This is a genomic window from Nostoc sp. DedVER02, assembly GCF_034530675.2.
GTDB lineage: Bacteria > Cyanobacteriota > Cyanobacteriia > Cyanobacteriales > Nostocaceae > Nostoc.
Map to the genome: position 1 here is coordinate 142167 of NZ_JAVRCP020000004.1, position 57671 is coordinate 199837.

Consider the following 57671-nt stretch of genomic DNA (forward strand, 5'->3'; position numbering starts at 1 on the left):
GGATTAACGCCGAATATACTACTTGATGTTTTTTGAATTAAAAATTATCGGAACTACCCTGACTTTAAAAATTGTCAGGATCAATATTTAATTCTCGCAGTTTTGCTGCTAGTTGATCGGCACGTTGCACCTGTTGTTGAGCAAATTCTTCAGGTGTGGGAATTAGCTCTCCTTCAGGGGTAAAGTAACGCAATTTATTTTCATGAACGCCCAAGTATAAACTTAGCTGCTGACTCCACAACCAACCTTGAGAGTTAGATTCTATGGGTTGATAAGTACCCCCAACTAAGATAAACCCAGCAAATTCTAAATTATTTGGGTCAAACCAGAAATATTCGGGAGTGCGAAAAATATCTTGAAAAATTTGTTTTTTTAGACCCTTGTCAATGGCTGCTGTGGACTCAGACAGAAGCTCTACAATGATATTGGGATATTTGCCGTCTTCTTGCCATACTACCCAACTTTTACGGACTTTACGTTCGCATCCCCGGACGACAAAAAAATCTGGCCCCCGAAAGTCTTCTGATTTACGCTGGTGGGGACTGTAATAAATGGTCAGATTACCCGCAGCATAAAAATCATTGCGATTTTTCCACCACAATTCCAAAGATTGTAGTAGCAAAATTATTTGGCGTAGATGTAATTCACTTTCCAAGGGCGGTTCGTCACTATATAAGTCTCCTGGAGGAAATATTACATCTTTTGGGAGTTCAAAATCTTGGGCGGCGGACATGAGGGCAAGTTTTGGGGTGACATTAATTTTAGGGTAGCAGTTACGGATGGTGTTGGTTGAGATGTTTGGCAACAGAATATTAGGTTTGTTTTTCCAACCGTGCGTTGGCGCAGCCCGCCGGAGGCATCGCTTCTAGTCACGGTTGTTACTTAAAGTTTTAACATTTATCGTTGCTTCCCATACATCGAAGTGGACATTTTTGTAACTAGCAATTTCAGTTATCTATATCTGTCTTATGTAATGACTCCTATTTATACCCTAAGTAGGGTTATGCATCTTTATTTGTTCGTTAACTTATATGAAGCTACTGAAAGCAAATTTTCTTAGTAAATAACTGAGGAAATCAAAATAACCTTAACTTTGTTGGAGTTTTTTATGACTTACACAATTGATGAAAATACTGAAAAAATAAAACCAGCTTTAGAAACTTTTAAACGCTTTGATGTAGATACTCAGTTAGCCTTACTTTGGTTTGGTTACTTGGATCTTAAAGATCAGCTAAAGCCTGCACCTCCTCCAAGGATCGAAGTTCCTGCTCAAGCAGTGTTTGACCAATTTCTAGACTTGTCTCATGAAGAGCAACTGCAAGCACAACGTGACATTATTAATGGTGCAGCTAACAATATCAGCCAATCCTATAATGCTCTAACTGCCAATGCCAGATTAGACGTTTGGTTTATGCTTGCACAAGGAATGGAAAATGGAACCATCATTCCAGTACCGTCCGACTATCAACTACCTGGTGAAACAGACGAGTTTATCGCATTAATCAAAAATCTAGACTTTGAGCAACGGATTAATTTCATGTTGACTGTGGTGCAAGAAATGGGTTAGTTGAGTATAAAAACTCTCAATATTCTAGAATTGGGGATAACAAAAAGTAGCAAATTAAGCTAGGCTTTGCTCTACTTTAATAGGCATTAACTTAAAACTACCGCAGAGATGCTCATATCTGCGGTAGTCTTGATGGAAATGTTAAAGCTGAAAAATGAGAGTTGATTCAGATTTTTTTCAACTGCGCGAGCTTTTAAACCTGGTATAGTATAGATGCGATCGCTAATTACCCTTAAAACTTCATTCCAACTCACACGACGAAAGCCTTTATAAGTATAACTTCAGCCGTAGTTACAACAACTTAAGTTTTACTTATCAAACTAGGAACTTTATTAACTACAGCTTCTTCTGTTGTAAAAACAATTTAAGTGTTATTTATAACACTTTCATTACTCATAACTCCTGTTTAATCAGTAGTAACAACAGCTTAAGCGTTACTTATTAAAGTAAAAACGTTATTAACTACAGCTTCTTCTGTAGTTAACATAGAAAGAGTTGTAGTTACTATAGCTTTAATTTTTTGAGTTACAGTGGTTTTAGACCTTGTGACAACTTATGAGCCGAATTATAGCGTATTTCAGATAAATAAAGCAACAGGTAGGGGCACAAACAACATGTTGTTTGTGCCCTTACGATTATTCTGTGCCTCAGCAAGTGGCAATCTGCTGTATATGATGCTCAGTTAGTAGTAGGAATTTTAGTCCTCGAATCTACGACTAAAATCCTGACTGTAATCCTTCATTCGAGCTTCTGAAAATTTATGACTTAACAGGTACTGGGAATGTTTCTAGTACCGCCAACTCCAAGATACTGAAGATTAATTTGATCACATCTGGGTGTCGTATAATTGAGTTGTGACTGAAATCAATCCCTAATTTAACTAATTTATCTTCAGGATCAGCACTTGGTTCAGTCTTAACGAATGGATATGCAGTTATTGTTTGGTTTGGTACAGCTGGGTTTGCCTCCCATCTCTTAAAGAATGCCAAGCTGCCATAAGGGACTACTCCATCTCCTGAATTAGTTATTCCATCATCTGATATCAGCTGTTTTGTTTTATCCGCTTTTTCCATTCTTACTCCGTTTACTACAATGAAGTCTCCATCGTCCACAGGTAATAATTTTTCTGTCTCGTTACCCAAGTAATTTGCTACTTTCAGTTCTCCATTCTCTTGATAGTAGTATGCTCCTACTGGTGTGTTAAAACCTGTTGAATAAATAACATCTACGTTCTTGACAGGTGGGCTTTTTACCGCTTTACTTCCGAATTCTCCTTTACTGAAATTATGATCGTTTTGATAATGATTGGTTATATATTTCAGGGTCGTATTTACGGCTCCTCCAAGTTTTAACGTATCTTCGATTGTTATTGATGTGTAGTTGTTGGGATCTACTGATTGTCCTGGATTAACACCTTCTTTTCTAATAAACCCAAATTGTCCTTGTGTGTTGAAATATGTGTAGTTCGCCTCTGTTATCGGTAATAGCCAAGGAATACTAGAAAAAGATTGTAAGGCTTTTTTAATGCCTGATAATTTTGCTCCTCCTAAAGCAAATCCATCATCTGTTGACACCAGACGAATTGCTAGTGGCGCGCCTAGCCACGGTGCGCTAACTGCTATGTATCGTTCTATATGTTTATCTATCCACGCTTGTCCTAGCAATGCATTATCTTTTTTGATCCACTCTAAAAAATATTGCGTCACCCTATTTCCTAGACTCTGGGCTATTATTACCACACGAGTATTACCGTTACCTGTGTATAATGTCTCTATGCCACTCTTGAGATTAGAGAAATATTTGTATCGTTGTTCCAAACCTTTTGGAGATGTTCGCCAATCATAAGGAGCAGCTAGCAAATTTTTGGGTGCTGAGTACTCTTTAGTGTCTAACAACGCATTTACTAATTCCAAAAAATAGTTGACTTTTTTGATATCTGGCTTTGATGCCGCTACTAATTCTACGTTATTGCGATTAACAAATAAATTGCTAATTCCATCTAATCCATCTAGCGGTCGATTAAATTCATTTAATATGCTGTTTTCTTCTACTTCTGGAGTTATGCCGTCATCATCCTTCAATTTCAGATGCCTTTTCCAATTCGTTACACGAGGATGCTCGGTAGATTCATCTGACTCGATATCAGATGCTGATACATTCAATCCGACTATATTTGATGGCAGAGATTGCACATCTGTTTCTTCATTTACTTCCAAATCTACTTCATCCTCTTCATCATCCGCCGGTGGTGCCATATCTAGACCGAGCCAAAGTTTACCGCTTGTCACCCCTTTTGGTGTCGCCACACCTTTTACTAATGTTTTTAGCCTCGATCCTGCTAATCCTGGAATTAATACTATGGGATAAGTGACCATTTGTTTTTTCCTTTCTTGCTTAAATTTCTATGGATTGGACTTGACAACCAAATATGTTTCTTTTTGCCTTTAGACAGGAATACTATTTGATATATAAGGCTTTGAATTTTCTTCTTGACCCACTATGCCGATTGATATCATGTCCGATTGAAAACTTTTTATTAGAACTGACGCATAGATACAAAGATGTATAAATGTGCAGTTATTTTAATAACTAGTAGTTACCGAACTTGATCTGACAAGAGTCACATTAAACTTCACTATCTATTAAATAGCTATCAAGCTAACTGCAATTTAGAGTTTGGTCGTTAACTTGATATAACCATGATTTCATTTAACTTGCAAGCAGATAAATATGAGAAAAAATTACTTAAGCTTTAAAAAAACAAATAATACTAGCTGGAATACTAAGTCGTAAATTTTACTCTTTAGCTATGTAATTATTCTTGATTTATTTTCCTGATCTGCACAGATTCTTCTAGCGTATATATTTTACATAAATAGCATTGAAAGTAGTTACTCTATATTGTTGCTATTTCTGTTTATAAATAAATTTAAGCAATATTTTATACTAATATATAAGAGAAGAGAAAAAAGTTAAATAATTACATTAAGAGACAGTTAAGACCGTTAAGAAAGTTAAGAAAATTAAAATAGTTAAAAAAATTAATAAAAGAACAGATTAATTGTTTCTTTTTTTACTTTCAACAGATTATATTTTATAAATCTTTAAAGCAGTAGTTGAAATAAAAATCCCTGCCACAGACAGTTGACAGGGATAGCAGTTTTGAGATATGGCTTGTCTCTTAGCTAACAAAATCTTTGTGGGCAGCAACAAGCATTTGAGCTTGTCTTAAAACGTTTCCAAATAAATAAAAAGGAATCTGCCAAGCTGCAACAGTAACTTCTTTGACTATATCCTGTACACTAATTGCGATTAATTCATGCTCTGGCGGCTCTCCTTCAACTGCGCCAGACCAAGTAAAAGCTAATAAAAAATCATCCTCTCCAGGTAAGGATGCAATCAAGCATTCTTCTGGTGTTGGTTGGCAAATAATCCCATATTCATTTGCAAGTTCTACTAGTTTTTGAAAGTTGTTTACGTTCGTCATTGGTCTGTTGGATGTAATTGAATCTCAGTTTGACAAGAAATTATATTTTGTATACCCAAAAGTAAAATTATTTACTCTGTACCCTGAATTACAAATTATTAAGTATTTATTGGAGTTGGATCTGACTTAAGTCCAAAATCTTACCGCGATCGCCTGGTTAGATCGGCAACAATTGTTACTGTTTGAAAAAAAGCTGAATTATCTACTTTTTCGGTTGAACTTATTTACATACATTCATCTCACCCAGTCTGACGGAGTGCATTGAAAATTGCGATCGCTTTTGGGGGAACGGCTGTAAACCGAAGCAGAAAATGATGCTCGTCAACATTAGACTGTTGCATTACCTTGGCATAGATATGTTCTTCTTCTGTAGCCAGTTCTGTTTCAATCAATAGCTTGAGTTTGAGATTGCTCAATAGTTCTAAAGAATCTAACGATCGCATCTGCGCCCCTTTTTCCGATAGGCTAACCAATGCTCCCAGAAATACTGCTCCAGCTGAATGTTTTCCCTGCAAAATGGTGTATTTTACAGGTACTTCTTGATGGAGAGTCACCATTTTATCATCATCTTCAGGCAAGAATAAATTATATTTACCGCCAATACCACGAATTTCACAAATTGTCACAGGATGCTTCATTCCCTTGGGTTCTATTTGTAGTTGTCCAGCAATTTGAAGGTCAATATTGGCATCTTTACAAGTATTTTCGGAAATTAAAATTTGTCCTCCCACGGTGTAAGATTCAATTCGGGCAGCTAAATTAACATGACTGCCAACAACTGTATATTGAGCGCGTTTTTGAGAACCAACATTTCCCGCCACAACCTCGCCTGTATTCATCCCAATTCCCATTTCGAGAATCGGGAAATTCATTTGCTGATTTTGTTCGTTTACTTGTTCCATTGCCAATTGCATGGCAATAGCACAGGCAATCGCTCTTTGAGAATCATCTTTGCGACTAATTGGCGCACCAAATACCACAAAAATTCCATCACCCATAAACTCATTAATCGTGCCTTTATACTGGTTAATCACATTAGTCATTATTCCCAAATAAAGATTCAAAATCTTAACTACTTCTTCCGGTGGCAATTGTTCAGAAAAAGCCGAAAATCCTCTTAAATCAGATACGAGAACTGTAACTTTTCTGCGTTCTCCTCCCAGCTTTAACCCAGAAGGAGTTTCTAGAATATTGGCAACTATTTCATCAGTTAGATAGCGACCGAGAGTTTTTCGCATTTCGGTAGCACTTTGGGCAATATACTGAGTAAGTGCGATCGCAGAACCAGCAAATGCCAGTAATGAAGGAACAACAGGAATCCACCAACCAGCCAAAAATGCCAGAAAACTACCACCAATTAAACCGCCACCTGCGATAAAAACACTAACAGCCATGAGATTCTGGTTGCTATTATGGCGTTGCAGCCAACACAAACTAGCGCCAATAATTGACCAAATCAAAATTGATAGCCATTCTAGTGGCTCAGGTAAACACTTGATCAACGGGCGACCTTCTATAGCCGAACTTAAAATTTGACTAATCAAATTAGCATGAATTGTTACACCCGCCATCCGTTCCGGGTCAGTCAATACATTGCTGCTGTAAGGCGTATAAAATAAATCCTTTAAACTCTCAGCAGTAGCACCAATTAATACCACCTTGTCTCGCATTAAATCGGGTGAGATAGAGTTATCTTGCAATTGGGTGAGAGAGACTTTAGTAAACTGTTGTATCCGTCCTCGATAGTTCAAAAGTACTTGGTAACTGCCCGCATCTGCTCGGATATAACCCCCATCATTAGCCTCAAAAATCGGGAAAATACCACGATTTAACTGCAAATAATTCGAGTTAATTGCTGCTGGCTTGGCGGTAATGCCTTCGGGTTTCAAATACAACAATGCCAGTTTTAACCCAAAGCTTTCAAGGATATCGCCATCATTTAAATTTACATATAATAGCGATCGCCGAATTTTGCCATCCCCATCTATGGGTAAATCATTTGACCCAATTTGATGAAGTTTTTTAAGTTCTGGAGACGAATCAACCGCCGAACTATCAACAGTATCAGAGACTTTTTGGACTCCAATCAAATTGGGAGTAGAATTAAACACCTTAAGTAAGTCTTGATGACCGGGATTGACAGGTAAATCACGATAAATATCTAAACCAATCGCTCTGGGTTGTTGCTTTTTGATTTTCTCTAATACACTGGCAAGTTTTCCATCAGACATAGGCCACTGACCTTGTTTGCGGACATCTGCCTCATTAATTTCAACAATGACAATGCGGGTATCAGGCGGTTCTTGCGGACGGAGAAGAAAAAATTGATCTAGTGCTGCCAATTCCAGCAATTGCAGTAATCCAGTCAAGCGGATTGCAATTACCAAGGCTGTAATATTGGGAACAGCAAGTAAAACACCTCGCCATTGCCAAATCTGCGGTTTCAGCTTTGCCCACATAAGATTTAGTGCTGAGTTAGGTGTGGAGACGCGATGAATCGCGTCTGTACAAGAGGTGAGTATTGGACTCCCTCGGCTCAATGCCCTGCTTTAGTAGATGTGCAACAATCGATTAATGGTTCTGATGCGATCGCACTTAAGCCAACTGATTTCAAAAATTGTCTCCAATCTAGCCTCGCTTTAAAATTATTTGGCTCAGTTCGGCGTAGCTGTACCAAACTAGTCAGCGCTTCATGCCAAATCCCTGCTTCGGCATAGATAGTGGGCAACTTGTACAAATTTGCCTTTGCTAAAGCTTGCGACAACGATGAGTCTGGTTGAGTGCGTTCCACCCAACCATCTACAGTCGGATTTCCACTGGAGTCTTGAGTATTACAAACAATTGTTAGATACCAGTGATAAGTTTTACCTACAGTAAGTCCGGGGGAACTCTCAGGAAGTTTGAAGCTAATAATTCCGGGTTTATCGGAAAGTGTAAAAGATGTTTCATAAAATACACTCTGGTCTTCAGCTAGCAGCGCAAACTTAGCTGTTTTAACTTGAGATGGAGGTACATACCAGAAAAATGTTGGACGTTGAGCAAATGTCAGCCCTAATTTATCTTGAGGTATTAAGGGAGTTATTAGTTTTTTCCCTATTAGGCAAGAGCCGCCGCGAGTAGAGCCACCAGCACTTGCAGGAGGTTTTCCTCGCTGCGGGGGCTTAAATGCTTGACTAATTTGCCAAGTTTTATTGGGATGGTATGACTGAGCCTGTACCTGTGTTGTTAAAGCAGAAAGCAACCCCAAAGGTAAAGAAAGGGCTAGAAAATATAGGAATGGTTTAATCCGTTTCATATTAATAATGCCTAAGTTCTAGATTATTCAAGGGAATAAATCAAGTATTCCCAAAAGTAAGAGCAAATTTTTCATTCAACTATGAAGTATTGGGGATTGGGGATTGGTTAATGCTCTTGTGATGAAATCTAAAATCTAAAATTTAATTGCTTGACAATATGGCAATATATAAAGTTGTAGCTAACCGCCTACTTGGAGGTTTAACGTGGATACCATTGCAATTCCTGCTCTAAATCGGCCAGTGGATGCCACGGTAGAAATTCCCGGTTCTAAAAGTCTTACTAATCGGGCATTGCTTGTTGCGGCTTTGGCGCAAGGTGACTCCATTTTAGAAAATGCCTTATTTAGTGAAGACAGCGAATATTTTGTCAAATGCGTAGAGCAATTAGGCATTCCCATTACTTTGAATCCTCATCAGGCACAGATTCAAGTTGCGGGAAGAGGAGGTGATATTCCAGCTAAACAGGCAGATTTATTTGTGGGTTTGGCAGGTACAGCAGCACGGTTTATTTCGGCGTTAGTGGCACTAGGTAACGGTGAATATCGTCTAGATGGCGTTCCCCGAATGCGAGAACGACCGATGGGTGATATGTTGACGGTGCTGCAAACGGGAGGAGCAACCGTTAACTTTGAAGGAAACTCAGGGTTTATGCCCTACACCGTCTATAGCAAAGGATTTGCTGGCGGAAATTTTAGTTTGAAAGCAAACCAAACAAGTCAGCAACTTTCGGCACTGCTGATGATTGCGCCTTATGCTCAACAAGATACGAATATTGAAGTTGAGGGAACCTTAGTTTCTCAATCTTACGTTAAGATGACCTGCCGTTTAATGGCAGATTTTGGCGTAGAGGTGAATCAAATTGGCGATAATCAATTTCAAATTAAAGCAGGTCAACGTTACCAAGGTAGACATTATACTGTAGAACCCGATGCCTCAAATGCTTCTTACTTCTTTGCCGCCGCCGCTGTCACCGGTGGACGGGTGCGCGTCAAACATTTGACCAAACAATCATGTCAGGGTGATATTCTCTGGCTAGATGTTTTAGAACAGATGGGTTGCCAAATTAAGGCTTCGGATGATTACACCGAAGTGACGGGGCCGAAGCAATTGCAAGGCATCGATATTGATATGAATGATATATCGGATTTAGTACAAACATTAGGTGCGATCGCACCCTTTGCTAGTTCACCGATTACTATTCGTAATGTGGAACATATTCGATATAAGGAAACCGACCGAATTCGAGCAGTAGTAACAGAGTTACGTCGGTTAGGGATTCAGGTTGAAGAATTTCCCGATAGACTAAAAATTGAGCCTGGCCCCATTACCCCGGCGGAGATTCAAACCTATCACGATCATCGCATGGCAATGGCTTTTGCTGTTACTGGTTTAAAGGTTCCAGGAATTGTAATTAAAGATCCTGGCTGTACAGCGAAAACTTTTCCAGATTACTTTACTCGATTCTTCAAAATGTTAGAAGAATAAGAGATTGAGCAAATATACCAGGCGATTAGAAATCACGGCTACACAAACGAAGTCCGCCTGCGCGGACTCTAAGAATTTGAAACCCACGAAAGTGGGTTTTGTTTGTATAGCCGCGTTCGCCTTTGGCGTGCCAGAGGCATTATTAATTTCATGTTATTTTACCTCTAATTAAAGTCTGCTTAAACTCACGATTTTAATATAAGGTGCATCCAATTATTTGGAGGCTTATTTCTCTTTATTAAAAAGAGGAAAATCATTGATTTATATCACTGTTTTAATCAGGTATAAATCCTTGTTGAGGAAATAGGGGAGTTAGGCACAAACTATTTCTATAACTTTGAGTGTGCATTGCTGACAAAAGTTTATTGTAAGGAAAATTGAGATGAAAATAGTTTCAAAATTAGCGCTTGCTGCCGCTAGTATAACTTTAAGCTTTGCTATTGTAGATGCACAATCTGTATCTGCTGCAATTATTAATTACGCTTTCACTGTTGATAGTTCTGCAACTAAGGGGAATGGCTTTTTTAGCTTTGATGACTCAACTTTGAGTAATGACAATACTCCCGAAGCTACGATTCAGTCACTCTCTTTTCAATTTGACGGTGATTCTACCGTCTATACAGAACAAGATGACAACAATTATCCAGACTTTCCTGTTGTATTTCAAACCACATCTTTAACAGGAGAAACCTCTTTTGCATTAGATTATCTCTTCAACGATAAATCCAATTCTGGTGATTCTCTTAGTTACGAAATTGTCGGTGAGGATTTTACAGCTTTCTCTAGAACTTCTTCAGATATTGTACCCATATCAGGCAAAGTTTCATATAGACAAGTACCTGAATCTACACCTTTAGTTGGCGTTCTCTTTGCTTGTGGTCTTGGCTTGATGAGGAAGCGAAAAATAGCATCAATCAAAAAGGTTAACGTTTAACTTAGTTAAGTTAAACGTTAACGCTTTCTTTGCCAAGAATTAATCTATTCTTAGTAGGCTTTTCTGTATAAACATGACATCTAACACATTGACACTAAGAGGAAAATTGGGAATTAAAACCTGATTTCTGGTAAGGGAATTAATTACGAAGCTTGCCTACAATTACCTTGCTTTCTATGTGTTAGCTGTTGCTGTGGTTGAACTTACCTGTTACTCAGGAGAGAAAAATGGTAGATTATCAGAATTTTGAGCGCTTCCTGCATAGTCGAATGAAACGACGCAACTTAATTATCGGTGCTGGGGCATTGTCTGGTTTAGCGATCGCTAACCAATTTTCTCATCAAAGAGCGATCGCCAAAACTAGATTTTCCAATTATCCTTTTACTTTGGGTGTCGCATCGGGCGATCCCGATTCTACCAGCGTAGTGATTTGGACTCGTCTCGCTCCTGAACCCTTAGAGGGAGGTGGAATGCCACCTGTAAATGTGCCAATTCGCTGGGAAGTAGCAACCGATCCTGATATGAGGCGGATTGTCTCTAGGGGTACGGTACTTGCAACCCCAGAATTAGCTCACTCAGTGCGAGTTGTGGTAGAAGGATTACAATCTGATACTTGGTACTGGTATCGCTTTCTTGTTGGTCAAGATGCTAGCCCTATTGGTCGCACTCGTACAGCACCTTTAGCAAATAGCTATTTAAACAAATTGAACTTTGCCCTTGTTTCTTGCCAACACTATGAGCAAGGATATTATACTGCTTACAAATATTTAGCTCAAGATGACCTCGATCTAGTAGTTCATGTTGGCGATTACATCTACGAAGGCGGAATCTCAAACAATCGCCCCAGAAAGCACAACAGTGCAGAAATTTTGAGTTTAGAAGATTATCGCAACCGTCACGCCCTTTATAAAACCGATACCAATCTGCAAGCAGCCCATGCAGCATTTCCTTGGATTGTTACCTGGGATGACCACGAAGTAGAAAACAACTACGCCAACTATATTTCAGAAATTGATACTGAACCAGATCAAGATCCGGCAATTTTCCTCCAACGACGGGCTGTTGCTTATCAGGCTTACTACGAACACATGCCACTGCGCCCCTTTTCGCGTCCCGTTGGCCCCGATATGCAACTTTACCGTCGCCTTTCCTTTGGTAACTTAGCCACCTTCCATGTCTTAGATACCCGTCAATATCGCACCGATCAGCCCTGTGGTGATGGTACTAAACAACGTCCTTGTGGAGAAGATCCCAATGGAACCATTACTGGTAAGCGTCAGGAAGATTGGCTATATGATGGTTTAGATCGCTCACAGGCTAAGTGGAACGTTTTGGCACAGCAAGTTATAGTTGCTCAGATAGACACAAAAGCAGGGGCTGGCGAAACCTACAGTATGGATAAGTGGGATGGTTATGTGGCTTCGCGCGATCGCCTTTTGCGTTTCTTAGAACAGCGCAAACCATCTAATCCAGTAGTATTATCAGGCGATGTCCATTCTAACTGGGCAATAAATTTAAAGGCTGACTTTAATAACCCAGAATCTTCTGTAGTCGGGAGTGAATTCGTCTGTACCTCAATAACCTCCGGTGGAGATGGGGCAGATACTAATCCAAATGTTCAAGCTTACTTACCTGAAAACCCACACATTAAGTTCTTTAACGGTCAACGGGGGTATGTTCGCTGTGGGCTAACTTCCACAACCTGCAAGACAGACTATTTGGTTTTGTCAAACGTCACAACCCCGTCTGGCACAATTAGTAAACGGGCTTCATTTGTGGTTGAAGACGGTAATCCGGGAATACAACAAGCTTAATGGTTTAATTCCCAGGTATTAGCATCAAATAATCACAGATAGAAACAGGTAAATCATTAGTGTTTAGCTGTTTCTATCTATTAAGATTAGCGATCGCACTTACAATAGCCATTGCGGAAAATTTATTCTTTGGAAGTCTCTAACGAGTCTATTCCTGAGAGGATGGCTAAATTGCCGCCGATGTAACCCATTGCCAAAGGAGATTGATCCTTTAACAACAACAGAATCTGATTAAGCATTTGTGGAAGAGTTGCACCATACAAGTGCCAAAGCTTTTTCCAAAGTTGAGTTAAAATGCGATCGCCTGCAATATCGTCAGTACCCGGTCGTAGCAACCAATGGGTTCGCAATATTTGAAAATGGCGAATATCATGACTCTGCACAACTTGATGAATCTCTTGAGCAGTTTGTTCTACCAATTCATCTGTAACCACTTTCATTATCAGGGGTTGCAATGTAAATGAGGGTTCATAATCGCTGACCCATTTTTCTAAAAGCGATCGCCTTTCTAAGGCCATAATGCCCTCTAAAACCATCGCTGGGTCAACGGATATCAGCAAATGGGTTTGCAATCGAGAGAATGAGACAGGTTCTTGCCAAATAGCCAGCCAGTAGAGAATATCTTGCTCTAAGCCAGAAAGTTGCTCAAATTGCTGTTTGAGAATCACACGTAAGCGATCGCCTACAATTAGAGTATGGTGACTCAGAAAAGCGGCAACATTCCCAGCAAATACAGACTGAATCAATGGTGTGACTAGTTTCAGCGCTAAGGGATTACCGCGATAAAGTTGAATTAAAACTGATAACCCCAGTTCCTTGCCTGTCAATCCCCTTGATTGTAATAATTCTACAGCCTCTATTTTTTGCAATCCTTTGAGATTTAAACAGCGAAATGTTTTGGTATTAATTTCACCAGTGTTTATCTGTTCACGGCTGCTAATCAGAATACAACTTTGATGCCGTTCCCGACTTAATTGTTGGATAAATTGACCATAGCTGAGGTCTTCTGGCTGGGAGAAAGTAGCCTCGAATCCATCCAATATCAACAGACAGCGACGTTTTTGTAACTGCTGGATGAGTTGTGCAGTACCTTGTTGAATATTTTGGACAACGCCTTGCTCAAAGGAGTTTAGTAAGCTATTCAGCAGGGAAATGAGAGATGGGGAAGTTTGCAGAGACTTCCAAATTAAACAATCAAATTTTGACTGAATGCGGTCTACTAAAGCCAGTGCCAGGGCGGTTTTGCCAATACCAGCGATACCGTTAATGGTGATTAATTTACAGTTTTGGCTAGTTATCCATGCTTCTAACTGCGCCAATTCCTGATTTCGTCCATAAAAGCTTTCGATATCGGGTGCTTCATTGCGTTCTAGGTAAGGCGTAGTGATATCTGCAATCGATTCTAAATCTGCATTAGATGAATCTGCGATCGCTTCCCAGTTGAGAATACCAACAGCTTGACAGATGGCGATGAAAATTTCTCGCTGAATGCGATCGCCTTGCCAAAATCGGCGTAAAGTAGCTTTAGAGGTATGGGCATCTTGCCACCAACGCGCGGTGCTAGTTTTTGTCCAACCTAGACGTTGACGGGATTTGTCTACAATTGCTAGTCCTGCTGTTGATGCTTTCAGCGAGTTTGACATACATCTATCGTTTAGATTCCGACTTTTTTGATAAGTTGGGGATCTGGGAATGAGTTTCAAACAATTCTAATAAACCAATTGTACCTACGAAAAAAGTATAAATTCCATATTGAAGCGGCAAATATTTTTTCTTTATTTAATATAATTTAATTTCATCTTATTTTTTCAAAGATTTTGTTTTAGCATAGTATTCTTATTTTTATTAAAATGGATTTTCATAAAGGTATGGCTGTGTATTGTGCAAAGAATAAAGATTTGTATCTGATTGGGATTTTAGTGCCACTTGGTTATCTGGAGTTTTCACTTCCAGAATAATCACTTCTACAGCGTCCCCTGCATAAAAAGGTAAACCCTGTAGAGTCAGAGTTCCATCTTCAGTTAACACGATTTCTATCTTGTGAGCCTTCATCTTTCAACTCCTAAAGCAGAACTAAGAATGGAACAATAAAATGCTAATTTAGCCTATTTATCTATTGTGGTTTACAGTTTTAGCTATTTGTTATCAATAAGAATATCATATATAGATCCAACATAAAACTCTTGAACTTGATATGCTGTATGTATCCCATTAATCATGGTAACTATAACTCTCTCCATATTAGCCATGTCTTTTACCGGATCTCGCTGAAGTGAAGTTACTGTATTAACAGTATGTGCAAGATAATTACGAACGTTATCCCACAAATCTTTTATTATATCTTTTGCTTCATCTTCATCATTCCATCCGATCTCTTGATATCTTTTTCTTATTAATTTGTATTGCTCCCTCTGCAAGCCTGAAGGAGTCAACACGCTTGAACTATAATGCTCGTAAAGCTCCCATCCATGTGTAGAAATTTTGGCTATTCTCTCTCTGAGTTCCTTTCCTTGTAAACGCTCTTTATCATATTTTCGTGCTAAAGACTCTGCTATAGCAGCAAGATGCCTAAACCTTGCTTCCCAATTAGAAATATCACGACTTTCTCGAAATGCACGTAAGGCATCAAATAAACGATTTATAATCTCTGGATTGGAAGGATAAGTAAATGCAGCAGTACAAAGACTTCTAAACGTAATGTCAGCATATATAGTACCAAATTTTGAAAGCACTACGTCAACAGGTTGTTGAACTAATTGATATCGTGATATTTTTCGAGCGATAAATTTAGGAGCAATATCATTTTTCCCTAACCAAAAACACTGAACACCATTACCGATAGCACCAAAACTGCCAATGCTGAAATCTTCACCAGGTTTAAATAAACATAATCGCCAGACATCTAGAAACTGTTCTCCTCTGTTGATAATGTGCTGGAATAGTGAGTTGTTTATGGCCTCGTCTTCAACAGAAGTGTAATCTGTTCTGTCAAGTTCTATTTCAAGTGCGATACAGGTAAAGTCTCGTAACTTACGATTTGGAAACTGTTCTAAGTTATGTAACGTCTTGTCATCAATCTTCCACTCTTCGCTAAGTTGCTTGTATTGCTTAAATGTAAAACTTCCTAAGTATTCATAAGGTTGGCGAAATTCTGAACAACCTTTTGGATTAGGAATATAGTTAGGTGGACAACCGTAGACTTCCGCAGAGTACATCCTATAGTCGAAGTCTAAGTGAAGTCCATCGATGGGAGCAACAACATAGTAGGTAGATGTATTCGTCATAATGAGCTACAAATCCTTTACTACTTTTGCCTTGTTGCACTACACTGACATTTTTAGTATATCTTCCAACGAAAAACATTATTTCGCTCTAAACCCATCACTGAGCATCAGGTGAGCATAAAACTGAGCATATCTCCCAGAAAAACCCGCCTACGCTAGAGGCAGCAAACAAAAGTGTCAGGTAAAGATTATGACTCAAACCCTAGAACAACAACCCAGTGGCTTATATCTGCAAAACTCTAGCCAACAGATTGCCTTTCCCCTCAAACACACCGAAGTAAAAGCCAAAATTGCCGGCAATATCTCACGGGTGGAAGTTACCCAAAGTTTTGAAAATCCCTTTACCACAACCCTAGAAGCCGTTTATATTTTCCCCTTACCCGATGAAGCCGCCGTTGATGATATGCTGATTCGCATAGGCGATCGCACAATTCAAGGCAGCATCAAAAAACGTCAAGAAGCTTTAGCCATCTACGAACAAGCCAGAAAACAAGGACAGACAGCCGGACTCCTCGAACAAGAACGAGACAATATCTTCACCCAATCTCTGGCAAACATCAAACCAGGCGAACAAATCGATGTGATTATTTGCTACAGTGACAGCCTAAAATTTGAGGGGGGAAATTACGAATTTGTTTTCCCAATGGTTGTTGGCCCCCGTTACATTCCCGGAATCACCATCGAAGAAAATGCTGCTGGGGGTGGTTCAGCCATTGCACCCATGACTTTAAATCAAGATACCGATTTAGTTCCAGATGCTTCCCGCTTAAACGCTCCCATTTTGCCAGATGGAATGCGCTCCAGTCATGATATTAATGTCACTATAGAAATTAATGCTGGCGTTGAGATTCAAGATATTAACTCACCCTCTCACCAAATCCAAATCATCCGTGAAGGACAGTTAGTGAATGTCAAGTTAGGTGGTGGAGACACAATACCCAACAAAGACCTAATTTTACGCTACCAAGTTAGCAGTAATAACACCCAAACAACTACGCTTACTCAAGCCGATGAACGGGGTGGACACTTCGCTTTATACATGATTCCCGCCGTTGAATATCGTCCTGATGAGATTGTCGCCAAAGATATGGTGTTTCTCATCGACTCCTCCGGTTCTCAAAGCGGCGAACCACTGATGCAATGTCAGGAATTGATGCGCCGTTTTATCAATGGACTCAATCCCGACGATACCTTTAGCATTATTGATTTTTCCGATACTACACAGCAACTCTCACCCGTTCCCCTCGCCAATACTTTCCAAAATCGTTTATTAGCAATCAACTATATCAATCGGTTAAACGCTGGCGGTGGAACCGAGATGTTAGGTGGTATTCGCACCGTCTTAAATTTAAAAGCCACAAATCCGGGACGCTTGCGAAATATTGTTTTACTAACTGATGGCTATATCGGTAACGAAAACCAAATTTTAGCAGAAGTTAAACAGCGCCTCCAGCCAGGAACCCGCCTTCATAGCTTTGGTGCAGGTAGTTCGGTGAATCGTTTCTTACTCAATCGGATTGCAGAATTAGGACGGGGTATTGCTCGGATTATTCGCCATGATGAACCTGTAGATGAAGTAGTAGAAAAATTCTTCCGCCAAATCAATAATCCAGTCCTCGCCAATATTCAATTGCAATGGGAAGGTGATGGTGAATCTCCAATCATGTATCCTTCGACACCACCAGATTTATTTGCAGAGCAACCGTTAGTGTTATTTGGACGCAAACCAGACGCGCATTCTGGAAAGTTGCACGTTACCGGCATTGCTGCGGGTGGTAAGCGTTATCAGCACACTTTTCACCTGAATTTTCCACAAACAGGTAATCCCGCTATCGCTCAACTTTGGGGACGTTCCCGCATCAAGGATTTAATGAATCAAATGGTGAGTGGCGACACAAAGGCAGGTGTAGAAGCGGTGACAGATACGGCTCTGACTTATCAACTGTTATCGCAATATACGGCTTTTGTTGCCGTTAGTGATGATATCAGAGTCAATCCTAAGCAGGATTCTATATCTGTGCAAGTACCTGTAGAAATCCCTGAAGCAATCAGCTATGAAGGTATTTTTAGTAACGTCAGTTTTGGTGCTGCTCCTGGGGGTGGAATGGCAAGGAATCGCCAGGAAGCAAAGAAACAATCTGCACCACCCTTACCATCTCCAATGTCTGTATTACCACCACCATCCCCAATGTCTGCACCAGCAAAACCGATGCAACGGTTTGAAGAGATGGAGTCATTGTCAGAAATTGAACTTGGATATGCTGAAGATTCTAGTAATCTTGATAGCCTGTTATTAATTCCCGAAAGCTCGATGCCACAATTGGAAGATTTAAAAACCTTACGGAAAGAAGAATCTTCTGTCCCTCATTTACAGGTTGTGAGCGTGACGGGATTGAATCAGCAGATGATTTCTTTGCTGACTCAATACTTGCAAGCAATTCAACTCCCTAGAGGTTTCGGTGGTGATTTGGTGTTTGAATTCCAACTGAACCAGGGACGGGTGAGACAGTTGTTGCTGGATGAACAGACTTCATCCTTGAAGGAACAGACTGTGATTGAATTAATTAAGCGATCGCTTTTAGCTTGGCTACCTTCCCAGACTCTCACCAGTACAGTGGTGTTAACACTTCGGATTCAACCGTAAAAGCTCCTTTATATAGTGAAGAGCGATCGCCTGCGGTATACTTGTTAGCGATCGCTCTTTTGATATAGGTTTTAAAACGCCTTTTCGTACCGTCTTCTAATCAAAATCATTTCCTGGTAATCAACCCCCTAGATTGTTCTACCAAGCGAATAAACTCATCCCGATAGCCCTCTTGGTCTTCCCCCTTCGCCTGAGTAGCCAATTTCATCACCAAATCATAGTTAGCATTGCCCTTATACTCAGAGTCACGCAACACCATCCCAAAAGTAGCTACCGCAGCAGCAAATCTCAGGTTTGTAGAGGGTATCTGGTCGCTTCTCAAATCATCATCTTGAATGGTTTGGGAAATTAGTTGACTAATGCTGTCCTGGGGCAATTTATAACGCAGTTTCACCTGCATCAACTCATTACCAGCAGCATCGGGCGCAGTTTCACCAGAACGCTGATACCGCAATGGGTCTACCTCCGGCAGTTTCACATCACTCTTCGTTCCAGTAGGAATTATTTCATAAAGCGCCGTCACAGAATGACCAGCCCCAATATCTCCTGCATCTTTCTTATCGTCATTAAAATCCTGGTTTTGCAGCAAGCGGTTTTCGTAACCAATCAAGCGATATGCCTGAACTTTTGCCGGATTAAACTCCACTTGAATTTTCACATCTTTGGCAATGGTAAACAGAGTTCCCCTCAAATCGTTAACTAAAACCTTTTTGGCTTCCAATAGGGTATCGATGTAAGCATAATTGCCGTTACCCTTATCAGCCAATTGTTCCATTTTCCCGTCCTTATAATTACCAGTGCCAAATCCCAACACTGTCAGAAAAATTCCCTGTTCTCGCTTCTGTTCAATTAATCGCGTCAGTTCGCCATCGCTGGAAACCCCGACATTAAAATCTCCATCGGTAGCTAAAATGACTCTATTATTACCAGACTTGAGGAAGTTTTGTTTAGCTATTTTATAAGCTAGTTCAATGCCTTGACCGCCAGCAGTTGAACCTCCAGCCTCCAAGCGGTCAATCGCTGCCAGAATTGTTGATTTCTGACTACCAGGTGTAGCAGGTAAAACCACTCCAGCATTTCCAGCATAGACTACTAAACTTACCCGATCTTCAGGACGCAGTTTATTTACCAGCAATTTCAATGACTGTTGCACCAACGGCAATTTGTTGGGGTCATTCATAGAACCGGAGACATCAATCAGAAATACTAAATTACTGGGTGGTAAGGTTTCACTCTCTAGGCGTTTACCTTGCAAACCCACCTGTACCAGCTTGTGTTGAGGATTCCAGGGAGCAGCAGCAACTTCAGTGGTTACAGAAAAAGGGCGTTGACCTTTTGGTTGGGGATAATTATAGGTAAAATAGTTAATCAGTTCTTCAATTCGCACTGCATCCTTGGGTGGTAATTCCCCTTGAGTAATAAATCGTCGCACGTTGCTGTAGGATGCTGTATCTACATCAATAGAAAAGGTCGAAAGAGGGTCATTACCAACGCGATGAAAAGGATTATCCTCAATTCGGTTGTAGTTCTCCGTATTGAATCTCCTAACTGTTTGTGGCTCAGGGGCAACTACTCCCCTAGTTCCACCAGCTCGGATTTTAGGCATGTATGCACGGTTAACAACTTGATTCTGCACAGATGAACCAGACGGAATACTAAGGGATGGAACCGCAGGTGAGGGTTGAGTCTTTCGGGTAGAATCGGCTTGAGTACGTTCTCTGGGAGCCTGAATCGGAGCTTCCAATTCATCTATCTGACTTCTTAGGGTTGCTAACTCTGGTGCGAATTCGGACTGCAACCGTTGCAAAGTTTTCATATCTGCTTCGGTCACTATCTTGGGGTCAGTCGCTATTAGCTCATTGCTCCGATTCATACAGGCATTCAAGACTGTGGCAAACGCAGTCCGGGTTATCGGAACATTACCAAAGTTTTGAAGAGAGACAACACAACTATACTTTTGTACAAATGCCTGGAGTGCTTTGTAGTCAGGGTGATTGGGTAAAATGGAGGTTGTTGGAGTAGAACTGAGAAGAGTCTGATTGCCTGGAACCGCAACTGTAGCAGACTGACGTAAAACAGCAATTCCTACTGAAGGTATTAATAATAACAGTGTTACAATACTGACTCGTTGCCACATTTTGGATGGAATCGGGTAAGACATGGCTAAATCCTCACACTAAATTTGTGTATCAGTTCAAAACCTTTTGGTATGTGTGGAAGCCCTGTCTCTTCAGACGGGGTTGCTAACATTTGAAGTTTCCACTTACTCAGAATAGTCTTGAACAGCCTGGGATCTCATGACTGTTGCAGTTTTGGTAACTGTAGCGGATACAACACTAAATCCGGATTTCTCACCACATCTCTATAGAGCCTTGTGCAGGGGAGCAGGGGAGCAGGGGAGGAAGAAGTTGTAGTGAGTTTTTCCCCTCTGCCCCTCTGCTCCCATGCACCTCAAGCTTGTGAGAAATGCGGGTAAATATTCCTGTCAACCATTAAGGAATATTAGAAGTTATAAAAATAAAATATCTTAACCCGAATTCAAGTTAAGTTAAGCCTCTAATAGGGTTTCAAGAGAAATGATACAAAACATTTCCCTCTTCATTTACTTCAAAAGCAGCATTAAGTTCCTTGGCTTTGTCATCTAAATATTGTTTAGCTAGCTGGGTTGATATTTCAGCATTTTTCGCCAGTTGTAATACCGTTATTCTGCCAGCATTTTGCTCAATTAATTCTAAGAACACTAACTGAAGACGCTTTTGTTCTGATTCTATAAGTAATGCTTTTTCCTTTCGATTCTGCTGCACTAAAGACCAACTCAACCAGCCTCCTATAAGGGTTGAAGGAATAGTAAGAATAGTTAAGGCAGCTACATCATTTTCCTTTTCTTTAGCGGGAGTTTTGGGACTGAGAAGTTCTAGAATTATCACCGCAGAAAAGGGAATGCCAAATAATAGAAAACATATTGCTAAAATCTTTTTAACTAGTTTCATACAACCTTATTCAACTCTTAACAAATAATGTAAAAATTACAACTCTATTATAGAGTGTATAATAACGTTTGGGAGAAGGAAAGGGACAGGTATAAGCTTAAAATAACTTCAAATCCAGCAGATGTCCAGCGATCGCACTTACAGCCGCCATATTTTTCTCAGACTCTCCAAACAATCCTTTTGTCGCTGCTCAATAACTGCTGGAGTCCATTCAGATTGTTGTAAAACTTGGGTTGTCAGTACAAAAGGAGAAATACCTTTTTTGCTAACAAAATACTTTTCTTTCTTTTTATCAAAATCGTAGTTTTGTGCTTCAGAATTCTTATTTCGAGAGAGTAACGCCAAATTACCTATGCGATGCACATACTGAAGACGTTCTTCATCATCGGGAAACCACTGAAGCCATTTACTTCCTACACTTGGGTTCTGAGGAAGTACGTGTTCAACTGTAATAACTGAATAGTCGTAACTCGCTTCCCCTTCGGAAAGTGCAGAGTCAAGGCGCAAAAGAACATATTGCCTAATTCGCTTAATAAGATATATATCTCCATCAAGGGTTTTAATAATTCGATTTATTTCTTGAGAAGTTAGCTGTAAAGGTGAATCAAATGCATATAAATCGGCATCTTTTTCAATAGCGTCAAGGACTTTGGCATACCGTCCGATTCGGTCGTTAATGTCCGCACGTAAAATAAATAAACCTGCTGCTAATCGCTCAAGATCAGTAAAAAACTGTTTTAATTTGTCAGGACTCTGACTATTTATAGAAAAATATAAAATTGCTGGCGGAACCCAATCAAAATTATCTATTTGATTCAACCATCGAAGTAAAGAATTAATCGTTTCTGCATCTTTATCGCTTCGATAATTTGCCGTATTAATAATTTCTAACGCATCAGAATAAGGCTTTAATACTTTGTCAATAAATTTATGTGGCTCTATTTTAGGCAATATATCTTCACGAAATTCCTTGAGAGCAGTCTTACGCGGTTTAGCTTTACGATCAATCATGCGGATATGGGCGAATAGCTCTTGAAACTTCTCTCGACCTAAATCTTCTTCTTCAGTTTCCCAGATTCTTGTGTATTTATCCTGTTGAGATTGATCAATTTTTCCAATAACCTCTGATTTTAGAAAATCACTGAGTGTCAGGTCTAAACCACGCGCATTTAGAATAGAAAATATCCGATAAGCTGAGTCAAGATCGGGTGTAGAAACAACTACTAAGAAACAGCACGTCATTAAATAGTGACTCAAACGACTTCGCTGTTGTTCAGAAAGTTTACCTAATTGCTCAAAGAAATAACTTGCATTGATTTTAATATTTTTTTGACTATCGCTTAACTGGAAATTATCAAGTTTTAGAAGTTTATCTAACCCATTTTCGCATTGTACATAATCACGAAAAAACTCTTCATCTCTTTCTCTTAATTTGAGGCGATAACAATCGGATGTTCCTTCAAACTCATCGCCTTCTTGATAAATATATTTTGTAATTTTTGATGCATTCTTTTCACTGAATAAATTTCGTAAAACAGATAGAAGAATTGTGAGAGTCGTTAGGCGTTGCTGACCATCTACAACGTCTGCTTTAGGAGCATCTTCACTTTTAATCAGAACTATACTTCCTAAAAAATAAGGGTTGGCATCAGCTACGGCTTCTGAACCATCTCCTAAAAAAGACAACAAATCAGTTAACAACTCACTTGCTTGGTCTTTTGTCCATGCATAAGGACGCTGATAAGCCGGTATGGAAAATGCAAAGTCATTACTAAAAACCTTTAATAGTGCTTTTTCTGTAGCGTGAATGGATACTGACATAAATTTCAAGTACTACTTAAGTATAATCTGATGCAACTTACCCTAATCAAACGCAGTTTAACTCACCATTAATGCGATCGCCAGATTGAATTAATTCAAGTTACATACAATTTTCTTCAGCTTTTCTTTATTCACTCAATGTTGCATTTTTTTAAACATCTGTTACATTACTTTACAGATAGTTACAACTGCTACAAAACTTGAACTTTGGAGTTTTACTTATGACAGGTTTTAAGAATCCTACACCTACTGTTTCAGAAGCTCCTAATGCTGTGCGTTTTGGCTTCACTCCTCAGAGTGAAAATTGGAATGGTCGTCTTGCAATGATTGGTTTTGTATCTGCAATTTTGATTGAAGCTTTTTCTGGTCAAGGTTTACTCCATTTTTGGGGCATCCTCTAAGGGACTTCCAACTAAAAAAATATCCCATCGCTGTGTAGGCAGGGGAGCAGGGGGCAGGGGGCAGGAGGAGAAAGAAAAATATTATCTGAGTAAATTGGATAATTTATTTTCTGGAAGTCCCTAAGTTAACCTAAAATAGGCGCTTAGAAACTGTGTCTATACGAGATGCCTTCAAACAAGGGGATTTTGCCCCTTGTTTATCTGCGTCCTGTAAGCGATCGATATACCCTTGAACGGGATTAACATAGATGTGATTTTGTTTAAAATGCTGTAAGAGGCGATTTGCTTTGTTTATAGTCGCCAGCTTAAATAATGCAATCTACAGATAAACGTCCTCTCAGTTGGTTATTGCAACAGTTTCAACTCAAGCCAGGTAAACCCGCCATTTTCTCAGGATTGCGTAGCCTTTTTATCCTGGGTGTCCCCATTGGAGTTGGCATCATAACTAATCATGCGGCTGAAAGTGCGATCGCTACAATGGCAGCTTGGTTTGTTGGAATGGTAAATGTTGACGGAGCCTATCGCCAGAGAGCGACTGCTATGATAGCAGCTACGATTGGGGTAACTTTGATGTTCCTAATCGCCAGTTTGGTTAGTAATCATCTCTGGTTAGCCATCCCGACAACTTTTTTAGTAATATTTATCTCAGGTTTAGCAAGTCTCTATGGCAATGTGGCTGCATCTGTCAGCTTGATTACATCAATCATGTTTGTCATCTCCCTTGCTAAATTTGCTTCATTTTCTAATTGGTCTACTCTTATCCTGCACTGTGTGCTGTGTCTAGCTGGTGGCGCGTGGACAAGTTTGTTGTTATTAGGATTATGGGTAGTGCGTCCTGATGTGCCGGCAATGCAGATAGTTGCTAACTGTTATCTTTCGTTGAGCCAATTTGTAAACTTGGCAAGCCAGAGAGGAGTAAACCCAAATGAGCGTCAGGAGTGGACAAGGCAATTTTTACAAGCTCAAGATACCGTCATCCAGGATTTGACATCTGCTCGTAGTGTCTGGACAACTATTTGGACTAGGCAAAGAGGAGCTACCCTGCGGGGAAATCAGTTACTCGTATTAATTGAGGATGTCAATCAAATTGTCAATTCTGTTGTTGCACTGAGCGAACTGTTAGCGATCGCATCCGAACATCAACTATTTTATCGATTGCAGGAAGAAATTCAGCAAGTGATAGAACAATTGGCAGTAGCTCTACAAATGTTATCAGAAGCAATATCTAGAGGAAAAAACTCAGTTCACTTGGGGGATCTAGATCGGACAGTTGAAGCACTAGAACACCGATGGGAAGTTCTCCGCGCTCAAGTCTTCAATCAAACAATAAATGTTCAGATAGATGAATATCCCGATGTAGTCAACATTAGGAAGATTACAGCCAGCCTGACAAAGTTAGCACAGCAAATTCATACTGATGCTGATGTTGTAACAGATTTAATCCAGGGGAAAAAGAGCAGTATTACCCAGCGAGATATTACTCCCCCAGCCCAGTCAGAGCCGACTACAATTATTGATACACTGCGGCAGAACTTCACTTTTGAGTCAGTCCTCTTTCGTCATGCGTTGCGCCTCGCGCTGATCGTAACCTTCGCTGAATTACTTGCCTCAGTATTGCCAATACCCAGAGGTTACTGGATAACGTTAACAGCGCTAGTTGCACTCAAGCCAAACTTTGGGGGAACGTCTGAGACGACAGTACAAAGAGTTATTGGGACTATTTTGGGTGGAATTATTGGTATTAGTTTGATTTTACTGCTTAAGAATTCATTAGCGATCGCAGTTTGTTTTTTGTTACTGGTGTTTGTGGCGATGTCGGTGCGATCGTTAAGCTACAGCATATTTATTATCTTGCTGACTCCTGCCATTATTTTACTCCTCAATCTTATTAAGGCAGGTGGCTGGGAAGTTGGAGTATTGCGGATCGTCGATAGCTTAATTGGCGGTGTCTTAGCATTGCTTGGCAGCTACTTGCTTTTTCCCACTTGGGAACGACAACAACTTCCCGCACAACTGGAAAAGACAATTAGAGCTAATCTTGCATACTTTCAACAGGTTATTGCTAATTATTTGCATCCACAACCGGATACGTCTATAAATATGCTACGCCATCAAGCGGCACTAGAGAACGTCAACGCTAACGCTTCTGCTCAACGATTGTTCAGCGAACCGCGTCACATTCAGGGAGAAATCGAACCTGTAATGACTCTGATAACATATATTCGTGGATTTTTCAGTTCGGTTACAACTCTGGCAGAACATAAGCGGGAATTTAGCGGCGAGTACCAATTTACAGAACTCAAACTACTTGCTGATACCATTATCCAAATTTTGGAAAACTTAGCAGATGCCCTTGGGCAACGACAGCCACCCCAAGCGTTACCAGCGCTGGATAGCTATCTCGAAGTAATTCACAACCAAATTGAACAGTTACACACTGCTCGTTTATCAGAGATTGCCACAAATTCCCAGACATTAACTTCTACATTACAAGCCGTTCGAGAACAAACTCCCTTATCCATAGAACTGGATCGAATTGTGAATGAAATTAAAGTTATGCACTGTGTAATTTCTCGTCTACAAGATTGAAGTAAGAACTTTTTTATAGGGTAAAAAGCTTTTATTTTTAATCCAATATTTTCCGATAGGGGCAATTCATGAATTGCCCTATAGGATTACTATTTGATTTTTGAACGAAATTAGGTATTGTAGAGTGTGTTAGAACGGAGTTCGTAACGCACTATTATCAAGGGTTTGATCCCACATTTCTCACAAGCTTATGAAGCGATTGATGATGAGTAATAAGTAAAAGAGCAACAGGCGCAATACCAGTGCAAAAACTTGTACATTCTTACTATGCACTCCTTACTCACTACTGATAAAGAGTAAGAAGTAAGAAGTAATGAGTAAGAAACAAGAAATAAGATATTGAAGTATTCGCTCATAACTCATTACTCATTACTCACTACTCATTACTCACTACTCATTACTCCTCCATTCGAGGTGTGGTGAGAAATCCGGGTGATGCGTTGCGCTGTCGCTAACACATCCTACGTATATTTTCTCCAAATCAAACCGGATTCCTATATATGTAGTTTTGCATAAGTTATAAGAATATTAAAATGCCTACGAGATAGTCGTAGGCAATATCTAGATAAAAAAGGTTGATTTAATATGCCCCATACCCAAAAACCCCACCCACTTGCAGGATGGAGTTTTTCATCGTTCTTTTATTACCTGTATCAAAGTTGGCGTTGTTTAGTAGTTTTACTTTCACTTCACTCTAGCAAACAACTTAACTAAATCATCTTATTTGAGAGCAGCCAAAGTCCGGTGTCCAAGTATTCCGTCTGCTCTTAATCCTTTAGATTTTTGAAATTTGATCACTGCTGAACGGGTCTTGTTATCAAAGACACCATTTACATTTGCAGTATAGAATCCTTGTTGTTTTAAAGCATTCTGAGCAGTTTTGACTGCTTCTCCTCTGCTACCTACAGTCAGGGCGGTACTATGATTAGACTTGTGCTTGGCATTCAGCTTACGGACAGCATTAGGCTTTTTCACAGTGTTGCCTTGCTGAGTGTTTTGTGCAACTTGGGTAGCAGCAATCCGATTATGGCTTTTATTATTACTTAAAGAGTAAGCAGGTACAGCAGTTGCTAAAGTCAACACAGGGATCAAAGCAAGTAGTTTCCAATTCATCTTTTTGTTCCTTCTAAACTATGATTTTGCAATTTTGATTTGAAGATTCATGCTATGAGGACTTGTACCTGATAGCGATTCTCTTCGCTCAATTCTGATGTGGGAATTTGCTATGGGGCTAGTCTATTTTTTGACCCAGAGCTTTACTATCACACGGCATATTGACAGAGGCATTACAAAATTGTGACGAAACCATGAATAATTTATACTTCTATGCAAGGTCAGCTTTTTCATGGTTATATAATCTTAAGCTGTAGCTTACGGTGTTCTAATAGACCTCTGGGTTAACCTCTGGCTTTTCACCCCTGCCCAAACGGTAAGTGGTTGTCCAACCTGTTTATACAGCAAGCTTTCTAAAATCACGCCATTATTGTTGGCGGTGAGAGTTTTATTTGGCTGATGGAGAGATTCATAAAAGCCGTTGTACCAACCATCTTTAGAGTTAAGGTTAGCTTGGACAAAATTAAATAACTGGCTAGTGTAAGTAGTGTTGTAAAGTACATGCCAGCCGATCGCAGCTTTGGCACTGAGAAATCGCAAATCGTTGTGTTTTTCTCCGGTGTCTGCGATCGTTGCCCAAGGTTCTCCGTTCACAAACAAGCTGCTGTAAACAAAGTATGGCGCACGATCTAAGTTGTCTTCGGTGACAGCAGTTAATTGTTGTGTGGCTTCATAACGCCCTACTTGAGCAGCTAAAATCCGATCGGCATAAGCTTTTGGCAAAGCTTGAAATCCAGTTTCGATGCCATCTAAAATGTAGGGTTCGCTGAGAACATAGTTATTAGCTCCAGAGTTTTTAAAGTCGCGGCGATCGTAAGGAATTCCCTGTCCGTAAAGATCGACAAAGGCAGTATTGGACTGATAATCCAATGCTTGTGTAACATTCAAGCCCCAAAGCTTTAAACCATAAGCAGCATAATTCTCATAGCCCAAGCGCCCTTCTTGATTGTATTGTTCTTTACCTTTAATAACGGCAGTACCGTACATTTGCCCATTTTTGGTAAGACGCTTGACTTGCCAATTTTTCCAAACTGCTTCTGTTTCTAGTCGCATTTCTGGATACTTTGCGCCGACAATCTTCAACCAGATTGCCATCCTTCCTAAATCGATGGCTGACCAACCAATTTCTTCGCGTTTTTCTAGTTGACCATAATTAACGGGTACAAGGGTTTTGGCATTGTAGACTTTGTTGGGTAGTTCACCTTTGTATAAGGGCATCGATGCCAGTGTTTTCAACATTTTGCTCATTTTGGCTTCAAATTCAGCCGCAGGCACGATATTGAGTTCTCTAGCACTGACCAAGGCTGCGATCGCTGCTGTCTGATCCCACATACTGACAGAGGCAAAGCCATCAACAGAATTGACCAAGCCAGTTTCATTATTCCAGTTGCGTTGGAAGTATGACCAAGCAATACGTGCAGTTTTCGTTTCCTCTGGAGTCAGTTTTCCCACTCCAGGAGCAATGTATGGAATTATGGCAACTGTGAGTTGGTTTTTAGGAATGGATTGACCTGGTAAAACTACAGATTTAGCATCAAGGCTAGCAATTATTTCAGATGCTTTAGCACCAGAGACAGCGCTTTCGGGTTTCTTTGGTTGTACCAACTGGCGTGAAGCGGTTTCGGATGTTGAAATTTCAGGTTTTTCTATGGAAGCTTTAGAAAGTTGCTTAGACCAAACATTCAAAATTGCGATCGCTATTACAGCCGTAACTACTCCTCCTACAGAAGCTAGCATGGACAAGTTCTTAGGTGGTGGTTGAAAATCAGAACTCATACTGATTAAAGCCTTATTTTATAAGTCAGCGTTGTTTGCGTAGTTTCACCAAATACATTCTTCCCAACTTTGAAATCTAACTAACACCCGAAAGTCCACCGGACTACTACAATAAAATAGTCACGCACCCGATCTCTGGAGTTCTAGCAGTGGGCTTATTTGATGATTTGAGTCGGTTTTTAGAAAACCGTTTAGAAGAATTCTTGCGTAACAATCCACATTTGGAGTTAGAGGCGCTGCTAGAACAGCTGCGTGAGCAAGAAGAAGACACATTAAAGCTGATCGCAGACTTACAATTACAAGAGAAGCGATCGCAAGAAGACATTCTCTCCACCGCTCAAGAAATTCAGCGTTGGCATATCCGCGTTCAAAAAGCCAAAAACGCTAATAGAGAAGATTTAGCGAGTGCGGCGGGTGAGCGAGAAGCAGCCCTGTTGCGCGAAGGAAATCAGAAGTGGGGACACATGCAAGGGCTGAAAGAACGCATTAACCAATCTCAAGAACTTCTACGAAAAATTCAGCAACGCCGACAAGAGGTGCAAGCTAAAGCAGCCGAAGCACAGACAGCCCGTGACAAGGCGCAAACTCAGCAGCGTTTTGAAACCAGTGGTTGGTCAAATAAAACTAGTAGTTCTTCTAGTGGGTTTGATGATTTAGAAGAGAAGTTCCGTAGTTGGGAAACCCAAGATGAATTAGAACAAATGAAACGGAATCTAGGGAAATAATAAGCTGTTGTGTTTTTAATTTGCACATTGAGACAGCAGGGGAGCAGGGGAGAGTTCAAATACCAAGTTCTTTCCCCTCTGCCCCTCCCCTCGATCTTGTGAGAAATCCGGGGAAGCCGTAGGCAGGGTGAGGTTTTGACCGACTTACTTATCATGTCCGGTTAAACAAAAGTCAAATGCAAATGTTCCACTTCGTTGCACTCGCAATGACATATCACAAGTAGGCATTAATTGAAATTTTCATATCGCAGCTGGGAATACTTATGCAAGTACACAGCTATATGAGGCTACTTAAATATGTCATCTCAAAACCAGGACAAGAAAAAATTTAGGATACTTGCTTTAGATGGGGGTGGAATTCGGGGCGTAGTCACAGCAAAAATTCTCGAAAAATTGCAGAAGCAACTAAAACAACCTCTAAACAAATACTTCGACCTAATCACCGGTACATCTACTGGTTCAATTGTAGCTGCTGGTTTAGTCATAGGTAAAACACCAGAACAACTGGCAGGTATTTATGAAAAGAGAGGGAAAGAAATCTTCAAAAGTCCATTTTTCCGAATCCCAATATTGAGTACGAAGTATTCTAATGAAGGGTTAATTCAAGTTTTAAAAGAAGAACTAGGGGAAAAAATTACACTCCGTGAAGTTGGACAACTACCAGGAGCAGAATTGTTAGTTCTTGCCTATGATACTTTATATCGCAATACAACCTTGTTTGCTAGTCGTCATTTTGAAAAACATAATGGTTGCTGGTTTAACGATAAGCTACTGTGGGAGATTTGTGTCAGTTCTGCATCAGCACCTACTTTCTTTCCTCCCTATGAATTTACATGGGAAGATGAAAAAGGACAGTGGACATTTCCTCATGTTGATGGAGGAATAGGAGCTAACTGCCCTTCTCTGGCAGCAATTCGTTATGCCATGAGCGAAAAAGAACAAAGTATTCAGGATATCTCTATTCTTTCTATTGGGACAGGCAGAACTACCAGACCGCTTGAATACAAAGAAATTAAAAACTGGAATCTTCTTAATTGGGCAAAAAATATTCCTGATGTATTTATGGGAGGTCAAATTCAGATTAATACTGAGTCGTGTCAAGATATTCTAAATGCAGTTAATCCCGGCAGTTATTGCCGACTTCAATTTAACATAACTGAGCCATTTGAGAAAAAAGGAAGTGAAATTGAACCTGCAAGAATAATCAAGCCAAAGGAGCGAAAAAATAAATTCACTAAGGAGCATATCAACGATGCAATGGATGATGCGAGTGAAGAGAATATTAGGAAGTTACTGGATGCTGCATCTGAATATGCTGATAGTAAGCATAGTGAGATCGAAAATTTCATAAACTATCAAGAGTCAACAAACTTGCAACCAATAACTGTCTAGGTTCAATTTATTTGCAAAATTGCCATAATTTAACCTAGTTCAGTTAAGCCTACAAATCTCAATACGGTTCCCCGACTTGTACCCCTTCGGGGAAGCAAGCTACGCGCAGCATCTTTGACAGGAGAAGCAACTGGGGCGAGGTAGAGAGAAGAAAGAGATGCTTAACTGAACGTATTGGGTTCTACAGCAGATTGCAACTTGGTGAGGTACAGACGATCTTAAGGGCACAGCACTGCTGTGCCCCTACCTGTGTACTTTATTTACTTGAAAAACGCTATAAATAGAATGGCAAGCTGTAAAACTAAACCAATAATTGATATTTCTCTTGAGCCAGATTGTAAAGTGGTCGCCAAATTAAACGATTGGTTAATACTACTAACAAAGACATTACTACAGTGGAAGCTAATAGCAGTGAAAAATTACCTGTTGCTGTAGCATGAGAAATCGTTGCCCCCAATCCAGGAGTAGTAATTACTCGCCCTTGAAATGTCACGTACTCGCTGACGATACTGGCATTCCAAGCGCCACCAACTGCGGTAATAATTCCTGTAATTAGGTAGGGAAAGATTGCGGGTAAAATTAGGGTTCGCCAACGCTGCAAAGTCGAGAGTTTATAGACCGAAGCTGCTTCGATTAGGTCTGAAGGTATTGACTGCGCCCCAGCAATGACATTGAACAGGATATACCACATTGTACCTAGCATCATCAGAGCGATCGCACCAATTTGCAAACCGCCAGCAATGCGGGTTAACCCCAGCAATAACACTGGAAATAAAGCTGTTGCTGGTACAGAAGCGGCAATTTGTACCAATGGTTGCAATACTTGAGCTAGCTGCCGATTCCGCCCAATTGCTACGCCTACGGGTACTGTCCACAACAGTGATAATATCAAAGCAATTATTACCCGCAATGCTGTCAACGTAGCACCCTTCATTACCTGTTGCCAATCAGCCCAGCCCAAAGTCCGTAAAAGTAGCACAGCTTCCCAAGTACCCCACAAAACAATTAAGGTGAAGCCGCTCACAAATACCCAATTTAAAAAACTCGGCAAATTTAGGCTACCTTTGGCATTTATAGGCACTGGACGCACGGGAAACGAACGAATTAAACTATCATCTATGACTGTTTGTAGTGGTTGAAAAACGCGATCGCTAATTGCGTGTAAAGTTGGCGATCGCCTCACAACATCCAATACCCATGATTGGGGTGCATTCTCAGTTTCAACCATCTCCAACTTAAATCTTTCTGCCCAAGCAATCAGCGGTCGCCATACAAAAAAATCAGTTGCCACAATGATGCTAATTAGCACTACCAAACCCCAAAATATAGCTTTAAAGTCTCCATTGTTGGCTGCTGTGCCGAGAAAAGAGCCTAATCCAGGCAAGCGAAAATCTTGATTACCCAAGGTAAAGGACTCAATAGCAATTAAAAAAAACCAACCTCCAGCTACCGACATTACACTATTCCACACCAAACCAATTACCCCAGATGGTAACTCTAATGTCCAAAAACGTTGCCAAGGATTAAGCCGATAAACTCGCGCTGCTTCTAGTAATTCGCGCGGAATACTTTGGAGAGACTGGTAAAAACTAAAAGTCATATTCCAAGTCATACCAGTAAAAATTAGCAGAATTGCTGCTAGTTCTACACCAATTCTCTGACCGGGAAACAGAGAAATTAAAGCCAGTACCACACCTGGTAAAAAAGACAACACTGGAATCGATTGCAGAATATCCAACATCGGAATTAAAATCCGTTCTGCAAGCCGAGAACGATAAGCAGTGTAGGCATACAATAGGGTAAAAATTAAGGATAAAAAGTAAGCAAGCCCCATACGAATTAAGGTTTGGGCTGTATATCCTGGTAAGGTATTGATGTTTGTAGAAATTGTTAGTTCAGGTTGAAAAGTACCGCTAAATTTGGAAGCAGTTCTAACAATTGCCACAATTAAGGATAAAATCGCTAAAATCAGCAATCCATCTTGCCAAGTCCAATTGTTATGTCTCAGAGTTTTATTATCAGGAGTGAGGGGTCGAGTCATAAGGTTGGGGAATTGGGAATGGGGAATTGGGAATTGGGAATGGGGAATTGGGAATGGGGAATGGGGGGAGAATGACAAATGAAAAATGACCAATGACAAATGACCAATGACTAATGACTAATGACTGCTTGTTCTAAAAAGATTTGGCCTGATGGCTCATCGTAACCGTATATTTCGGCGTAACGACCCCAATCAACGACGGTTTGTAATTGTAGCTCGGCTTCTTGGCGGCTAAAGTGAGTTTCTAGAATATCTAAAACTAATTCTTCGGGAATACGTTGATTATTTTTCGCTTCTAATAGACGATAAATTTGTTGTACTAAGCGAATATAAGTTAGAAGTTGCGATCGCACAATTTGTTTACGTTCATCAATACTACCGTTAATAAATTCTTGCGCGATCGGTTTGAGACTAATATCGCCTTCTGCAAGTTCTACAAAATCCATTAATTTTGCAGCTTCTACAATGGGTAAAATATCATCTACTTCTAGCTGCAATTCTTGGGCTAGTCGATATAAGTCTTTTTCTTGACGATCTTCCAATAGTTCCAAAAGACCGGCTACGGAACCAATTCGCACGGCTGGCAAGGATTGATACTTTGGTTGTGGTGTTGCTACTTGTACAGAAGTAGTGGCTGGTGGCTGAATTGTCTCTAGTTCGGGGTTGGTGATAATTGTATAAACTCGATCTACTAGGGCTTGAAAACTTGGGTGTTTGCGATCGCGGTAATGGGGTAAAGTCACAGGTAAGTCAGCACGGATTCTCCCTGGATTGCGTCCTAGAACAATAATCCGATCCGCCATAATCACCGCTTCTTCTATACCGTGAGTGACAATTAAAACGGCTTTAGTGGGTATGCGACGTTCCAACCACAAATCTAATAATTCAAACCGCAAGTTTTCTGCCGTCAGCACATCCAAGGCTGAAAACGGCTCATCCATACATAATAGTTCTGGTTCTACAGCCAAAGCCCTAGCAAATCCCACACGCTGACGCATTCCCCCCGAAAGCTCTTTAGGATAAGCATTTTCAAATCCATCTAAACCAATAATATCAATCATCTTCAGCGCCTTTTGCCGTCGAGGTTCAGGCGATTCTCCTTTGGCTTTTAAACCCAGTTCTACATTCTCTAGTACAGTTAACCAAGGATAAAGAGCAAAACTTTGAAAAACAATCGCTACCCCAGGATTTAAACCAACTAGGGGACGATCGTGATATAAAATCTCACCTTGACTAGGGGCAATTAACCCAGCAACTATTCGCATTAAAGTAGATTTTCCTGAACCCGAAGGCCCCAGCAACGCAACTATCTCTCCTGGACGCAACTCAAGATTGATATTTTCTAAAATGACTATTTGCTGTCCATTCGGTTGCTGATAAGATTTTATGACACTTTTCAGGGCAATTAGATGTTCAGTTGCTTTGTTAAATACCACAATTTTTCTTATAACGAAATCATTAAATAGAATCTCATGTTGAGGTTATCTTTTAGTTAAAATTGACTAAATCAATCTCATCAACAGTTGCAGTGCTAGCGGCAGGTTGCGCCAATGCGAGTATAGCAACGGACTGGGGACTGGGTGAAAAGTCTTTTCGTGTCTAAGTTTCATTATCTATTGATGTCCTAACCAAGTTTAGTTTTGCTGTATAATGCAAAACATCACAGTTATCAAAGACTTAACCTTCTGACCCCTTCTTGCATGGGGAAAGGGGAAATTCAAAGCCTCTCAACTTTTCATATCAATATTTCTTGTTATCTTTAACATCTTGTTTCCACCAGGTTGTAGTTCATATTCAACCTTTTGAATATCTATTTTGTAACCTTTTGAAGTGTAGTATTTAACTATTTCATCTAAATGTTGTGAATGTTTCCACATTAAAGTTATCAGGGGAAATATCCTGACTTCTTTAGCTATACGTAGCATTTCCTCTATAGAATTTAGATGAAAATCGTAATCGAGATGATCGGAATATAGAAACAATAAATGCGAACAAAGAGCTATGTCAAACTCTTGATTTTTAAATGCCAATTTTGGCAGTTCCCCGACAGAGTATCTGTTGCTCTTTTTGCCAGCTTCGTAATCAGATAGAAATTCTTGAATGACTTTGACGCGATTGTGTCGTAAATCGTCTGGAGATTTATGATAGCTCCATACCCAATCATTCGATGTAGCCTTAACTTGGTTAATAATGTTATCTACCACTTCATTAAATCTTTGCAATATTTCATCACCGGAAAATTGGTATAGCGGATCAACAGAAACTACACTTTTACCTTGACGGGTTATTTCTGCATTAAAGCTTGCTGGCCCGTCACCAATCCCAATAATTTTTTTATTTAAATCTGCATCTGCTAAGTTGAATATTTTTATATATTCATCCATTGACCTTCCAAAGGGAACTACTTTATCTAGAACCATTGCCATAGAATTTACCTCGTAAATAGACTGACTAAACAGGATAATAGCGAAATCAAAAGACTTTATCCATTGCTCCCCGGCAATTATTCAAAAGCAAGTCAAGTTCTTTTGCAACTTTCAAAGGATTTTTACCTCTAAACACAGCAGCTAATGCAGCCTCATAAGGATTTCTACCTGTTCTTTTGACAGCAGCGATCGCAGCTTGATTTGATAATCCTCGGACACTAACTAGCCATGCTGCTAACACATGTCCAGTACGTCCAATTCCACCAGAGCAGTGGACAACGACTTTCTCATTTTGTTTATCTGCTTCTATCAAAAAAGGAAGTATTTTCTGGGTGAGGGTTTCTAAATCACATAGATGGAAATCTGCAATGGGTTCCCAACAAACTAGTTGATTACCAAATTCCTGTTTGTAAGTATCTAAAAGATGAGAGTAATTAGCTAGCTGTCGTTCATCAATAAGGCAGCAAACTCGCTTGATATTTTGACACTTCATGAAGCCTATCCAATCCTGAACCTGATTGTTAGTGTATCCAGGTCGGGCAGCCCCAAAAACTATTTGCTCGTTCTCCCAAGCTGAGGCAAATTTATACATCTTTAACTATCTAATATGATGTCCGCTTCATTGCTTATTAAACTCGAAGAACCCCACCCCCAACCCCTCCCCGCTTGCGGGGAGGGGTTGGGGGTGGGGTTCTTTTCTTATGGGTAATTTGACGGACATGATATAACTTCTGAATCTTGAAAGTTGCTCTTGGCTATTATGTGCATAACTATTGGTTCAGAACACAAGTCCGTTGGTTCAGAACACAAGTCCGTTGTGGCAGAATGCAAGTCCGTTGTGGCAGAATACAAGTCCGTTGTGGCAGAATGCAAGTCCGTTGTGGCAGAATACAAGTCCGTTGTGGCAGAATGCAAGTCCGTTGTGGCAGAACACAAGTCCGTTGGTTCAGAACACAAGTCCGTTGGTTCAGAACACAAGTCCGTTGGTTCAAAACACAAGTTCGTAGCGATGTCTACGACGGGCTACGCCTACGCAAGCGATCGCTACTTTCCATACACTAGCACCGGAACCCGTTTGTAAGCAGGCGTACCGGAGCGCGTTTCCGTTCTAGCTTTAAAAATGACATTCACTTCTGGGTAAAACATCAACGCCGCGCCTTCCCGCACAGCACCGTAAATCACTTCCACGTTATCTAGTTTATCGGCATCACCTTGGACTGTGACGCGATCGTGTTCCGCTAACCCAATCTTTTCTGCATCTATGCGGTTCATCAAAATGCAGTGACGATGGGGCATTCCCCGGTAGCGATCGTCAATTTTGTAAACCACCGTGTTGTGTTGGGAATAGCTGCGTCCTGTCATTAATGCCAGCACGAGACTGTTTGCAGGTTGATCCATGCCAAAGTCTTTAGCTTCGGGTAGAGTCAGATTTGGCAGTGGCGTAGTAAACATTTTTGCCTTGCCTGACTGCGTTTTGAAGTGGGGTTCGGTGACAATGCGCCCGGAGATGGTGAACTCTTCTTTGGTGTCGTCAATTGTCGCAATTTTTTCATAACCAGGAATAGTTCTGGCTATCAGTTGCCGCACATAGCGAGTATCTTGCAGTTTGCGCCATTCGATAGGATAATCGCCCAGCAACCGATGCGCCAGTTCAGTTAAAAACTCAACTTCGGAAATTATATCTGCATCTTTCAGGTGAGTTGTACCTTCATCATTGAGGCGCACAAAGTTGTTACCCGATTCAACGGTGGTTTTGTGGGGGTTTTCAAATCGGTTGAGGACGGGAATGATGATTGTGTTTGTTTTTGCCAATCCGTTAAAGTGCCCAATGTTGGGCTTAGTTGCGAGATAGATGATGGTATCGATGTTACCCAATGCCCGTTTTGCCTGTGCCGAGTCGGGATTAGCACCATAGAGATTGCCGCCGACACACATTAAACTATCCACTTTGCCCGCTTCTGCCGCTTCGATCAGGTCACGAGTGTGATAACCCTTGGGTAGGTTCAGCGATCGCCCCAACAACTTCTCCAACGCCTGCTTGATCTCTTCTTTGAGCTTCACAGTTACGCCCATTGAGCCAAAGCCCTGCACGTTGGAATGTCCCCTCACGGGCATAACTCCGGCTCCCATTTTGCCAATTTGACCGCAGATCAACGCTGTATTGGCAATGCTGTAAACGTTATCGACACCATTTGTATGTTGCGTTATTCCCATTGCCCAACCAAAGACCACACCTTTTGATGTGCCGATGATGGTTGCTGCTGTTTCAATTTCTGCTTTGGACACACCACAGGTAGTAGTGATGGTTTCCCAGGAGAGCGATCGCGCCTCCTCTAATACTGCTTCCCATCCTTCGGTGTGTGCTTGCAAAAAGTCGTGCTGTACAAACCCTTGTTCAATTAACGCTTTCTGGATACCAACGAACAGTGCCACATCACTACCGGGAATTGGCTGAAGATATAATGAAGCAATGTCAGAACCAGGAATCAGAGATTTAATCGGGAATGCAGGAGAGCCAAACTTAACCAATCCAATTTCCATCACGGGATTGATGACAATCACTTTGCCACCCTTGTCTCGCAGTTTGATCAACTCATTCATCAAACGCGGATGGTTAGAAGAGCAATTTGCACCTGTTAATACCACACAATCCGCTTGCTTCAGGCTTTCCAGACTGACGATTGACGTATTTGTGCCAAACATCTCTTTGAGTGCAACTGTAGAAGGGGCATGGCAGAGATCCGAACAATCTGCCAGATTATTGGAACCGAGGGTTCGCAGTTGCAGTTGTAATAAAAATGCCGCTTCGTTGGAGCCGCGCCCGGAACTGTAGGATGCAACTCGCTCTGGTGGTTTCTGAAAAGCAGCCGTAGCGATCGCATAAATTTCATCCCAGGAAATGCGCTCATAATGGTCGCTACCTGCTCGTCTAATCACCGGGAAGCTGAGTCTTCCCAAGCGATCGGCTTCCATAGACGATAGTTGTTGTAGCTCTGTAATTGTGTGCGAATCAAAGAAGTGGACTGGAACGGGAGGTTGGATTTCGGCTGAAATTGCTTCCACACTTTTCATGCAGCGTTGCAGTTTCTCGCCAGTTTCATTTGTGAATCCACCTTTTTGTCCACCAGTGCCCCAAGAGCAGGATAGGCAAGCACTGTGGTGGAGCAGGGTTTTCCAGAGCTTTGTACCTTCCGGCGATAGCGTGTGCTTCGCCCAATACTCAATTACAGGCAATCCACCGCCAATCTCTGGGGTTTGATCGTTGGTTTCGTGGAAGGGTGGTTGGGATTGGGAGTTAGTATCCATGTAGCTACGGAGACAAATTGCTTCATTTTGTACAACCTAGCGTAATTTCTAGATTCTTGTCAGCTTTTAGCGATCGTGGGAGGGAGGGGGCAGGGGGGCAGGAGGCAGGGAGCAGGGGGCAGGGGAAAAAGGGAAAGAAAAAATGTAGTTCCTGTAGTTCTGCTAGTTGTCTGAGTTGTTCCAGAGTTTTTACTTGCGCTTAGAGAACAAGCAGAAACAGCCAAAGTTAAGCCAAGTCCTACTGCAAATAATAGGGAAAAAGCGTGGATTCTTTGCTGTTTAAACTTTTGGAAACAGGCAAAAACCATATCCAAAAATCAGCTTGAAGAGAACTTACTTAACATGTTTACTCGGCTTTTAGGGGTAAATATAGCAAGGGACTGAGGACTGGGTGAAAAGTCTTTTTGTGTCTAAGTTTCATCATCTGTTGAAGTCCTAACCACCAAGGCTTGTGCTATGAATATCATATTTCAGCAAACTTACAGCAATCAGCGATAAGTTTACTGATTTACCGTATAATTATAGAATGCTAAAAATATCACACAATCAAAGCTAAAATGCAAGTTTATTCGCTGAAGAAACTGAAAGTCATAGCAACGTCAAATCTAAACTCAATCGCATCGGAAGGGATGCAATGACAGATGATATTCTTCAACAACAGATAGAGTACTATCGTGCTAGAGCCAATGAATATGATGAGTGGTTTTATAGGAAAGGACGCTACGATCGCAGTGCAGAAATAAACCAGCGCTGGTTTAACGAAGTAGCTGCGATCAAAAATACATTACATCAAATTGGCGTAGTAGATGATATTTTAGAGTTAGCATCTGGAACAGGGATCTGGACGCAGGAGCTTTTAAGGATCGGTAAAAAGGTTACTGCGATCGATGCTTCTGAAGAAATGATTGCAATTAATCGCTCAAAGTTAAATTCACCGAGTGTTGAATATCACCTAACTGATTTATTTAGTTGGCAACCTGACACGGAATATGATTTGGTGTTCTTTGCTTTTTGGCTTTCTCATGTACCGCCAAAATTACTCGATTCATTTTTGAAGAAAGTCTATCAATCTGTTCGCATTGGTGGACAATTATTTATCATTGACTCTTCCTTTGAACCGACATCCACAGCTAAAAATCATATCCTTGAAGACGACGGAAACATATATAAAACCCGTAAGTTAAATGATGGTCAAGAATTTAAGATTGTCAAAATTTTTTATCAGCCGAATGAACTTCAGGATAAGCTAAAAAAAGCAGGCTTTCAGGTTGAGGTAAAAGTGACAGATAACTATTTTATTTACGCACAAGGAAAAAAATTTGAAACAATTCGTAATCGGTAAAGACGCTTGTGGACTCGCTAACGTAATTATTTAAACTACAAATTATATTTCACTAATTCAGTACGAGCTAAATGCTATCTCCTGAAACTAAGTACTGATGCAAAATTTATGTATATATATATGTTATAGCTATACAGATGACTGATGTAGGGCTAAAGGAGTAGAAATGAAATGTATTTTGATTAACAGCGAACAACGTTATCAAGAGCTAAGTGAACAGAGAGTTTAAGACCTTTTTCAAGTTGAAGATAGGCTATTTCTCGATCAATCTTAGTAAGTATGATTGCCGAGTAAGCAAAATAAAGTATACTAGCTGCTAATAGACAGTTTGCAATGCAAATTCTTAAAGTACTAACCAGAGTCTATCTTAATCCGGTAGATTTGGATGAGGCGATCGCTTTCTATGAAAATCTGTTTACAGAAAAATGTTGGTTGTGGTTTCAATATTCTGAAGCTGAGTTGGAACTTGCAGGTGTGGGTTCTATTCTTTTAATTGCTGGTTCACCAGAAGCACTCTCTCCATTTAAGGGTACACAGGCAACATTTCTCGTAGACTCACTCAATGATTTTAGAGAAGCACTGACTCAGCAAGGTGCAGTAATTCTGACGGAACCAAATAAAGTTCCCACTGGAATTAATATGCGAGCAATGCATCCTGATGGAACTATTATTGAATATATTGAATTTTGATGAGTAGTTGTAGCTGTTTTAAAAACTACTAATCTCCAGTCACTTTTACACAGGTTGGGATCTGAGTAAATCTGTTTTGGTAACAAATTCACTAAATGTACTTGTAACTTCCTGCGCTAATGCCAACCCAGGAGTTTCTAATGGTAAGCGGGGAAACAGTGATTCTGCGACTCGATAGGCTTCTTCAAGATGGGGATAACCGGAAAAAACAAAGGTATCAATTCCTAAATCTGCATATTCCAGTATTCGCGCTGTAACGGTGTCTGCATCACCAACTAAAGCAGTACCAGCGCCTCCACGTACCAAGCCGACACCTGCCCATAAGTTGGGGCTAATTTCTAAGTTTTGGCGATTACCATTATGTAATTGTGCCATACGTCGTTGTCCTTCTGATTCAGACTCAGCAAACCTCTGATGGGCAACAGCTATGGTTTCATCATCCACATACTGAATCAATTCATTAGCTGCATCCCAAGCTTTTTGCGTAGTTTCCCGGACTATAACGTGCATCCGAATCCCAAAGCGGACTGTTCTACCTTGTTCTGCGGCTAATTGGCGTACCTTTGCAATCTTTTGGGCAACTTGATCTGGTGGTTCACCCCAAGTTAAATAGACATCGATGTGTTTGGCAGCAACTTGGAGAGCAGCATTTGAAGAACCACCAAAATATAATGTAGGGTAAGGCTTTTGTACGGGAGGAAATTGGAGTTTTGCCCCTTTAACTTTCAGATGACGACCACTATAGGTTACTTCATCACCTTGCATGAGCGATCGCCAAATTGTCAAAAACTCGTCTGTGAGTTCATAACGCTGATCGTGATCTAGGAAAATCCCATCTTTTGCAAGTTCTTTGGTGTCTCCACCAGTGACAACATTCAGAATAATTCGACCGTTAGAAATCTGATCAAAAGTAGCAGCCATCCTCACAGCCAAAGAAGGCGACATAATTGCCGGACGAAAGGCTACCAAAAACCGTAAGCGTTCCGTAACTGAAATTAACGAACTAGCTACAATCCAGGTATCCTGTTTTTGACCAGTACCAATCAACATTCCCCCATAACCCAATTTATCAACAGCTTGGGCAATTTGCTGCATATAGGGATAAGTGGCTGGTCGCCTGCCGATTTTAGTACCTAAATAACGCTCGTCTCCCTGTGTCGGTAAATACCAAAAAACTTCCATTTTCCTATCTCCTGGCGCTATTTCTGACTAATGGTTTCCGGTGTTATGGCTGCATATTGTTCGCTAGTCAGCATCGCTTCCTTAATATTAATGGGTTTAGGAATCACTTTTTCTTTGGCAAACAAATCTGCAATCTTCTGCTGTTTTTCCATGATTTCAGGTGTAATTGGTCTTAACCCGTAAGTTCGTCTTCCAACCATTGTTGTTAAAATATCTTCATCAATTTTGAGGTGAGGAATAGTCAGTTTTACAACTTCTGCTCGGTTTTTCTCAGCCCATTGCCCTGTGTTATCTATCTCCTCAAGAACTAATCGCATTAATTTCGGGTTTTCTGTGGCGAATTTTCGCGCTGCCATGTAGTATCCGCCCTGAGTAGAAATGCCACTAGCATCTCGCAAAACACGAGCATTTGCTTTTTTTTGGGCCACGGCTAAATAAGGGTCCCAAGTTACCCAAGCATCTATTTTGCCTTGAATAAAAGCATCACGAGCTTCTGAAGGAGGGAGGCTAATAGCTTGAATATCATTATATTTTAAACCAGCCTCTTCCAAAGCTTTTATTAATAAGTAATGGGAAGCAGAACCCTTTTGAAAAACTACTTTTTTCCCTTTGAGATCGGCTAAAGTGCGAATCTGTGAATTATTTTGAACGATAATCCCGCTTCCTTTACCAGTACTGGGTTTATTACTAGCAACATAGACTAAAGATGTGCCAGCTGCTTGGGCAAATATCGGCGGAGTCTCGCCTACAGAGCCAATATCAACCCTACCCACATTCATCGCCTCCATCAGTTGTGGCCCGGCGGCAAATTGCGCCCATTCCACGGAAACACCTAAAGGCTTTAGACGTTTTTCGATCAATCCTTTAAGTCTGAAAATATCCCCGGAACTTTGATACCCCATTCGGACAACTTTAGTTTTCAACTCAGTAGTTTGATTTGCTGAATTTGGGGTTTGAACTGAGCAACTGATTAAGGTTGTTGAGATTGTTAATAATCCAGGTAAAAGGAATAGTGAAAAACATTGGAAAATCTTAAATTGTGGCTGTTTGAAGGCAGGAATCATGGAGGTAGTACTTTGTTTTTTAATTTGCTTTTGGACTTATTTGGCTAATATTTGCCTATAGTTCAGTCGTAGAGGCGCACATCTGTGCGCCTCTAGTGTTGTATTGCTCGTAACCTAAAGATTTATACTTTTTGAAGCTGAAGGTTTTTTTGAAACAGTTCTTGAACGTGTTTCCAAGCATCAGCAGCAGCTTCGGCATTGTAGCTGGCGCGATGGTTGCAGAAAAAGCCATGTCCTGCGCCAGAATAACGGAAAATAGCATGGGTAATCCGATATTTCTTCAATTCAGCTTCAATTTGTTCCGTCTGTTCTAAGGGGATTCCTTGATCGTCAAGGCCAAAGAATGCATAGATTGGGCCTTTAATATCGGGAGTGCGAGTGATTGTTGGTTCTCCACCGCCGGGAGTTGAGTTGGGGATACCGCCACCATAGAAGGAAGCTGTAACTTTAATATCTGGTAAGGTGGCAGCTAGATAAACAACATGACCACCAAAGCAGAAACCAATGGAGCCGATCGCATCTCCTTGGACATTTGGTAGAGTTTTCAGATAAGCGATCGCAGCTTTAATATCACTCAATATTTCTTCTGCTGTTGTCTGTTCCTTATACTCTCTCCCTAGCTGGACATCTTGAGGGGTATATCCACCCTCAAAACCGGGGGCGGTGCGTTGAAATAAAGTCGGTGCGATCGCCACATACCCATCTTTAGCAAATTTCTCCGCAACTTCCCGAATGTGAATATTAACCCCAAAAATTTCCTGAATCACGATCACGGCTGGGAAGGTTCCCTGTTTTGCGGGTTCAGCTAAATAGGCATCAATTTGCAAATCTCCGTTAGGGACTTTAACTTGAGCAGTGCGAATTTCTGTGTTTGTCATCTTAGAGATTAGCCTGTAATTGCTTTCAGGACGAAATTTTTATGGTAAGTTTTGCACAAAACTACTTAAAGTGTATTGATTTACCGTAGTTTACAGAGTAGTATTTCACAAACAACGGGCAAAGGCAAGTCCTTTGATTTAGATACTGCAAAAAGTGATTGTAGCGTTGTCAAATTTCACTCAAACTAGGAGAAAAATTTATGACACTCAAAGCAGTTCATCATATTCAAGTAACTTATCCTCTCGAGGTAGAGGATGCAATGCTGTCTTTCTACAGCAAAATTTTGGGATTAGCTGAAATTCCCAGACCTGAAATAGTCAAAAACGATTCAGGAGCGTGGTATAAGTTGGGAGACATTGAACTGCACATTAGTACAGAGAAAAACGCCAATAACCAAGCATCTAGACGACATTATTGTTTCCAAGTTGATAACTTGAATACCTTTGAGGAACATCTAAAAAAATATGCGGTAGAAATTATTCCCGATCAAAGGCCAATTCCAGGATGTGTGCGGTTTTTCATCCGCGATCCCGGTGGGAATCGAATAGAGATTGCAGAGTTCGTCAAGAGTACTTTTGTACAGCTACAAACAGAGGAGTTGCTATTAGACATCTCCAGAAATTAAATTTATGCAATTTCTTAACTCTCTGCTCTCCGTGTCTCTGTAGTTAAATAAAAGACTTTTTAACCACTTCACCCGGATTTCTCACTGATGCTCAAAGCCTGTGCCTGTGCAGGGGAGCAGGGGAGCAGAGGAGAGTTATTGTACAAGTTCTTTCCCCTCTGCCCCTCTGCTCCTCTGCCCCTTCCCTCAAGAAGAGTGAGAAATGCGGGTTCAGACATGGAGGGCGCAGAGAAAAAACTTATTGGATGAGCGAATTGCTTATGACTCGTCTAACCGCCGTTGCCATTCAGCATCAATTTGTGCAGAACGCTCAACTTCTTGGTCGAGTAAGTCAGTTTCGCTAGAATACACTAAATCTTCCTTGCCAATGACTTTTTCTGTAGCAAATTGTTGAGCATAGTCGATTTTTTGTTGCAAAGGTGCATCAGGACTTGCCAATACCCTCGATCGAGAAAGGCGATCGCGGTTGCGATCGATAATGTTCCGATTACGCCACCGAATCCAGAAATAACGCAATAACGGGATGCCCAAAAAACCTACCCCGTAAGCCAATAACAGCCAATAAATTCCTTGCACAAAAGCTACCAATCCACCTAATTGGGCAGCAACAGTGCCATCTTTCAACAAACTTCCCAGCACTAAAGCACCAACAAAATTTAGTACCCCCAACCCCGCACTCAACATAATTTGCCCTGAACTTGCAGCACTAAAATGCCAAGGCAATTCCTCCAAGTAGGGCGATATTGAATGACGGCGTTTTTTAACTGCACTCACCTGTAACTCTGGGAAGTAATAAACAATTTGCCCTTCTGGACTTACCGCCGGCTGCCCATTAAATCGTGTTAGAACGGGCAGCATATAATCTTCGTACTCTCTTGTATATCCTTCGCCAATGTCATCCAAATATGGGGCAATTTGTTCTGCTACCACTGCACCACGATTACCTCGAATCACTGTCGCAATTTCTTGCCAGCGACGTTCGTCTAAGTTGGCGTTAGGATTACCATCACCAAACAAGAACGAAAACACAGCTTCAAAGAAATTCAGATCGCTTTTTTCTTGGCTTCCACGTCGCCGTTCCTGGTAGTGAGTGTCATAATTTGGGCTAAGATACCAGAAGAAATTTGGAAAATAGAAGAAACCCCCACCGCCAGAACTGCCCCGATTGTCGCCATTGCGATCGGAATTGGCAGCAGTAATAATCATGAAGATGGTAATAGTTATTAGAGCGATGGAAACAGTTAAGAACACTCCAAAAGAAATGCGAATCAGGTAAAACAGAACACTCCAGACCTTTTTCCACCATTCTTGCAATCGTAACTGGAAGTATTTATTACGCAAAATTGCTCGAAAATTTTGTGGAAAAAGGTAAACTATATCACCTGAATCTGCTACCTGCAAATGTCCCCCAGCATCAGATGCCAGGGCTAACAAGCTTTGATTAGCTTCCGCAACGTTTAATCCTGCTTGAGTTGCCACGTCGCCCACGGTGGCACGGTAGCCCAGTTTTTCCACAGCCTGCATGATGGTGGGATTGGGAGCCATTGCTCTCCCCTCCTGTTGAAATTTATTACTCTTTTATTAAGTATAAAGTTTTATTTTGATCGACTTAGCAAGGGTAAGAATGAAGCATGAAATTATGGAAATTAGATCGCAAAACCGAAATATATAAACCAACAAATGAATTGGCACGCTACATGTTATAATTATTTCCCTCAGCTTGGTTAACCAGCAAATTTTCTCTTCAAATATGGTGCAATATACTCTCGCTCAAAGCCCAGAAATTATCCTTACTGTTTCTGGAAAAGATTCAGCCAAAGCCCGTGATAAAGCAATGGATCAGCTGATGGAACTGATGGATGCAGGTAAGCTACCCACAGAACTAGAAGAAGGATTTGGCCCTCAACAATTAATTGAGGTTAAAGAGTCAACTATTGATACTGCTAGTGGTGAGGATACCATTACCCAAGCTGTGCAGATATTAAGTAACCTGGCCACACTCAAGCTGAAAGTTCAAGAGTCACGAACTGAAGCGCTAGAAATTCGCAAAGCTGTTGATGTTCTGTTCACTGACGATTCGGTGACTGAAGAGGAAATTACTCGACTTAAGGAAGGCTTTAAAGTCCTCAAAAATTTTGCCCAAGCTAATTTGCGTTACCAAGATGCGCGTTCTAAAGCAGAACAGGCTCGGCAAACTCTCGACCAAGCTCTCAAATCACCTGATAAGTAGCATCTCCAGAATCAGATGTGTTGAGATGTATATTTAATATAAAAACTTTAAAAGACAGGTTATTATACCTGTCTTTCGATTCACTGGGGCGCTAGGATTCGAACCTAGGGATGGCGGGACCAAAACCCGCTGCCTTACCACTTGGCTACGCCCCAACAACTTTACTCTAGTTAATATAGCAGTTAATCCTGGGTTTGTGTCAAGTACTTCATAGTTTATTTCAGATAATGGATTTTTACTTTGAACAAGAATTCAGAAATTAGAACTCAAAAGCGGAGTCAGAGACTCCAAAACTCCAGTCAGAATTAGCCTTTTCAAGAAAATTTAAGCCCAAAAAGCTGCCCCTAGCTTTGAATATCAAGGCTAGGGGCAACTAGATTATTTATTTTCACTTTTTTCTAATCCCCAGTCTCGTGAAGGAAGACTGCTGCAATCCGACTTGATGATAGTAGTTGCTTCATAGCCAGCCATATAAATAGTGGAATGGTCTTAGCATAGCGGCCACAAAGTCGGCGCGGTTCTTGAATCCATCGATACAGCCATTCAAGCCCTAAGTCTCGAACTATCCGGGGCGCACGCTTACGAATTCCTGCATAAACTGGGAAAACTCCACCCAGTCCAATCATTACAGCTTGTATTTTACCTCTATGTTGAGCTATCCAATTTTCTTGTTTAGGACATCCCAGTGACACTAAGACAGCGCTAGCACCACTAGAATTAATCTTTTGAACCAAAGCTTCGTCTTCAATTTGAGTCAGGGGACGAAATGGTAGAGGCTCCATCGCCGCAATCTTTATCTGTGGAAATTCCTGCTTTAACCTTTTTTGCATCCTAGAGAGAATTTCTGTTTGGGAACCGAGAAAGAAAATACTCAGATTTTGTGTTTGACTTAGCTGACACAATGCCAGAAAGATATCCATCCCTGCCACACGGTCTTGAGAAGACGCTCCCATTTTTCGCATCATCCATACAAGAGGCATACCATCAGGAGTAACTATATCTGCATTTCGTAATACGGAGGCAAATTCTGGATGCCAATGAGCTTCAATGAGCATGTGTACATTGCCTACATATACAGCTTTACTCTCACGCTTACTCGCCCACTTCAGTATTATTTGTATCTGCTGGTCAAAGCGTAAAGCAGTAATAGGAAAATCAAGCACTTTTTTAGTAGGTAGAAGCACTCTTGCCACCATCAATAACTCCTGTGTCCAAGAAAAAAATCCATAGATTACCTAAAGCAATCCGAATATTAAATAATTCGCATTGGATAACTCCTGATTTTTTGTAGGCTTGTGTCATCATTTGAAGCTAACACGTGGAGGTGCAATTACCTTCTTAGTAAACTTTTAGCTTAATCGGTAATACTAGAATTACTTGCTGTTGTGTCCTAGCTTACTGTTTTAAGCTAAGAATTTCTGATGCTAGTTGACAAAATTCATACTTCCTTCATAATTAATTTTTGATTGGTTCATGCAAACATTATAATTACGAGAAATTTTTATAAAAATTTTATTACTGAGTAAGAATTATGATGTAATTACTTTATATGGAAAAGTATATGGAAAAGCAATATATCAAGCACTTAAGCTGTCGATTTTGATGCGTAAGTATGTACTGAAGAGATAAAAGCCTAAAAAATAAGGGGAAGATAAGCTACCTTCCCCTGTTCTATTATTTTTGTTATTGTCTGGTTTGTTAGCTTCTTTGAGCCTTTGCCGTAACATTTGCCGTTGCTTTTTCAGTTGACGCTTTCTGGCAGAACCACCTCTACCTTTATCATTCCTGCCTTCTTTACGGGGAGATTCCCATCTTTTTAGGCGCATAATTTAACCTCTCTATTTAGTTATTTGGTAGTGGGCAGGAGGAGAATCGAACTCCTATGACCGTAAGGCCGCCACATTTTGAGTGTGGTGCGTCTACCAATTCCGCCACCCGCCCGTTACATCTAACTTAACTATTGTACTCTAGTTAAGGGATTTTGTAACAAGTTTGAAAATTAATTCTCAAACTTTTTCTGGAACAAATTATATATAAGGCTTAAAAGCGTGGCAATATCAATAAACTAGGGTTAATATCCTGTAGGTTGGCACAGCCGCTAAGTGCCATTCCCACATTTAACTCATCTTGTAGTAGTGAGATGACGTGAGATACACCAACTTGTCCTGCTACTGCTAGTCCCCACAGAATAGGTCTTCCTATTAGTACTGCTTTTGCTCCTAATGCTAGAGCTTTGAGAATATCTGTCCCCCTGCGAATGCCTCCATCCAGCAGCACTTCTACTTTACCATCCACTGCTGCTACTATTTCAACTAGGGCTTCTATTGAAGCGATCGCACCATCGAGTTGTCTGCCACCATGATTGGAAACAACAATTGCTTTGGCTCCATATTCTACAGCCCGCACAGCATCATCTCCCCGTAAAACTCCTTTGATGACTAAAGGTAGTGGAGATAAAGATTGCAACCATTCCAAATCATCCCAAGTTACTGCTGGGTTTAGCTGTTGGGCAAAATAGGTAAATAACCCAGATTCACCTTTTTCATGGGAAATATCTAGCCCTGAGATGGTGGCGAGATTAGCCAGATGTAAGTCTGTGGGCAAGGAAAACTCGTTACGTCTATCTCTTTCGCGTTGTCCGAGAACTGGTGCATCTACAGTCAAACAAAGTGCTTTGTACCCTGCTTTATAGGCTTTTTCTACCAAAGCCCTAGTTAATCCCCGGTCTTTATGGATGTAAAGTTGAAACCATCGCAGAGAATCTGGAAATTTATCACAGGCAGTCGCTACTTCTTCAATGCTCTTTGTGGCCATTGTACTTAATACCATACCCACACCTGCTGATGCAGCAGCTAGAGCCGTAGCCACTTCTCCGTCTGGATGGGCTAGACATTGAAAGGCCATTGGCGCAATTAACAAAGGTAGTTGCAGGGGTTGTCCTAAAATGGAGGTAGTTAAATTGCGATCGCTAACATCGACTAATATCCGAGGTCTTAACTTGACTCGCTCAAAGGCAGCACGATTATCTCGTAATGTGATTTCGTCCCAAGCACCACTGCTATAGTAATCAAGGGCCATTTGAGACAGATGCTCTTTTGCTAGCTTTTCGTACTCAAAGAGATTTATGGGTTGAAAGCGATGGTCGTTGGATACAACTGTCATGGTAGAGGCTGTAGGTTAACCAATGGGATGTTTTTTAATCCGATTGTCTGATTGAAGTATTTTTTTAGTAACTGAGTTCTTTTAAAGAAACCTATCTAATAATTCTTCCTTAGATAGTTGCAGTAATAAAGGAGTAAATTCTTCTGGAGATAATGCCAATAAAGCCTCAGTAATTCCTCTTAGTTCCGCATCTAACGAACCAAAGCGAACTCGCAACAAATTTTCTATAACATTACGACGTTCTGCTCGAATTCCTTCTTGAATTCCTTCTTGAATTCCTTCTTGTTTAACTTCTGCTAATTTCTGCTCGTAAATAGGTGATAAGCGCATAATCAAATTTCTATCCTCCTCATCTATATTCTGATTGAATTCTAAGGTAGTCTTTAAATTTAATAATAAATCAATTGCTTTAGAACGTAAGGGATTATTTGGGGGGAGTGCTTCTAGTTCGTCTATCGCTTGTTGCTGGACTCTTCCCTTACCTAAAATTCTTAACCATAGTGTTTCTTCTGTATGCGGTAATTGGTGAATTACTACAATTGCTGTTCTAAAGTAATCGCCTAAAAAATGTACTCCTATTCCCCAATTTTGCTCATCTAGGTTTGTTCTAAAACCATTTAGTACAGATTCAGAAGCCGTGGGTGACAAAATCCACAAACGCGGTAATTCTGATTCTACAATGCGAGTTTTATCACCTTTAGCTTGGCGTTTTACTTCAGCAAAGATATCAAATAACTTATTTATACAACTGCGAATTTCCGCAATTGTCGCCGCATTTCTAAATGGTTCAATTAATGCAGGTTCAGCCGCAAACTTTCCTAACAGCCCTAATTCTATTGTATTCTTTGCCGATTGGGGTGGAGGTACGAAATAAACATCAATCTCTCGAATTTGGGCTGGAACTTTCCGACTGGTTTCCACTTCTCCCAATGGCTGTAACAATTCTTTAAGATAGTCTTTGGCGAACTGGTCGTAAGGAAACCTGGTCAAGTCGCTTCGCTCCAATTAAAAATTAAAAATTATTAATTAAAAATTCCAAGATGCTTTAGGATGAGCCAGCGCTGCGTTATAAGTAGGGGCTTGTACCTAAAATTAATTAAAAATTATTCTTCTTGATTAATTTTTAACTTTTAATTAAAAAAGGTGATTAGTAGATTTTTGGGCTGAACCAGTATTTTACATCACAGTGTAATCGCCCAGACTTTGCCTGAAGAAATTTAGTAATTGCGATCGCATTACTAACTCTACCAGTTTCGCCAGCCACCTTTGGGTGCAACTTCATTACTTGTAGACTTCAATCCATGAGTTTGGATTAAAGATTGATATTCTGTGCTGCTTGCCCAACGGTCAATTTCTCGCGCCCGCAGGACTGGTACTGGATGGGTTAATTGGGCTGTGCGGGCGGTTTTGACCATTTCGCCTAATTCGGTCTTGCTAATGTCATCATAAGCGCGGGCTTGGGCAACAAAGGCATCGAGATTCAGTTGTGGCGCTAAGGTTGGGGAACCACCTGCTAGCTTCATTAACACTGACATGACAACTTTGGGATCTTGGGTTGCTAGTAATGCGGCGCGATCGCAGGTAAACTCAGCACAACGTACCCATTCTAAAAGTTGTGCCTGTATCGCTTGAGCAACAAAGGTTCCGACATTGGGCACAATCGCCGCCGCTAATATAAGTAGATTTACAGGGGTCAAGTAAACGCTATGGTCGCACTTGAGATGACCCAACTCGTGGGCAATTACTGCCTGAATTTCCTCTGGGGTGAGGATATCAATTAGGGATGTGTGTATCACTACAAAGGGCTGCTTACCCCGTACAGCAAAAGTATAGGCGTTGGGAGCCGGATGTTGCCGGACATACAACTGAGGAGGCTCTATATCCAGAATTTCACAAGCGTCTAACAACAGCTTGTATAAATCAGGTAGTTGTTTTTCACCCACCAGAATGCTGGAAGCAATATTTTCTACATAGAAAACCTGCTCTGCCATTGGCCCGAGCCAATTTCGCACCAACATATCTATGCCTGGGATTTGCTTGAGCGTTTTAGTAGCTTCCAGGTCTAATGGATGACGAAATGAGTCAGCTTTTAAACCAATCAGAGGGGTTTTGAAGAATGACATAGTGCAGCAAGCTATAAAAAACACAACTATGGAACCTGGCTGTTTATTTAACCAGCTACCCACAGTTAGTATAACGATTTAACTAGGGCAGGCAGAGGGGGCAGGGGGAGAAAATTTTACTTTGTCTCCCTCGTTCTCCTTATTCCCGCGTCATCAAAGATGAAAAGGGGCAGGGGGCAGGCAGGGCAAACGCATCTTAATTTACTAATAAAAACTAAGAAAGATTTCAAAATGACATAGATAATTGTAAAAATTGATAGAACAATAAGCAAAGTAAATCAAATATTCTCTCAAAACATGAATGAGCTTATTGTCAACTGAATGACTATTTATTAATATTAAGGATCAACAGTCAATGGTCGGCGCGGGGCCGACCGACGCTCAATGTACCAAAAGCTTGACGCAAAGCTAGGTCATTGCAGCGTTTGGTTATGCAGGGGTCAAGCGCCGTCTGAACTATGCTGTGTCAAGCGGACTCTAAGAGCGCGATCATCTTCTCTGCGACGACTTTGGCAGAAGCAGGATTCTGTCCGGTGACGAGATTTCCATCGGCGATGCTGAATGCCTGCCAGGGTGCCCCCTTGTGGAAGAGCGCGCCTTGTTTGGTGAGCGCCGTTTCCAACTCGAAAGGCACATCAGCTTTCGCGTAGTTTTCTTCCTCGTCGTTCGTAAATGAACTGATATTCTTCCCAGCAAGCAGGAGGGTGCCGTTGCTCAACTTGACGTTCAGCAAGGAGACTGGACCGTGACAAACGGCTCCAACAACGGCACCCCGCTCGTACGTCTCTTTCACAACCTTTTTGAGAAGTGGATGCTCAGGCATATCAACCATCGGTGCCAAACCACCAGGCATAAAGATGGCATCGTACTGGCTGACATCCACATCTGAGAGCTTCTTCGCTTTCTGCATTGAGGCCCACCCTTTTCCTACCAAGAAGGCTAAGTTATCAGGGTCGTCAGCAAGATTGAGCGCATCCAGAAACGGCGTATCTCCGGTGAGACTTGCGAAGTCAATTTGGTATTTTGCTCTGTCGAATTCAGCATAAGGATGTGCGACCTCCGGCAGGAAATTTCCCGTCCTTCGGTTGTTCGGACCAATGACGCACGCATTCGATACGATAATGAGAATCTTGTTTGACATAGCTTCTCCTTAGTGCGGTTGTTTTGTTTGGTTAGGGCCAGAGCTTCAAACAAGCTTCTTCACCGATATCACCTCGCGGACTTCAAGATGGGGGATGATCTCTTTTGCGACGATTCTTTTATAGTGTTCTGATTGCCTGTGAGATTCTGCAGCAGCGGTGTCGGTGTAGTGTTCGCAAAGAATGAGTTCGCAAGGATCGCTTTCCGACTGATAAATTGTGTAGGAAATGTTGCCTTCCTCCGCTCTGGTCTTCTCGGCCAGTTCCGGTAGCAATTTCAGAAGCCAGGACATTTCCGACTCCTTAATTCTCCATTTCACGATAACAATCTTTTCCATCTGCTTACCGCTCCTTTGCAAGACAGGCATACTAACACCCCGGTGGCTTGCGAAACAGTTGTCGTGCCGTTCGTGAACGCTTAACCACGACCGAGATGTTCGGCTTTTTTTCGCTGGATAACTATTTATTATACGGAAACTTTTCGTATAATCTTTTTCTAAATATTTCTAAATATTATTAATATATCAAGCATTACAGCTACCTTCTTTCTAGATATACGGAAAATTTCCTTTTTAAACCCTTGTTTCGGATATTATACAGAATTTTTCCGTATATCCACCTTTACAGGATGATTATATGGAATTTTTCCGCGTATCCCTTGGTGTTATATAGAAATTTTCCGTATAAATAACATCCCTATTTTAGATGCATTCGCCCTAAGGGGGCAGGGGAGAAGAACCCATACATAAATTTATTTACTCTGAAGCAAGGACGCATTATTTCTCGTGCATTGCATCTCGAAATAATATTTTCCTTTGAGCATAAATAAATTTACTTGCTCTGAAACCCTTAATTTCAGGTGAAATCCTAAATCCTCCCCCTTGCTCCCTGCTCCCTGCTTCCCTGCCTCTTCAGTCAGTCTCAACCTATCAATTTCAACTTGAAAGGCTAGTGATGCTGGGAGCGATTTCGGCATCTGCTGATGTTTCACCCACACGAAGGATTTTAGCTCCCAATTGCTGCAACTTCACATCAAGTCGATCGTAGCCGCGATCGAGGTGCTGTAATCCTTGAATTGTGGTTTTTCCTTCTGCCGCTAACCCCGCGATAACTAGCGCGGCTGATGCTCGTAAGTCTGTGCCTAATACTGGTGCGCCAGATAATTTTGGTACTCCCCGAACAAAAGCAGCGTTACCCTTGACACGAATATCTGCCCCTAAGCGATTCAACTCTGAGGCATGACGCAAGCGATTTTCAAAGACGGATTCGTTAATCACGCTGTCGCCTTCAGCCAATGTCAGCAAAGACATGAATGGCGCTTGCATATCTGTAGGAAAACCTGGATGGTATTGAGTTTCAATATCCGTGGCCTTGAGGCTTTCTGCTGGCAGAATGTGTAATTGGTCAGGCTTTTCCTCAATTATTGTCACCCCAATATCTCGCAGCTTGGCAATCACTGGTATAAGATGTTCTGGAGCCACTGGTGAGAGAAGAAGTTCGGAACGGGTAATTGCTGCTGACAATAAAAATGTCCCGGCCTCAATGCGATCGGGAATGATACTGTAATCAACAGAATGCAATTTGGGGACTCCCTCAACAATAATCCTGCTAGTCCCCGCCCCCTTGATTTTCGCTCCCATCGCGTTACAGAAGTTAGCTAAATCAACTACTTCCGGTTCTCTGGCAGCATTTTCGATGATGGTTTCGCCCTCTGCCAGGGTAGCAGCCATCATCAAGTTTTCTGTCGCTCCAACGCTGGCTATATCTAAGTAAATCTTCGCACCTTTTAATCTCCGGCTGCTGCCAGGGACGTAGGCGTTACAAATGCCATGCTCAATCTGTACCTCAGCCCCCATCGCTTGCAGTCCTCGCACATGCAAGTCAACTGGTCTTGCCCCAATAGCACAACCGCCTGGTAAGGGCATCTGCGCTACTCCCAATCTGGCAAGAATGGCTCCAATGGCGAAGAAACTCGCCCTCAGTTGGGTAACTAGTTCGTAGGGAGCTTTTGAGGTTTTAATTTCGCTGGCGTTGATATCTAAAATATCGCCTTGTCGGGTTAAACGTACACCCAAAGCCGATAACACCTGACCCATCCGCTCTACGTCCGCTAATAAGGGAACGTTGCGGATACGACAATCGCCCGGACACAGCAAGGCTCCAGCCATGATTACCAATGCTGCATTTTTTGCCCCGCTAATTTTCACATGACCACGCAAAGGATGCCCGCCCCAAATTTGCAAGACTGAGGAGTCTGCTTCTGGAGCAATTTTTGCATCTGGTAAGCTGGTAGAAGGATTGATAAGCCTACCTCCAAAAGTAATACGTAATTTTATATGTTTGAAGTTGGTTTTGATTCTACAGTAAAGATTCAAATTGTCCACGTTTTAGGACAAATTCTTGCATCAAAAAATTGCTTTTTGGGTAAAAATAAAGGCTAAAAGATAGTTATAGCAGGCTTTTTGCGATTTTGAAAAATTTAACAAAAAATCATGAATAAGTAGTAGTTTTAAGCAAAATTAAATACTCAGTAAAATGACTTAAGTATTTTCTAGGAATCAATGCTGTACTGTTCAGCTAATATTTTGATTTGACCTAATTTCCTGAAAAAGTCGTTACTAACCTGAGACTTTTAACGGGTTTTTTGTTTTAACTTGACAAAGGTAAAATTTTAGGCAATAATCAAGAAATTGTCGATAAGCACAAGTGCCAGCGGAACTGGCGGAATTGGCAGACGCGCTAGATTCAGGTTCTAGTGCCGCAAGGCTTCCGGGTTCAAGTCCCGGGTTCCGCATACCAATTTTGGATTTTAGATTGCTAATTTTGAATTAATCTAAAATCCAAAATCTAAAATCTAAAATCGTGTTGACCAGTTTACAAAATTCCCTAGTTAAGCAAATTCGCAAACTCCACTCCACCAAGGAGCGGCACAAGCAGCAGTTATTTTTACTGGAAGGGACGCACCTTTTGGAAGAAGCTTGTGCGGTAAATTACCCATTAGAAACAGTGTGTTGTACTCCAGATTGGCAAGCAGCCCACTCGTCACTTTGGGAAGAAGCTTGTAGTAAAAGCGATCGCACCGAAATTGTCAGCGAGGAAGTATTAAATGCGATCGCTACTACAGTCCAACCAGATGGTGTAGTAGCAACGGCAAAACGAAGGGATAGCCATCAACTACCATTCAATGGTTTAGTCCTAGCTTTAGAAACAGTGCAAGATCCGGGAAACCTGGGTACGATGATTCGCACTGCGGCGGCGGTGGGAGCATCAGGTTTATGGGTAAGCGGAGATAGTGTTGATTTAGACAGCCCAAAAGTTCTCCGAGCTTCGGCAGGGCAATGGTTTCGTCTAGCAACGTCCGTAACCGAAGATTTAAAAGCTACAGTTCAACAAAGTCAACAAGCAGGGATGCAGGTAGTGGCAACTTTACCCAGTGCAACTTTGACTTATTGGGATGTAGACTGGCACAAACCCAGTTTGATTTTATTGGGAAACGAAGGTGCTGGATTGTCGGCAGATTTAGCAGCGATCGCAGATAAACAAGTCAGAATTCCTTTGAGTCCTGGGGTAGAATCTTTGAATGTAGCGATCGCAGCCGCTTTAATGTTGTACGAAGCTCGGCGGCAAATGAGTCAGGAGACGCGATGAATCGCGTCTGTACAAAAGAGACGTGATTCATCGCGTCTGTGCAGGAGTTAAAACTCATGATTTTTCTTGGGTTTTTGTCTTTTCTTCGAGATATTGTTCGATATCAGCAACTGCGTCCTCAAGGGCTGCTAAATCAATAGCGATCGAGTCTTGATCGACTTCGACTTCACTGAAATTAGTAGAATGCAGTTGAGCAAGTTGTGGAATTTCTTCTTCCTCTGTTGAAATTTCTTGTAAGATATCTTCCAACTGATCGAGGGATTGCTGAAACACTTGATCGGCGGCACGGCGCTGTTGTGGCTGAATTGGCTCCATAATATTGACTTGAAAATCCTGATTTACTGACCTAATTTTGATTGCAGCTTCTACAGATTTAAATTTTGCACTTATAACATCATAGTTGTGTATTCTTGAACGTCAGCATTACTGGGAAAAATCAATTATTTCTTTTTCATTAGAAAAATTAAGATTCATTAAATTGCAAATGACAAGCCAT

At 41.0% G+C, this 57671-nt stretch carries 48 protein-coding genes and 3 tRNA genes (1 of these 51 only partly in view); 17 read left to right on the top strand and 34 right to left on the bottom strand.

Annotated features, from left to right (window positions below; all coding sequences use genetic code 11):
• Positions 1-26 carry the end of a bifunctional ornithine acetyltransferase/N-acetylglutamate synthase gene (gene argJ / locus RMZ41_RS07565; protein WP_322645395.1) on the top strand. Its footprint begins 1216 nt before the window's first position, so the window shows 26 of its 1242 coding nt (coding positions 1217-1242); the start codon falls outside the window, past its left edge; its stop codon occupies positions 24-26.
• Positions 27-64: 38 nt separating this feature from the next.
• Here the strand turns inward: argJ and RMZ41_RS07570 are convergent, their stop codons facing one another.
• The gene (locus RMZ41_RS07570) at positions 65-733 is read right to left on the bottom strand and encodes a Uma2 family endonuclease (protein WP_322645497.1); all 669 of its coding nucleotides are present in this window, start codon (positions 731-733) and stop codon (positions 65-67) included.
• A 375-nt stretch (positions 734-1108) separates the two neighbouring features.
• Between RMZ41_RS07570 and RMZ41_RS07575 the strand changes: the two genes are divergently transcribed.
• Positions 1109-1567: an orange carotenoid protein N-terminal domain-containing protein gene (locus RMZ41_RS07575; RefSeq protein ID WP_322645394.1), complete on the top strand. Its 459-nt coding sequence runs from the start codon at positions 1109-1111 to the stop codon at positions 1565-1567.
• 86 nt (positions 1568-1653) lie between these two features.
• Here the strand turns inward: RMZ41_RS07575 and RMZ41_RS07580 are convergent, their stop codons facing one another.
• From RMZ41_RS07580 to RMZ41_RS07600, 5 genes are all read right to left on the bottom strand, one after another.
• Positions 1654-1821 (bottom strand): hypothetical protein, encoded by a 168-nt coding sequence (locus RMZ41_RS07580; protein WP_322645393.1) that lies wholly within the window; start codon positions 1819-1821, stop codon positions 1654-1656.
• A gap of 504 nt (positions 1822-2325) precedes the next feature.
• Positions 2326-3942, bottom strand: coding sequence for a lipase/acyltransferase domain-containing protein (locus RMZ41_RS07585; protein ID WP_322645392.1), 1617 nt, complete (start codon positions 3940-3942; stop codon positions 2326-2328).
• Between the two features lie 806 nt (positions 3943-4748).
• Complete coding sequence (locus tag RMZ41_RS07590) at positions 4749-5054, bottom strand: hypothetical protein (RefSeq protein WP_322645391.1); 306 nt, start codon at positions 5052-5054, stop codon at positions 4749-4751.
• A 239-nt stretch (positions 5055-5293) separates the two neighbouring features.
• Positions 5294-7513 carry an adenylate/guanylate cyclase domain-containing protein gene (locus tag RMZ41_RS07595; protein ID WP_322645496.1) on the bottom strand — a complete coding sequence of 740 codons (2220 nt, stop codon included), beginning with the start codon at positions 7511-7513 and terminating at the stop codon, positions 5294-5296.
• 77 nt (positions 7514-7590) lie between these two features.
• Positions 7591-8349 (bottom strand): DUF928 domain-containing protein, encoded by a 759-nt coding sequence (locus RMZ41_RS07600; RefSeq protein WP_322645390.1) that lies wholly within the window; start codon positions 8347-8349, stop codon positions 7591-7593.
• Between the two features lie 205 nt (positions 8350-8554).
• On the opposite strand from RMZ41_RS07600, the gene aroA reads away from it, so the two are divergent.
• From aroA to RMZ41_RS07615, 3 genes are all read left to right on the top strand, one after another.
• Positions 8555-9835 carry a 3-phosphoshikimate 1-carboxyvinyltransferase gene (aroA, locus tag RMZ41_RS07605; protein WP_322645389.1) on the top strand — a complete coding sequence of 427 codons (1281 nt, stop codon included), beginning with the start codon at positions 8555-8557 and terminating at the stop codon, positions 9833-9835.
• Positions 9836-10217: 382 nt separating this feature from the next.
• Positions 10218-10769, top strand: coding sequence for a PEP-CTERM sorting domain-containing protein (locus RMZ41_RS07610; protein ID WP_322645388.1), 552 nt, complete (start codon positions 10218-10220; stop codon positions 10767-10769).
• A 227-nt stretch (positions 10770-10996) separates the two neighbouring features.
• On the top strand, positions 10997-12583 hold the full coding sequence (locus tag RMZ41_RS07615) for an alkaline phosphatase (protein ID WP_322645387.1): 1587 nt from the start codon (positions 10997-10999) through the stop codon (positions 12581-12583).
• 122 nt (positions 12584-12705) lie between these two features.
• Here RMZ41_RS07615 and RMZ41_RS07620 read toward each other — a convergent pair whose 3' ends face one another.
• The 3 genes from RMZ41_RS07620 to RMZ41_RS07630 form a co-directional block, all read right to left on the bottom strand.
• On the bottom strand, positions 12706-14226 hold the full coding sequence (locus RMZ41_RS07620) for an NB-ARC domain-containing protein (RefSeq protein ID WP_322645386.1): 1521 nt from the start codon (positions 14224-14226) through the stop codon (positions 12706-12708).
• A gap of 202 nt (positions 14227-14428) precedes the next feature.
• Positions 14429-14635, bottom strand: a complete 207-nt coding sequence (locus RMZ41_RS07625) for a hypothetical protein (RefSeq protein WP_322645385.1) — start codon at positions 14633-14635, stop codon at positions 14429-14431.
• A gap of 83 nt (positions 14636-14718) precedes the next feature.
• On the bottom strand, positions 14719-15867 hold the full coding sequence (locus tag RMZ41_RS07630; RefSeq protein WP_322645384.1) for a hypothetical protein: 1149 nt from the start codon (positions 15865-15867) through the stop codon (positions 14719-14721).
• Positions 15868-16057: 190 nt separating this feature from the next.
• Here RMZ41_RS07630 and RMZ41_RS07635 point away from each other — a divergent pair, with 190 nt between their 5' ends.
• Complete coding sequence (locus tag RMZ41_RS07635; RefSeq protein ID WP_322645383.1) at positions 16058-18511, top strand: VIT domain-containing protein; 2454 nt, start codon at positions 16058-16060, stop codon at positions 18509-18511.
• Positions 18512-18617: 106 nt separating this feature from the next.
• Here RMZ41_RS07635 and RMZ41_RS07640 read toward each other — a convergent pair whose 3' ends face one another.
• The 3 genes from RMZ41_RS07640 to RMZ41_RS07650 all read right to left on the bottom strand — a co-directional run bounded on the left by RMZ41_RS07640 (position 18618) and on the right by RMZ41_RS07650 (position 23322).
• The gene (locus RMZ41_RS07640; protein ID WP_322645382.1) at positions 18618-20672 is read right to left on the bottom strand and encodes a vWA domain-containing protein; all 2055 of its coding nucleotides are present in this window, start codon (positions 20670-20672) and stop codon (positions 18618-18620) included.
• A 406-nt stretch (positions 20673-21078) separates the two neighbouring features.
• Positions 21079-21501: a hypothetical protein gene (locus RMZ41_RS07645; protein WP_322645381.1), complete on the bottom strand. Its 423-nt coding sequence runs from the start codon at positions 21499-21501 to the stop codon at positions 21079-21081.
• Between the two features lie 138 nt (positions 21502-21639).
• Positions 21640-23322, bottom strand: coding sequence for a DUF262 domain-containing HNH endonuclease family protein (locus tag RMZ41_RS07650; RefSeq protein ID WP_322645380.1), 1683 nt, complete (start codon positions 23320-23322; stop codon positions 21640-21642).
• Positions 23323-23543: 221 nt separating this feature from the next.
• Between RMZ41_RS07650 and RMZ41_RS07655 the strand changes: the two genes are divergently transcribed.
• On the top strand, positions 23544-23723 hold the full coding sequence (locus RMZ41_RS07655) for a high light inducible protein (protein ID WP_322645379.1): 180 nt from the start codon (positions 23544-23546) through the stop codon (positions 23721-23723).
• A 312-nt stretch (positions 23724-24035) separates the two neighbouring features.
• On the top strand, positions 24036-26312 hold the full coding sequence (locus tag RMZ41_RS07660) for an FUSC family protein (protein WP_322645378.1): 2277 nt from the start codon (positions 24036-24038) through the stop codon (positions 26310-26312).
• Positions 26313-27032: 720 nt separating this feature from the next.
• Here RMZ41_RS07660 and RMZ41_RS07665 read toward each other — a convergent pair.
• The gene (locus tag RMZ41_RS07665) at positions 27033-27425 is read right to left on the bottom strand and encodes a peptidoglycan-binding domain-containing protein (protein WP_322645377.1); all 393 of its coding nucleotides are present in this window, start codon (positions 27423-27425) and stop codon (positions 27033-27035) included.
• A gap of 258 nt (positions 27426-27683) precedes the next feature.
• Positions 27684-29201, bottom strand: a complete 1518-nt coding sequence (locus RMZ41_RS07670; protein ID WP_322645376.1) for a DUF3131 domain-containing protein — start codon at positions 29199-29201, stop codon at positions 27684-27686.
• 149 nt (positions 29202-29350) lie between these two features.
• Between RMZ41_RS07670 and RMZ41_RS07675 the strand changes: the two genes are divergently transcribed.
• Both RMZ41_RS07675 and RMZ41_RS07680 read left to right on the top strand, forming a co-directional pair.
• Entirely contained in the window at positions 29351-29926 is a 576-nt protein-coding gene (locus tag RMZ41_RS07675; protein ID WP_322645375.1) for a TIGR04376 family protein, read from the top strand.
• Positions 29927-30223: 297 nt separating this feature from the next.
• Entirely contained in the window at positions 30224-31318 is a 1095-nt protein-coding gene (locus RMZ41_RS07680; protein ID WP_322645374.1) for a patatin-like phospholipase family protein, read from the top strand.
• A gap of 301 nt (positions 31319-31619) precedes the next feature.
• On the opposite strand, the gene RMZ41_RS07685 is transcribed toward RMZ41_RS07680, so the two are convergent.
• The 4 genes from RMZ41_RS07685 to RMZ41_RS07700 form a co-directional block, all read right to left on the bottom strand.
• Positions 31620-33359 carry an ABC transporter permease gene (locus tag RMZ41_RS07685; RefSeq protein ID WP_322645373.1) on the bottom strand — a complete coding sequence of 580 codons (1740 nt, stop codon included), beginning with the start codon at positions 33357-33359 and terminating at the stop codon, positions 31620-31622.
• 110 nt (positions 33360-33469) lie between these two features.
• Positions 33470-34795 (bottom strand): nitrate/sulfonate/bicarbonate ABC transporter ATP-binding protein, encoded by a 1326-nt coding sequence (locus RMZ41_RS07690; protein ID WP_322645372.1) that lies wholly within the window; start codon positions 34793-34795, stop codon positions 33470-33472.
• Positions 34796-35086: 291 nt separating this feature from the next.
• Positions 35087-35785 (bottom strand): SAM-dependent methyltransferase, encoded by a 699-nt coding sequence (locus RMZ41_RS07695; RefSeq protein ID WP_322645371.1) that lies wholly within the window; start codon positions 35783-35785, stop codon positions 35087-35089.
• 46 nt (positions 35786-35831) lie between these two features.
• The gene (locus RMZ41_RS07700; RefSeq protein WP_322645370.1) at positions 35832-36377 is read right to left on the bottom strand and encodes a dual specificity protein phosphatase family protein; all 546 of its coding nucleotides are present in this window, start codon (positions 36375-36377) and stop codon (positions 35832-35834) included.
• A gap of 168 nt (positions 36378-36545) precedes the next feature.
• Between RMZ41_RS07700 and RMZ41_RS07705 the strand changes: the two genes are divergently transcribed.
• Positions 36546-36866 carry a hypothetical protein gene (locus RMZ41_RS07705; RefSeq protein WP_322734354.1) on the top strand — a complete coding sequence of 107 codons (321 nt, stop codon included), beginning with the start codon at positions 36546-36548 and terminating at the stop codon, positions 36864-36866.
• On the opposite strand, the gene RMZ41_RS07710 is transcribed toward RMZ41_RS07705, so the two are convergent.
• On the bottom strand, positions 36830-39091 hold the full coding sequence (locus RMZ41_RS07710; RefSeq protein WP_322645368.1) for an FdhF/YdeP family oxidoreductase: 2262 nt from the start codon (positions 39089-39091) through the stop codon (positions 36830-36832). The genes RMZ41_RS07705 and RMZ41_RS07710 overlap by 37 nt on opposite strands.
• Positions 39092-39725: 634 nt before the next feature.
• Here RMZ41_RS07710 and RMZ41_RS07715 point away from each other — a divergent pair.
• Positions 39726-40433: a class I SAM-dependent methyltransferase gene (locus tag RMZ41_RS07715; protein ID WP_322645367.1), complete on the top strand. Its 708-nt coding sequence runs from the start codon at positions 39726-39728 to the stop codon at positions 40431-40433.
• 333 nt (positions 40434-40766) lie between these two features.
• Positions 40767-41123 (top strand): VOC family protein, encoded by a 357-nt coding sequence (locus RMZ41_RS07720; protein WP_322645366.1) that lies wholly within the window; start codon positions 40767-40769, stop codon positions 41121-41123.
• A 45-nt stretch (positions 41124-41168) separates the two neighbouring features.
• Here RMZ41_RS07720 and ssuD read toward each other — a convergent pair whose 3' ends face one another.
• The 3 genes from ssuD to RMZ41_RS07735 form a co-directional block, all read right to left on the bottom strand.
• The gene (gene ssuD / locus RMZ41_RS07725; RefSeq protein WP_322645365.1) at positions 41169-42305 is read right to left on the bottom strand and encodes an FMNH2-dependent alkanesulfonate monooxygenase; all 1137 of its coding nucleotides are present in this window, start codon (positions 42303-42305) and stop codon (positions 41169-41171) included.
• A gap of 17 nt (positions 42306-42322) precedes the next feature.
• On the bottom strand, positions 42323-43369 hold the full coding sequence (locus RMZ41_RS07730) for a sulfonate ABC transporter substrate-binding protein (RefSeq protein ID WP_322645364.1): 1047 nt from the start codon (positions 43367-43369) through the stop codon (positions 42323-42325).
• 122 nt (positions 43370-43491) lie between these two features.
• Positions 43492-44247: a dienelactone hydrolase family protein gene (locus RMZ41_RS07735; RefSeq protein ID WP_322645363.1), complete on the bottom strand. Its 756-nt coding sequence runs from the start codon at positions 44245-44247 to the stop codon at positions 43492-43494.
• 200 nt (positions 44248-44447) lie between these two features.
• Here RMZ41_RS07735 and RMZ41_RS07740 point away from each other — a divergent pair, with 200 nt between their 5' ends.
• The gene (locus RMZ41_RS07740; RefSeq protein ID WP_322645362.1) at positions 44448-44873 is read left to right on the top strand and encodes a VOC family protein; all 426 of its coding nucleotides are present in this window, start codon (positions 44448-44450) and stop codon (positions 44871-44873) included.
• A gap of 258 nt (positions 44874-45131) precedes the next feature.
• Here RMZ41_RS07740 and RMZ41_RS07745 read toward each other — a convergent pair whose 3' ends face one another.
• On the bottom strand, positions 45132-46418 hold the full coding sequence (locus RMZ41_RS07745) for a hypothetical protein (RefSeq protein WP_322645361.1): 1287 nt from the start codon (positions 46416-46418) through the stop codon (positions 45132-45134).
• Between the two features lie 205 nt (positions 46419-46623).
• Here RMZ41_RS07745 and RMZ41_RS07750 point away from each other — a divergent pair, with 205 nt between their 5' ends.
• Positions 46624-47103, top strand: coding sequence for a hypothetical protein (locus RMZ41_RS07750; protein ID WP_322645360.1), 480 nt, complete (start codon positions 46624-46626; stop codon positions 47101-47103).
• Positions 47104-47186: 83 nt separating this feature from the next.
• On the opposite strand, the gene RMZ41_RS07755 is transcribed toward RMZ41_RS07750, so the two are convergent.
• The 10 genes from RMZ41_RS07755 to murA form a co-directional block, all read right to left on the bottom strand.
• Positions 47187-47258, bottom strand: a tRNA-Gln gene (locus RMZ41_RS07755).
• 243 nt (positions 47259-47501) lie between these two features.
• A complete protein-coding gene (locus RMZ41_RS07760; RefSeq protein WP_322645359.1) occupies positions 47502-48299 on the bottom strand; it encodes a WecB/TagA/CpsF family glycosyltransferase in 798 nt (265 codons plus the stop codon).
• A gap of 381 nt (positions 48300-48680) precedes the next feature.
• Positions 48681-48929, bottom strand: coding sequence for a hypothetical protein (locus RMZ41_RS07765; RefSeq protein ID WP_322645358.1), 249 nt, complete (start codon positions 48927-48929; stop codon positions 48681-48683).
• A 31-nt stretch (positions 48930-48960) separates the two neighbouring features.
• Positions 48961-49044 (bottom strand) — tRNA-Leu (locus RMZ41_RS07770).
• Positions 49045-49143: 99 nt separating this feature from the next.
• Positions 49144-50265 (bottom strand): alpha-hydroxy acid oxidase, encoded by a 1122-nt coding sequence (locus tag RMZ41_RS07775; RefSeq protein WP_322645357.1) that lies wholly within the window; start codon positions 50263-50265, stop codon positions 49144-49146.
• 81 nt (positions 50266-50346) lie between these two features.
• Entirely contained in the window at positions 50347-51255 is a 909-nt protein-coding gene (locus RMZ41_RS07780) for a hypothetical protein (RefSeq protein WP_322734353.1), read from the bottom strand.
• Between the two features lie 254 nt (positions 51256-51509).
• Positions 51510-52388 (bottom strand): M48 family metallopeptidase, encoded by an 879-nt coding sequence (locus tag RMZ41_RS07785; protein ID WP_322645355.1) that lies wholly within the window; start codon positions 52386-52388, stop codon positions 51510-51512.
• A 466-nt stretch (positions 52389-52854) separates the two neighbouring features.
• Positions 52855-53529, bottom strand: coding sequence for a type 1 glutamine amidotransferase domain-containing protein (locus RMZ41_RS07790; RefSeq protein ID WP_322645354.1), 675 nt, complete (start codon positions 53527-53529; stop codon positions 52855-52857).
• Positions 53530-53574: 45 nt separating this feature from the next.
• A complete protein-coding gene (locus RMZ41_RS07795; RefSeq protein ID WP_322645353.1) occupies positions 53575-53895 on the bottom strand; it encodes a putative quinol monooxygenase in 321 nt (106 codons plus the stop codon).
• Positions 53896-54462: 567 nt separating this feature from the next.
• Positions 54463-55830, bottom strand: coding sequence for a UDP-N-acetylglucosamine 1-carboxyvinyltransferase (murA, locus tag RMZ41_RS07800; RefSeq protein WP_322645495.1), 1368 nt, complete (start codon positions 55828-55830; stop codon positions 54463-54465).
• 409 nt (positions 55831-56239) lie between these two features.
• Between murA and RMZ41_RS07805 the strand changes: the two genes are divergently transcribed.
• Positions 56240-56321, top strand: a tRNA-Leu gene (locus RMZ41_RS07805).
• A gap of 68 nt (positions 56322-56389) precedes the next feature.
• Positions 56390-57175, top strand: coding sequence for an RNA methyltransferase (locus tag RMZ41_RS07810; RefSeq protein ID WP_322645352.1), 786 nt, complete (start codon positions 56390-56392; stop codon positions 57173-57175).
• A 54-nt stretch (positions 57176-57229) separates the two neighbouring features.
• Here the strand turns inward: RMZ41_RS07810 and RMZ41_RS07815 are convergent, their stop codons facing one another.
• A complete protein-coding gene (locus tag RMZ41_RS07815) occupies positions 57230-57490 on the bottom strand; it encodes a hypothetical protein (RefSeq protein ID WP_322645351.1) in 261 nt (86 codons plus the stop codon).
• Between the last annotated feature and the right edge of the window lie 181 nt (positions 57491-57671).

Coding starts and splice junctions, on each gene's coding strand:
- RMZ41_RS07570 (WP_322645497.1), bottom strand. CDS start 733: ATGTCCGCCGCCCAAGATTTTGAACTCCCAAAAGATGTAATATTTCCT.
- RMZ41_RS07575 (WP_322645394.1), top strand. CDS start 1,109: ATGACTTACACAATTGATGAAAATACTGAAAAAATAAAACCAGCTTTA.
- RMZ41_RS07585 (WP_322645392.1), bottom strand. CDS start 3,942: ATGGTCACTTATCCCATAGTATTAATTCCAGGATTAGCAGGATCGAGG.
- RMZ41_RS07590 (WP_322645391.1), bottom strand. CDS start 5,054: ATGACGAACGTAAACAACTTTCAAAAACTAGTAGAACTTGCAAATGAA.
- RMZ41_RS07595 (WP_322645496.1), bottom strand. CDS start 7,513: ATGTGGGCAAAGCTGAAACCGCAGATTTGGCAATGGCGAGGTGTTTTA.
- RMZ41_RS07600 (WP_322645390.1), bottom strand. CDS start 8,349: ATGAAACGGATTAAACCATTCCTATATTTTCTAGCCCTTTCTTTACCT.
- RMZ41_RS07610 (WP_322645388.1), top strand. CDS start 10,218: ATGAAAATAGTTTCAAAATTAGCGCTTGCTGCCGCTAGTATAACTTTA.
- RMZ41_RS07615 (WP_322645387.1), top strand. CDS start 10,997: ATGGTAGATTATCAGAATTTTGAGCGCTTCCTGCATAGTCGAATGAAA.
- RMZ41_RS07620 (WP_322645386.1), bottom strand. CDS start 14,226: ATGTCAAACTCGCTGAAAGCATCAACAGCAGGACTAGCAATTGTAGAC.
- RMZ41_RS07625 (WP_322645385.1), bottom strand. CDS start 14,635: ATGAAGGCTCACAAGATAGAAATCGTGTTAACTGAAGATGGAACTCTG.
- RMZ41_RS07630 (WP_322645384.1), bottom strand. CDS start 15,867: ATGACGAATACATCTACCTACTATGTTGTTGCTCCCATCGATGGACTT.
- RMZ41_RS07635 (WP_322645383.1), top strand. CDS start 16,058: ATGACTCAAACCCTAGAACAACAACCCAGTGGCTTATATCTGCAAAAC.
- RMZ41_RS07640 (WP_322645382.1), bottom strand. CDS start 20,672: ATGTCTTACCCGATTCCATCCAAAATGTGGCAACGAGTCAGTATTGTA.
- RMZ41_RS07645 (WP_322645381.1), bottom strand. CDS start 21,501: ATGAAACTAGTTAAAAAGATTTTAGCAATATGTTTTCTATTATTTGGC.
- RMZ41_RS07650 (WP_322645380.1), bottom strand. CDS start 23,322: ATGTCAGTATCCATTCACGCTACAGAAAAAGCACTATTAAAGGTTTTT.
- RMZ41_RS07655 (WP_322645379.1), top strand. CDS start 23,544: ATGACAGGTTTTAAGAATCCTACACCTACTGTTTCAGAAGCTCCTAAT.
- RMZ41_RS07660 (WP_322645378.1), top strand. CDS start 24,036: ATGCAATCTACAGATAAACGTCCTCTCAGTTGGTTATTGCAACAGTTT.
- RMZ41_RS07665 (WP_322645377.1), bottom strand. CDS start 27,425: ATGAATTGGAAACTACTTGCTTTGATCCCTGTGTTGACTTTAGCAACT.
- RMZ41_RS07670 (WP_322645376.1), bottom strand. CDS start 29,201: ATGAGTTCTGATTTTCAACCACCACCTAAGAACTTGTCCATGCTAGCT.
- RMZ41_RS07680 (WP_322645374.1), top strand. CDS start 30,224: ATGTCATCTCAAAACCAGGACAAGAAAAAATTTAGGATACTTGCTTTA.
- RMZ41_RS07685 (WP_322645373.1), bottom strand. CDS start 33,359: ATGACTCGACCCCTCACTCCTGATAATAAAACTCTGAGACATAACAAT.
- RMZ41_RS07695 (WP_322645371.1), bottom strand. CDS start 35,785: ATGGCAATGGTTCTAGATAAAGTAGTTCCCTTTGGAAGGTCAATGGAT.
- RMZ41_RS07700 (WP_322645370.1), bottom strand. CDS start 36,377: ATGTATAAATTTGCCTCAGCTTGGGAGAACGAGCAAATAGTTTTTGGG.
- RMZ41_RS07705 (WP_322734354.1), top strand. CDS start 36,546: ATGTGCATAACTATTGGTTCAGAACACAAGTCCGTTGGTTCAGAACAC.
- RMZ41_RS07710 (WP_322645368.1), bottom strand. CDS start 39,091: ATGGATACTAACTCCCAATCCCAACCACCCTTCCACGAAACCAACGAT.
- RMZ41_RS07715 (WP_322645367.1), top strand. CDS start 39,726: ATGACAGATGATATTCTTCAACAACAGATAGAGTACTATCGTGCTAGA.
- RMZ41_RS07720 (WP_322645366.1), top strand. CDS start 40,767: ATGCAAATTCTTAAAGTACTAACCAGAGTCTATCTTAATCCGGTAGAT.
- ssuD (WP_322645365.1), bottom strand. CDS start 42,305: ATGGAAGTTTTTTGGTATTTACCGACACAGGGAGACGAGCGTTATTTA.
- RMZ41_RS07730 (WP_322645364.1), bottom strand. CDS start 43,369: ATGATTCCTGCCTTCAAACAGCCACAATTTAAGATTTTCCAATGTTTT.
- RMZ41_RS07735 (WP_322645363.1), bottom strand. CDS start 44,247: ATGACAAACACAGAAATTCGCACTGCTCAAGTTAAAGTCCCTAACGGA.
- RMZ41_RS07740 (WP_322645362.1), top strand. CDS start 44,448: ATGACACTCAAAGCAGTTCATCATATTCAAGTAACTTATCCTCTCGAG.
- RMZ41_RS07745 (WP_322645361.1), bottom strand. CDS start 46,418: ATGGCTCCCAATCCCACCATCATGCAGGCTGTGGAAAAACTGGGCTAC.
- RMZ41_RS07750 (WP_322645360.1), top strand. CDS start 46,624: ATGGTGCAATATACTCTCGCTCAAAGCCCAGAAATTATCCTTACTGTT.
- RMZ41_RS07760 (WP_322645359.1), bottom strand. CDS start 48,299: ATGGTGGCAAGAGTGCTTCTACCTACTAAAAAAGTGCTTGATTTTCCT.
- RMZ41_RS07765 (WP_322645358.1), bottom strand. CDS start 48,929: ATGCGCCTAAAAAGATGGGAATCTCCCCGTAAAGAAGGCAGGAATGAT.
- RMZ41_RS07775 (WP_322645357.1), bottom strand. CDS start 50,265: ATGACAGTTGTATCCAACGACCATCGCTTTCAACCCATAAATCTCTTT.
- RMZ41_RS07785 (WP_322645355.1), bottom strand. CDS start 52,388: ATGTCATTCTTCAAAACCCCTCTGATTGGTTTAAAAGCTGACTCATTT.
- RMZ41_RS07790 (WP_322645354.1), bottom strand. CDS start 53,529: ATGTCAAACAAGATTCTCATTATCGTATCGAATGCGTGCGTCATTGGT.
- RMZ41_RS07795 (WP_322645353.1), bottom strand. CDS start 53,895: ATGCCTGTCTTGCAAAGGAGCGGTAAGCAGATGGAAAAGATTGTTATC.
- RMZ41_RS07815 (WP_322645351.1), bottom strand. CDS start 57,490: ATGGAGCCAATTCAGCCACAACAGCGCCGTGCCGCCGATCAAGTGTTT.